This is a genomic window from Coleofasciculus sp. H7-1 (genome assembly GCF_057473865.1).
Window position 1 is genome coordinate 1 of record NZ_JBYCCT010000078.1, and the last position, 57671, is coordinate 57671.

The following is a 57671-nucleotide window of genomic DNA, read 5'->3' on the forward strand; positions in this document are numbered from 1 at the left end:
GCCCATCGTCCTCTTGAGCAAGGTTTCTTGCTCAGGAGTCGGATAGATGCGGTACTTGAAGGCTTTCTGCGTCATGTCTCACAGTGTACCAGATATTTTGTGAGACGCTTAAGAGATTGGCGCTACCACGCCGTCGCTATCCCTCCCTGTGCTAAAGCAGCAGGGTTTCCCGCGAGGTTTCGATGATAATTCACCAGAGGCTATTTGCGATAGCCAAGATTTGTGAAAGCGATCGCCTTCTTCGCAGCGCTCACTCTTAACAGCTTCCTCGCTTCTTTAAAACTTAGTCGCTGTGAGAACATCTCCCCCTGTGATGATATTTAATTCAGCACAGAGAAGGGGACGCTACAACAAACCAGCTAGTTATGCTTTGAGAGTACACCTGAATCGGAAGGAAACAGCACCTATGAACAAGGCACTACTGACGATTCTATTATTCGCGTTCATCGTCTTATTCATTACCTCTCCCTTTGCTGGGCTGGCGATGTTGATGTTTGTTGTCTTAGGAGCGGCATTTATTTCGGCGTTTTGGAATTTGGTGCAAGCGCTGATCGGCAATGCTCCTAAAGAGCCGCTATAAAATTAGAAATGCCAAATTAAAAATTAACAAAGGGTAATTTTTAATTCCTTTTTAGAGTCGAGTCACTACTTGATTCACACGGGGTTTGCCGAAGCGTTCCCAAGCATTGCCGCCTCGCAAAAATAACTCCATCCAACGGATAGGCTTTCCATCATGTGCGGCATTCCAGCCGGAACTTCCCGGTGAAAACGCCAAAGTTCCTTGCGGTACGCGGAAACTGCCATCACAGTAGACGGCATCGCTCACGACATCCCCGACACGAATGACTACTTTTTCTTCCGGTTTTAGGTTGAGGGTATCGGCAGGGATTGTAGTTTTGATGTTACCGTAGCCATCGATCCAGGCAACGCGATCGCTCGGTGCATCGGGGATTTGACTGGCGTTCAAGACTTCCCCCAAATAGTTAGTGTCTCCCTGAGCGATCGCTGCCGCTGCATTAGGAAACACATCCCGCGAACGGAACTGCGATCCGCCTCTAGAAACTTTTACCGTTTGCAAAACTTGAGCATGATCTTTGATAAAAGAGAGGGTGTAACCAGCAAATACACCCACCACTTTGACGCCGTTAGGCAGCAGCGCATAAGTTAATCCCTCGCCTTCATTGTTTTGCCGTGCTTCCGGGTCGTCTTGGCGAGGAGCGCAGTTGTGATAAATGAGACGCTCTTGGGGACCGGGGTTGAGTCCGAGTTGAGCTATCCAGAAACCAGTCGCCAAGGTACTGAAGGGAGGAACCGAGAGGCAGTAAATCTGGGAGGAAGGTAGAGCCATCAAAAGACGTTGCGTGACCTCTGCAAAAGCTGGATCGCCGGTTCCGTAGTCTGCAATCAGGCTGATGAACATAGCGCCTCTCTATCGGGGTTTGCTACAGCAATGGTACCCTGTAGCTGGCTTTATTGTTGAACACAAAAGCGATCGCTTTTGTGGATGCTACTTTTAACCAATTTCTCCTTACCAGACCATCAAGCGATCGCTTTTGTTATCGGATACACTCATGACACTGGGAACAAAAGGCTGAGTAAATGTCCGATATTTATGTCACGATTCGCAATCAGGAGAATCATGCCCTGACTTCAATTGATGGCATTGCCTTTATTACTTTACTTGGGCAAGATGGGCAAGCGATCGCTCAAGAGACAGTTGACCTGATTCATGCAGATGCGGGCTTTGATGACCTGCCAATTGGGCAATACACTGTAGTTGTGAAGCATGAACGGGTTGTACCGCCAGCAGTCACTTATGATGTAACAATCAGTACTAACGACAAAGTAATCATACTGATATTTGTCTATCTAGAGCCAGCACGGGTACTTCTGGGCATTCAAGCTTCTGTAGAAAAGAGATTGTAACCATGACTGTTAAAGCCATCCCGTCATACTCCATTAAAATGTTCCGCTATCGAGTGCATTGTCTGTCGCGGGATCTTTGGCAAGCAAAAGATCCCGTATGTCGGGTGAATCTGGCTTTACAGCTAGCGGACGCTGCTACATCCCTGGCTAGGCTAGAAGTGCTGGAAGCGCAAAAATTGCAGCAAGTCTCTCCGATTCATCCGGTTTCCAGTTCTACTGAGCCATAACTGAGCCATAAGTGAGATAGGCTACCAGTTTAAGGGGGGACGGTGGAACCTTTGACTTTATATAGCAATCCTCTTTGATTTGTAAGACTTTTTTTGACGAACCGCCAAGGACGCCAAGGACGCCAAGAAAGAGAAAGCAGAGGATTTTATGAAGCACTTGTACAAGCTAGATTTTGCCCATGAGTACAGTTGCATGGACTGGAGACGCGATCGCGCTAAACGATCTTGCACAATTTTTAGATCGATTCTTTGCCGTTCATCGCTTTGGTGATGACCAAGGTGGCATTTATCAGCCCTCCTTGCGCCCTATCCGTCGGATTGGATTAGCGCTGGAACCTTGGGCGGGATTGCCTGAATGGGCGACATCTCAACACTTAGATGCCCTATTTTTCCATCGTCCCTGGAAGCTGGAGGCGGGACAACTAGCACCCGATGTCGGCGTGGTGGCGTATCATCTGGCTTTTGACGAACGTATGACACTGGGTTTTAATCCTCGACTTGCCGATGTGCTGGGGATGTCTGCATTGGAGGTGTTGGGTGAAAAGGAAGGACGACCGATTGGTACGATCGGGGAAATATCTGCACAGAGTTTTGTGAGTTACTGCGATAGCGTTCGTGAAATCTTTGGCGGATACGATAAAACACTTGCTAGTAGTGGAAGCGACATCCAGCGAGTGGCTGTCGTTGGGGCAATGACCGATGCGCTAATCCGCGAGGCGGCAATGCGGGGTGCCGATCTATACATTACTGGACAGTTGAGACAACCAGCGGCAGCTGCTGTGGAAGCAACAGGAATTCGCGTTATCGCCGTCGGTCATCGTCGCAGTGAAGAATGGGGATTGCGATCGCTTACGGGAGTGTTGCGCGATCGCTACTTCGATCTAGAAGTTGTTTTACCGCCTGTAGGGGCGATTGCATTTGCTCCTTCCGATGCCTAGACGACGTTATAAATAGATTATGAGTCGTCACCAGAAATTTAATGTCTTCAGGCTGATCGGGCACCGCTTACGCCAATCTCTAGCAGTTTTCCGATACAGCGATCGCGCGATTAGTTTAGTCTGGACTACTAGCCGCATCCTCACGATCGTTCTTGCCACTTTAACCTTATTTGCGGGTTTGCTACCAGCGGCTGTTGCCTATGTCAGCAAGTTAATCGTCGATGGGGTGGTTTTGGCTTCTCAAACCGGCTTGCAAAGCGATCGCCCGTCAGCGTTAGGTTATGTAGGATTGGAAGCGATCGCTGTCCTGTTGCTGGCAGGTAGTCAAAGGGGTCTATCCGTTTGTCAGTCCTTGCTGCGAGTGTTGTTAGGTCAGCGGGTGAATGTCTTAATTTTAGAAAAGGCACTCACACTCAACCTCACCCACTTTGAAGATTCCGAGTTTTACGACAAGATGAATCGGGCGCGACAAGAAGCATCCAGTCGTCCCTTATCGCTAGTCAGCCGTACTTTCAGCTTAATTCAGGGTGGTCTGTCGCTTGTCACCTACGGCAGTTTGCTGCTGCAATTCTCCATTTGGGCAGTCGTGGTACTGGTTGTAGCCGCCTTGCCTGCTTTTATCGCCGAAACGCGCTTTTCTGGAGAAGCTTTTCGCTTGTTCCGCTGGCGATCGCCTGAAACCCGCCAACAACACTACCTGGAAACACTGATTGCGCGGGAAGATTACGCCAAAGAGGTGAAATTGTATCAGTTGGGACCGATGTTACTGCAACGCTACCAAGACATCTTCTCTCGACTGTACGGCGAAGACCGGGATTTAACGTTACGGCGAGGATTCTGGGGTTACTTGCTGGGGAGTTTGAGTACCGCCGCCTTCTATCTCGCCTACGCCTGGATTGTCCTAGAAGCGATCGCGGGTCGGATTTCCCTTGGCGACATGACAATGTACCTGATGGTGTTTCGGCAAGGACAGTCTACCTTCTCCGCCGCCCTCACTTCCATTGGGGGAATGTACGAAGACAACCTGTATTTATCCAACCTTTACGAGTTTTTAGAACAAGACATCCCCAAATCCTGGGGAATGGCAACTAAGGGTGTACTTCCGAATGATGGGGTGCGTTTTGAGAATGTCTACTTCACCTACCCAGGAAGTCCTCAACCTGCCTTAAATGGAGTCTCGCTACACCTGAAACCGGGAGAAAAACTGGCGATTGTCGGTGAGAACGGTTCTGGAAAAACCACGCTAATTAAACTTTTAACTCGATTGTACGCACCCGATTCTGGGCGCATCTTACTCGATGGCTTGGATTTGCCGGAATGGGATATTGAAGTGCTGCATCGACGGATTGGCGTGATTTTCCAGAACTTCGTCCGCTACCAGTTCACGGTAGGAGAGAATGTGGGCGTTGGGGATGTCAACTACTTAGAAGACGAAAAACACTGGGAAATTGCCTCAGAAAAAGGCATGGCGAAACCTTTTATCGAAACGATGTCAGACGGGTTTCAGACTCAGTTAGGACGATGGTTTAGAGGAGGAACGGAACTTTCTGGCGGTCAGTGGCAAAAAATCGCCCTTTCCCGCGCTTTTATGCGAACTAAAGCAGATATCTTGGTATTGGATGAACCAACGGCGGCGATGGACGCAGAGGCGGAAGTGATGATTTTCGACCGCTTTCGGACAGTTACAAAAAACCAGATGGTTCTCCTAATTTCCCACCGCTTCTCGACGGTGCGAATGGCTGACAAGATTGTAGTTTTGGAAGCCGGAAAGGTGATAGAACAGGGAAGTCACGAGGAATTATTGAAAGCTGGGGGACGCTATGCTCGATTGTTCACGTTGCAAGCAGCGGGATACCAGTAGAAATAACTAATCCTCTTGGGGAATTCCGATCGAATTAGCAACTATCGCTGGCGATCGCTAGTCGAGGAGAACGGGCACAACCGATATTTGCCTTTCCCTTGAATTTTTCAGGTATCGCGTCATCATGAATTTTACTAATAAAGCGATCGCTATTTTAGGAATTATCACAGCACTGGGTGGATTGGTTGTTGCTGCCCGCGTCACCCTTCACTCATCAGGCAATGCCCAGCCATCACAGACACAAATTCCCGCAGGTCAACGCTACAGCATCGTCAATCTTGACACCCTCAATAGCCGTGCCAGCGTTGCCAAAAAAATTAATAATAACGATCAAGTGGTTGGATTTTTTAACCCTAACGACAGTACCCAAAAAGCCTTCATCTATAGCAATGGCAAAATGAGTGAAATTAACAGTCTTAAGAGCCGCTACAACGCCGCTACGAGTATCAATGAGAACGGGGAGATAGTCGGTGTAATGACTGCCAATGAAAATTATCACGCCTTCTTTTACAAAAATGGCAAAACAACCGACCTCGGCACCCTTGGCGGTAAAAGCAGCGATGCCAGAAGTATTAATAGTAAAGGTCAGATAGTCGGATTTGCCGACACTAGCAACGATAAGGCGCACGCCTTCCTGTACAGTAACGGCAAGAAGATTGACCTCGGCACCTTCGGGGGTTTGAACAGCTACGCGAACGACATCAATGAAAACGGGCAAGTAGTCGGTTTTGCAGAGAATCGCGATCGCATTCCCAAAGCTTTCCTCTACAGCGGCGGTCAAAAAACTGACCTCGGTACTTTAGGCGGACAAAGCAGCACCGCTAATGCTATCAACAACCAAGGTCAGGTGGTTGGGGTGGCAGACACTGCGAATCATCAACCTCAAGCCTTCCTCTACAGGAATGGCAAAATGATGGATCTCGGCACTTTAGGCGGACAAAGCAGCATCGCTAACAGTATCAACAATCGTGGGCAAGTGGTCGGTGAAGCGGAAAATGCCAGCCGCATTCCTCGCGCCTTCCTTTACAGTGGCGATCGGATGATTGATCTCAATCGCGTCATTCCGGCTAATTCGGGTTGGAATTTAACCAGTGCTACCGACATTAGCGATCGCGGAGTCATTGTCGGCATCGGTACTTATAACGGCAAAACTCAAGCTTTCCAGCTAACACCCTTTGCACGCTAATACCGTTTCCTCACATCTTCAGGACTTACGCAAAGCTTATACATATAGCGTTCTTGTCGGTTCAATCCCTCTGTGGTTGCCCTCAGATGTGGTGCTGTTGCGTAAGCCCCGATCTTGCACCAAGCCTCAGAATGGAATTCTAGGGCGATTGCATTCCCAGTCCCAAAAGCGCGGACTAACCGAAAATTAAGGGTTTTGTAACCTGTCGGGAGCAGGTTTCGTTTGTGTAGCTGCGGTTTCAACTGCTAGGATGCTTTTCTTGATGCGAACAGGCCATACGCCAAAGGCAATTAACCGCGCCGGAATGTCGCGCAAAATGGGTAAACGAAGGAAGAATGGCGGCTTAAATGCCTGGGTCGAGTCAATCGCCCTCGCAATAACCTGCTGCTGAACCAAAGACTGAAATGCTTGGATAATCCGCGTCGGTAACTCCCGTTGGCGCTGTACTTTCGCCAAGTCGCTTTCTTGCAATCCTTTTTTCAGCGGCTCACCCAGCACATTTGCAGCGACCACTGCATCCTGAATCGCGTAGTTAATGCCAACTCCACCAACTGGCGACATGACGTGAGCCGCATCGCCAATCAGCAGCAAACCAGGGCGATACCAACGCTTGACGCGGCTTGACTCAACTGTGAGCAGCGCCACTTGAGTCCAATCATGCAATTCTTGCATCCGGTCTGCAAACAGGGGTGCTATCTCAGCAACAGACTGACGCAAAGTTTCTAAACCTGCTTCCCGCAGCTGTTGATAGCTACCCTTGGGAATTACATAGCCAACCTGCCAATAATCAAAGCGGTTGAGCAGAACCAAAAGGCGACCGCCAGCAACGCGCCCCATTGTATCTTCGGGATCGTCGGCTTGGCGAGGTAAGCGAAACCAAAGCACATCCATTGGCGGCGAAGTCTTGATCGGCTCCATCCCGACTAATTGCCGAATGCGAGAGAAGCGTCCGTCTGCACCGACAGTCAGTTGACTTCGCACTTCATGCCAGCCGCCGTGTCCCCGGTAGCGTACACCCTGGATGACCCCGTTTTCCTCAATCAACTCCTGCACGTTCGCCCCCATCACCATCTGAAAATTTGGATAATGTTTCGCCTCTTCTGTGATGAATTGCAGGAAATGCACCTGGGGGAGCATGGTGATATAGGGGTACTTCGTCTTCAAATGACTGAAGTCAACAAATCGAAGCGGCCCCTCGGTCGTCATCAGGGTAAGGTTGGGAACCTTTGTGTGACGCATCTGCAACAAGCGATCGGCCAAACCGATTTGATCCATGATTTCCATCACCGATGGATGAATGGTGTCTCCCCGAAAATCGCGGTCAAAATCCTTGTGTACCTCCAGCAACATCACTGGGATGCCTTGACGGGCTAGGAGAAGCGCTAGGACAGCCCCCGCAGGTCCTCCACCGACAATGCAGCAGTGTGTTTGCTGTACATCAAGAATGTCGTGGGTTGTGGCGGGTGTCTCGGTCTGCAAAGAAGTTGGAATTGCGTTCATCTTGAACACCTCTTGAAATGAGTTCAACTAGAGGCGATCGCTTCTGTTTCTAAAATCGGCTGGGAAAGAACAGAGGCTTGCATTCCCATCGTTGCAACTAATTCTTTGGGTGCATTCACCCGACTGGGCGATTCTAAATATTCTCCAGTCACAATTGGCGACACCGGCTTCATTCGATGGGTAATATTGAGGCGAAAAGCACAAGGTCGCATCGGTAAAGATTGTGTTTAAGAAAGGGCAGTTTCGGCTCTGGGTGTAGAGGTTCCAGCGATCGCGTCTTTTAACCTCTGGGTTGGCAGGGCAAACAGCGATATACCTACCAAAGCAGTAAACTCATTGAGAGTCGATTATTTCATCTGAAAAACTTGTAAACGATAGCTGCTGTTCTAAATGCCAGCAGTTCATCAGATGTTTCCAGCTAGAGGTTAAGTTTCAGCGTCACCAAATCCAGCCCTAACAACCTAGACTGAGACTGGATTGGAGTTCGCTGTACAGGAAGACGCGGCATAAATTTATGGTCTTTTTACCTAAATTTGCTCTGATTTGGCACAGAAACCCGTCTAGTACTCGTTAAGACAAACATCAACAGCAAAAGCTGGACTTGCCAAGGTAAAAAGAGCAAACATAGAATCAAGCTGACAGATGCTGCTGATGCAGCAAGCAAGGCAACTTCATCGTGAGAATTCTCAAAGATGACGAAGGCCGATGCTATCGAGATTGCTAAAGGGATTAGAAACAGCAAGGACATATCCAAAACCTCTTGAAATCGAATATGTAGGCTACTTGGTTGTCAAGTTGCCTGGTTTAGGGTCACTACATCAAGCTATTACCATGTTTCCCTCCTCACCTCCTTTCCACATCACCCTAATGGGTAAACTTTTATTAGCAAAAATACAGGGAATCACCTGAGGGATTAGTATAGATCGGATTTAGAATTTACGCCCTAGGTAGTCGCCAATTTGTAGAAACAAATTTAAATAAGAACGATAACGGCTATCAAATATAGCATTGCTACGACCGAAACTGCTGATACTATTTTGGGCGAATTCCCTTTGGATAACAGCGACGCTGGAAAAATTCAACTAACTAAATGACAGGGATAGGAAGGCATTCACCGATTGGATGAAGGCGGTGCAGTTAGAAAGCCTGAAAGACTATCCTAATCTCGGTTGTGTCGGCTCCCTTTGAGATCGCGTTCCCCAGCACTGGTGCGATCGCTTGGTGTGTCTCTCAGGCATCTCTTTACTCTAGGCTGTAGCTAGGTTTCACGCGCATCGCTTTGTCTGGATTGACTGCAAGCATCCTTCAACCCTCCTGGTGGGTAAGATCCAATACGGTTCACTCCCAAATAGTTGTAGGTTGGGTTGAGGAACGAAACCCAACACGCATAAGCATTTGTTGGGTTTCGTTCCTCAACCCAACCTACTAGCGCGTCTACTCTAAAATGTTGGGGAAGCAAAGTTAAAAAGTGTTGGTTGCTATTGCTTTCATCAATACACAAGCCAGTAATTTAGGCTAGACGCGCTACTACGCAGATTTTGGATTTTTAGCTCTAAATGAACCGTATTGAGGTATATCGCCCTCTGCACTTCCCAGGAAATGTAAAGTTTTATAACAATCTCTCTTAGGGGTGGGGGGTCTAACCCCTCACTGGGGTATATTGAATTTAGTAGATGCACCCTGATGATCGACGCCCTCAAGTTTTTGTTGGGCGTTTTTTGTTTTTGGGGCTAGCGATCGCTCAGGGTATGCGCGGAGTGCAGATCGATTCTCAGAAGCTGCTAGACGCGCCTTCTGGTGGCAAAGAGGAATCACAGATGTAGCGTTAATAAACTGAAAAAGCTATTGTGAAGTTTTATAACAATCTTTTTTTGAGGTGAGGGGTCAGACCCCTCAGTGAGTTAAACTAATATTTAGTAGATGCACCCTGATGATCGACGCCCTCAAGTTTTTGTTGGGCGTTTTTTGTTTGGCTTAACTTCATCCCACAACCGCAGGGTCTGACCGAACATGAGATGAACGGTCAGACCCTGCGGCTGAGTCCCCCTCCCGGAAAAGCGGGGAGAGGTTTCGGGATGCCCATCCTCCCGCTAATTAGCGGCGTCTGCCACCAGAACCAAAAGCTCCCCGACTGCGACTGGGACGCGATCGCCCTCCGCTGCCAAAACTGGGACTTCGATTAGCGCGGCTGGGAGTCGATCGGTCAGACCGACGCAGCGTGCTGGAACCATAACCCGACCCAGTAGAACGGTTTCCGTTTTGCGGCACTCGACGAATGGTGGTCGGTTGACTGGATGAAGGCGATCTTAAGCGCCCGGTCGTCCGCAAGGTTTGACGATTTGTAACAGCAGGTGGCGGCGCTTGGTAGCGGGTTTGGTATTGCTGAACCGCTTGACCATAAGTGTTGCCATATCCGCCGTAACCTCTCAAAATTCCGCCTGGTTGATACACTGGCGGCACATAGTAACGCGGCGAAAACAACAAGCTGCCTATCGCTTGACCCGCCAATGCTCCTGCAAAAGGCGTCCAGAAGCTTGATTGCTGACGCACTACAACCGTTTGGGGTTGACCTGTTTGAGGGTCGGATCGAGTTTCAGTGACGTTGTGAACGTATTCTATTTTGAAGTCTTCTGGAATGTGTAGAGATGCCTGACCGTTAGCTGTTTTCAGATAACCCTTCTGACCCGACTTAATTTCTTCGTCTGTCAGACGCGCCATTTGCAAATCTGTACTGCGATAAACAGCCGGTGTGCCCGGAGGGGTATTGAGCAACATGACTGTGTATTCCCCATTGGCATCATTGTAGGTTGCCTGTTGCACTGGATATTGTCCTTCAGGCAGCCGAGTTTGAGCGGTCGTTGTGTTGAAGTCTCGATTCTGAGATGGGGCTTGGGTTGTCGTTGTAGGGCCACCACAAGCTACGGTGGTCAAACACAACGTCAGGGACATGAAAAGAATGGTCAATCTACGTAACATAAATTGATTAATAGTTTTGATGAGGAAGATATTAGCCATTAAAGGGGAATCAGTTCTGGAAAATTCAGCAACAATTGATCGTTTGTCAGTTCATCACCCAACTGCGCTGGAGAAAAGTGAACTTGTATTGCTCGCAGTTTTTCCTGATAGTGCAGATTAATCAAGGTTTTTAGACCTTCTTTGAGCGCACTAAGATTGGCGAGATCGCTTTCGAGTACGGGAACTTCTCCCTCGTAAGCCACCGTAATCATCACAATCAAGTTGCGAGTGACCGGCAATGATAAGGGTTCATCTTTTCCATGAGAGGATTGACTGAAGTCTGGTTCGCTCAAATAGCGTTCAGCAGAGTCTGTGAACAATTCATTCACGTAGTCTCCAGCTTCACCTTCATCCCAGAAAACGTCGCCTTCATTTGCTGCGGATTGCCAGTAAGTATCGTACTGTAAGAGGTTTTGGCAAATTTCAACCAGTCCTTCGCCCAAAATTTGCAGATCCCCGTCAGCTTCGACTGCTTCTCTAGCAGCACGATTCAGAACTCCCAACAGAGGCGCAACCTCTGCACCTGCTAGATGGATAAACAAACGACAGACTACAAAGCGGCTTTTGCCACTGATTTGATTGAAGCGATCGCGCCAAGAAGTCATGACTTATCTTGCTATTAAATGCCAATCTTAGTCAATTGAGCTACTTTTCTTACTTTACTAGGTGGGTGCGCTCGAAGCCGTCTACCCTCAGAATGGTATAACTGCTCTAGCCGAGATCGAGACTCCCCATCCCTACAGCGCCCTTTAAAGGCAATCTCACAGTGGAGGTGGTTCCCACCCCGACTTGACTCTTCACCGTAATTGTGCCCCCGTGTAAATTCACACACTTTTTAGTCACGGTTAGCCCTAATCCCGAACCAGCGATATTGCCAACATTTTCCCCTCGATAAAACGGCTCAAATAGATGGGGTTGGTCTTTTGGCGGAATGCCAATACCTCGATCGGTAATTTCGAGGATTGCCACTTGGCGATCGCAAACGAGGGAAAAATGAATCTGACTGCCTTGGGGTGAGTATCTAATCGCATTGGAGAGTAAATTGTTAACAATTGAGCGCAGAAGTTTTTCATCTATTGCTGATTCTGAACTATCCCCTTGGCTAACAAAGATTATTGAATTTTTACTGCCAGCAATTAACCGCATTTCTTCCGTTAAGTAGTAGCAGATTTTTTTGAGATCAATAGACGAAGGGTGGAATTCTAGTTTCCCGGCTTCCGCTCTATTAATTATCAGAATATCTTCTAATAGCTGAACCATGTGTTTAGCACTAGCTTGAATGCGAACAATATTCTTCACCACTTTTTCTTTTGACCATCGCTGGAAGGAATGTTCTAGGGATTGGGCAGAGAGTAAGATAGTGCTAATTGGAGTGCGAAATTCATGAGAAACCATCGAAAAGAAGCGCTGCTGAAGTTGACTCAGTTCTTTTTCTCTTTCTAGCGCCAGACGCATTTCTTCAGCCTTCTTAAGATCGGTGATGTCTACCCCTGTACCCAGGATCTGTTCGGGTCTGCCGTCAGCGGTTCTCGTAAAAACAACTTCACAGATATGAAACCAACGCCATTCACCCCTGACGTTTTTCATGCAGTATTCTTTTTCGACTACTTGACCCTCTTTAGTGGCGGCAAATTCTTTGTAGAATTCATCAAGTTTAGAAAAATCTTCTGGGTGTAAAAAATCTGATAAAATCCGCGAACCTAATGCTTGGATTTCTGCCTGGGTGCATTGAAAAAAATCTTCCGTTCGGCGATTGGCATAAACGTTACAATCTTGAATCAGGTCATAAATGTAGAGCCAATTGGGAGTTGTATCGGCAATCTTCTGGATGAAACGTTGGCTTTCTCTCAGGGCTTCCTCGTTAGCTTTGCGCTCAGTGATGTCGAGGCAGGTGCCGATATAACCAGCAAAATCTTCTTCTGTTGTAAACCGGGGAACTCCTTTATCTAAAACCCAACCGTATTCGCCATCAGCCTGTCTCAACCGATATTCTATACAAAAGGACATTCGGGCATTGAAAGCCGATAAGTAGGTATCTAAACAATGCTGAGTATCTTCAGGATGCACGCCTTCCAACCAACCATTACCGATTTCTTGCTCTAGAGTCCGTCCGGTAAAGTTTAGCCAAGTCTGGTTGAAAAACGTACAAAGTGCGTCATGATCGGACATCCAGATCATGACGGGGGCGCTATCAGCCATCATGCGGAAGCGAGCCTCGCTCTCCCGCAGCGCTGCCTCCGCTTGCTTACGCACGGTGATGTCGCGTAGCACCGATAGATGTCGCCCAGGAAGAAAATTGGCTTTAGCCGCATACTCAACTTCTCGCACGGTTCCATCCGGATGCAGGAGACGCAATTCTCCAGTTGCCTGCCCTTGTTTTTGGAAGTTGTGCCATGCCTGTTTAAAATCAAAACTAGGCTCCATAAAGTCTGCAATCCGCTTTCCCAGAAGTTCTGAAAGTTGCAGTCCCAACAGTTGACAGGCGGCTGGATTCCCTTCTACATATGTGCCCTCGTCATCTGTAATTAATATCACTTCGAGTGCGCTCTCGAAGATTGCTCGCAGTTGTTCTTCCCTGGAACGGATGTCGGTAATATCCATCGCTGAGCCGGTAATGCCAACAACTTCCCCCGTGGGATTACGCAACGGCTCTACGGTCAAATCGTAGTGGCGAATTTCTCCGTTAACTGTAATAAATGTCTGTTTGCGCGTTCCGATTCCGGTTGTCAACACTCGGCGCTTAATCGCTGCCAGCCGTTGGGCATCTTCAGGCGAAAGGGCTTCTGATTCTAATTTCCCGACTAAAATTTCCTCAACGAGCCTTGAAGTGGGATGATGTACCCAGGTGTAGCGTAAATCGGTGTCTTGATTGAAGACAACCATAGGTGAATTTTTGAGCGCAATCCGAAAGCGTTCCTCACTAATTCTCAGTGCTTCTTCAGCAGCTTTGCGATCGCTAATATTGGTGGAGATGCCGCAAATTGCGTAGGGAATCCCTTGGGAGTTATAAATGAGAAACTTCAGCGATAAGTAAGTGCGGATGCCGTCGCGGCAAGGAATGAGTTCTTCAAACTCAAAGGAACTTCCAGATTCAAGCACTATTTTGTCATTCGATACCAACCTATCTGCGATTTCCTGCGGAAATATATCGTAATCGTTCTTACCGAGAACTTGCTCTCTGGTGACGTGCAATAAATTTTCAAACTGGCGATTGACCAAAATGTATCGGCTAGAAGTGTCTTTAAGGTAGATAGCTGCCGGGGAGTTATCTAGAATTGCCTGTAACCGTTGTTCGCTCTCTCGGAGAGCTAATTCTGCTTGTTGGCGATCGCTAATATCGCGAGCAAAAAAACTAGCGTACTCTTTGCCCTTAAACTGCAAGTAATTGCCTGTTATCTCCACAGGGAATATCCTGCCATCTTTGCGACGATGATGAGACTCCAGAGAGAGAGAACCGCGTTGCTTGATCGCTTGCCAAATATCTGGACAGACTGCTGGGGCAATGTCCGGATTTACGTCAGGTAGGCTCATTGAGAGTAATTCTTCCCGTGAATAACCGACTGAATGGCAAAGGGCGTCGTTTACATATACAAACCGCGCCTGTAGATCGATCCAAGCGATCGCATATACCGCCCCATCGACACAAAATTGGGTCAGATGTAACGCCTCTTCGGCTCGCTGGCGCTCGATAATTTCAGCCAGCAGTAATTCATTGGTACTAGCTATCTCTGCGGTTCGTTCCTGAACTCTGATTTCTAGTTCCTCATTAACCTTTCGTAGCGCCTCCTCTGCGCGTTTGCGCTTCGTATTTTCGCTATAAAGAAGGAAGTAGACCCAGCATAAAAGCAAAAATATCGAGCCAGTGCCCATATAATGCATCAAGATTATATTATGGGCGTTGGTTGATACTGCTAGCGATCGCTGCTGTAAAAACTCTTGCTCGTCGTTCTGCATCTGCTGGATTAACTGGCGCTCACCCTGACGCTTTTGCTCCTGCTCGAATAGGGCAATCTGTAACGCCGGATCGTTGCCATTGTTCTGCCGCAGGGAAATCAACTTTTTGAATACAGCGAGTTTTTTCGCCACTAAGGATTCAAGCACATTTAGCTTAGTTTGTTGCTGGGAATTATCAACACTCAACTTTCGGAGCTTTGGGATTTTTGAGCCAATTTCCTGACTAGCAGCAAGCTCGACGTTCAGCCAATTTTCGTTGCCCGTTAGGATGTAGTTGCGTTCCTTTGCTTGAATATCCTTCAGCGGGGAAAAAATTTCTTCAAGGTTCTGCACAACTTCGTCAGTCTGCTGTACCCATTCATAGCTTTCAATCAGTCGAGTCATGCTCCAATATGAAGCTGTACTCGGTGCAACGAGTAGCAACAATGCCAACCCTAAACCGCCGATCGTAATTGTTTTTTTAGTAGACCCTTTCATAACAGGTACTTTCTGCTGAAACGACTGTTTATGTCGAGCTAATTTTTCCAACAATAAATGATATTGTATTTATAAGGCAGGTTTGTCAGCAAAAGACTTTTTGGGTCGTCTTTGTTTCCATTCACTATATAATTAAAAAAAATTTATGCAATGAGAATCCTTCTCATAGAAGATGATTTGCATCTTGCGGAAGCTTTAGTAGAAGCTCTTACTGACCAAATTTATGTGGTTGATGTGGTTACAGATGGAGAAACTGCTTGGGAGCAAGTCCAAATCCTTACGTATGACTTGATTTTGTTGGATGTAATGCTTCCTAAGCTAGATGGCATAAGCCTTTGCCGTCGATTGCGCTCTCATGACTACAACCAGCCAATCTTGATGATTACCGCCCGCGACACCAGCGCGGATAAAGTCACCGGCTTAGATGCTGGAGCGGATGATTATGTCGTTAAACCGATCGATTTGCCAGAGTTATTAGCCCGGATACGGGCTTTGTTGCGTCGAGGGAGTTCCTCCGCATCTCCGGTGCTAGAGTGGGGCAGCTTGCGCTTTAACCCTAGTACCTATGAAGTTAGCTATGCTGAGCAATCCTTGCACTTAACCCGCAAGGAGTATTCTTTATTGGAGCTGTTCCTTCGCAATGGTCGGCGCGTACTCAGCCGCAGTAGTATCATCGAACACGTATGGTCTCTTGAGGAACCCCCAGAGGAGGAGACTGTCAAAGCCCATATTAAAAGCCTTCGGCAGAAACTCAGGGCAACAGGAGCGCCTCCCGATTTTATTGAGACAGTTCACAGTATCGGGTATCGCCTTAAACAGCTATCGTAACCTGATGCTTTGTTGAACATCACTAGCAAAATTTTCTTGACATAACTTTACCTTTTTTTCCCGATTTCTTCCCGATTTATTCCCTAGTTTTTTACATTTGAAACGTAATCTTAAATTCAAAACAGGCTAGAGTCTGTTTCCCAATCTGACGACCTCCTTTTAATGCAGGCTGGGTTAGTCGGCATAGGCTAGAAGCGATTAATCCAGTATGCTCTCTCTGGACTTGATAAAATTGATATTAATCCAATTTAAGGTGAGTTTCATGTTAATACTCATGCCTTGAACTTACAAAACAGCCGATGTTAACAAAACCCTCTAATCAAGAAACTCTTAAATTTTATGTTTAGGGGAATTTATTACCTATTATCCAGCTTATAGGTACTATTTTGGTCTCTTCAAAAGCAACTGAATTTTATCTGCCTCTTTACTTAGAAACCTTTTAGAAAATGCGAGTGGGTATATTTAGTTTTAAAATCAGCAGTTTTGGACAAAACTTTGATATTTTAAAAGTAACAAACTGAATAAACTTAACTTTTAGCAATAGCCATAAGTTATAAAATTAATTAGACAAAACCAGAATGTTAATTTGAGAAAAAGTGAGGTTGAAATGGCTGATCGAACCATCAATTTAACAATGTTATGGGTTGCCGATGAAATTGCTAAAATTTTAGATAATGAACAAGAGTATTTTGAGTAAGGAACTTTTTTAAATTCTAGATTATATAAAGAATTAATGACCTATACCTTGAGTCGAGTTCCTAACGTATACGCTGTGATTGAGGATGGTCAAAAAATTTCAGAGCAATGCAATCGTCGTTACTGCTCTGGAGAAAGAAAGCTGCACATAGAAACAGTAATTCGCCAAGGAATTTTCGAGGTTATCCAAAAGAAGAGAGATTGGATTAAACATCAACTTTCTAACTCATCTGAACAGAGTTTTTCTCCATCTACTTGGTTTACCTAATTTGCAAAGGTTTAAGCAAAATTTATTTAGGAGCGGATAGACAAGGTTATTGAGCCGTACTGTCTATAACACTTCTAAAGGCGAGATTCCCGACTTCTCTAAGAAGTCGGGAATCTGAACTGCTGGCTCACAACTGAGATAGAATTGCTATAGATATCTATTGCCACGACTTGAGACACCATCCATTTTAATCAATACGGTTTTTAGCAACACGAAGTTTTAAAAAAATGTATTTTGACATTTAATAGGGTTTATTTACAGTTAAATAGTGAGTTATAGGTAGATGCGATCGCGCTTTTTTATTGGTGCTAGATGGTTAAGCGATCGCGCATTATCAACTTAGAAAAATTTTTTTAACTGTACCAGCAACGGTGTTATCCCATACAGGAGAAAAGTAATTCAGCGGATTGATTTACGTATTTCAACGGATGGATGAATGTAGAACCCCCTGATAGTTTGAGTTGATCGCAGTAAATCAAACATAGCAGGGGGGTTCATGTCTGATAAAGCCGCAAACGGAAGCTTGATTCCTTTTAGTGTCTCACCTCAAGACAAGTGTGAACCAAGTACAGATGCATTAGGATTATCTGATATCTCCCCAAAAGGCAACACTTGGGAAAAGCACCGAGCAAATGCGGATATAGTTTCTAAGCACTACGCTGGCGCTGGAAATGGTGGTTTCAATCGCTATGCTCATCGGGTTAGTACCTGTTCCGAGTGGCTGGAGTTTCGATTAGTGCCAGCATCCGAAGGTTCGCTCAACTTTAAGCTATCAAATACCCGATTTTGTCGCGTTCGTCATTGTCCGGTTTGTCAGTGGCGGCGAAGTCTCATGTGGAAGGCGAAAGCTTATAAAATTCTCCCGAAAGTTGTCGCTGATTACCCCAAATACCGCTGGCTTTTTATTACTCTGACTGTAAAAAACTGTCACATTGAGGATTTGCGGACAAACTTGGATGGGATGAACAAAGCTTTTAAGCGATTAACTGAGTTAAAGGCATGGCCTGCAAAAGGTTGGATAAAGTCTGTAGAGGTTACTATAGGTCGGGATTGGGTATCTGCTCACCCACATTTACATATTTTGGCTCTGGTACAGCCTTCATACTTCAGTCATGGCTATCTTTCGCAAGCTAAGTGGGTAGAACTTTGGCAGCAGTGCTTGCGGATAAATTATAAGCCAGTTATCGATGTCAGAGCGATCGCTAAGCATCACGACCCCACATTGCTAATCCCCGAAATCCTCAAGTATCAGGTGAAGGAGTCAGACTTGGTAGCAAATCGGGAATGGTTTCTAGAAAGTATAGAGGGTTAACGGAGATTAGCCAACGAGAGAATTAAAGAGAGGATATAAGGACTTCAAGACGTTTGAAAGGTAGAAACAGGTCTTGAGAGTAATGTGAGAGTACGATTACAATAAGCGTAGCAGTAGCTAGAAGGGAAAGGGAGTAGGAGGAGATTTTTGCCAGATTTTATGACTGATGAATGCGATGGGTGGAGAATTCCATTGCGTGCAAAGGGGTAGAGATAAACCAAATTATTTCTTTGATACCAACTGACAACATAGACTGGAGCTTGTTTAGATTGTTCACGCAGTTGTGCTTTTGCATCACCTACAATTGCTGAATCAAAACGAGTAGATGAATAGGATCTCACCTTTGATTCAATATAATAGGCAATTTGACCTGATGGTTTAAAGATAGTGGCATCCCATCTGGCATACTTATAAGCCGTAAATTTTACTGAATAAGTTGGATTGAGAACTCGAACCAAATCTAAAACCACTTGACGATTGAAAAGTTCGTTTTGGGAGAATGCCATGAGTTTTGCCTAAGAATAAAGTTGACAAGAATTCCCCTTGATAGCAATAGCTTCAAGGAAATTAGTTTGGGAATAAAAGCTGTAAAAAGCCAGAAAAAAACCTCCTAGTAAGAAACCAGGAGGTTAAAAGAGTGATAAATTTCGTACTTTTGCGGCGCGAGCCGTATTGAAAGGATTGGGGTAAATGAGTATAGTGAATGAAGCTTCACCCCCCTCTCAACGCGAAGCGCACACTCACCAACTATTGGGAAAGCGAGTAATACCAACTCAGACACTTCCGGCGCGAGCCGGTTGTCTATCAGCGAAGCGAGTAATCCCAACTCACACCGACCAAACCTAAGCGAAGCGAGAGATGCTTAATTCACAACTCCCCGGTTCGCGCCAGGGGAGCTAGATGTGGAATTGGCAGAGGAATAACTTCACTCGAAACTGAGAAATAACGGCGGTGATGAATTTGTAAAATAAAAGTAAATAAATAAAGAAAACCATAAGAGCGATCGTACTTTTTTACCATCGATATAGAGACGCGATCGCCTCCTTATTTCTACCTACTCTTAGCTCGCGGAGCGCTTACCACACCGATGGTTTGGGGAATGGTTCTTGTAGATTTAATATAATTTTTACCCTGAGCCAGCAACTGTGAAGATCCGCCACCATCGAGCATGACTACTTTATCTGCACCAAACTTTTTTAGTGTCTCCGCTGCATGAAACTGAGTCGAATCACTTGAATTAAAAATTAAAACTGTTTCATAAATACCGTTAGAGTCGCCATCTCTAACTCCCATAAAAGTTCTACCAAGATTTTTATTAATAGATTTATTTGCATTTTCGCTCAAGCCAACAATGATATTAGGAGCTGAAGAAGAGTAAAGAGGATTTTTGCCCTTAAAAGCGCTAATTTTTGCACGAGTCTTCCAAACTTCAAGCATCAGCTTTTGGCTAGCAAATTCACTTTCTCCCGCATAGCCGTTACTAATGATGGTTCCATTGGCTTTAACTGGAAAGGCTAAGTTAGTGATGGTGGCGGAGTTAGTATCATTTCTGAAAAACTGACCATTAGTGATAGAAAAAGCCTTTTTATTTAAAGAATAGAAATGATCCCAGGCTTGTGTAAGCGTTTGGCGTCTCAACTTAGGATCGTTTCCGCCATAAGCGCCTTGTCTCTTACCCAGATTGGTAATCTCACCATAAAGAAACTTTACAGACGCGCCTTGGCTCAAATCAACAACTTGCACATAATCAGAGTTTTGGTTATAAAGCGTAACTCCTGGCGCACTTCTAACAACTTTAAAACCAAGAGGAAATAATTTTTGATTGCGATCGCTTTTAACAAATAGTGTCTGTGAGGAGATACCGTTTCTAGCATCCCACGCTGGAGAATATCCCTGGTGAATAGAATTCGCGGCTACATAAGCAACACGCAAAACGGCAAAACCCCTCTGTGCGGTTTTTAAATACCTTGAGTTTGCGAAGGCGGAGTTCGTTGGTACTGTTGAGGCTGCTATTCGCTCGGACTTGGCTCGATCGTTCTCAGATATAGATGCAGGAAGGTTTGGAGCGCTCAAGTGGATGCTTTGAGCGATCGCGGTAAAAATAAAATATGCAAACATGAACGATCTCTTTTCTATTTGACCTGGTTGACGATACCTGATTAGCTAGCTAGAGCTACATGGAGTTCGCTGCTATCCTCCGATCTGCTAATTCAGCCCCAAGTTGAATCGCTGCTTTCATACTGGTAGCATCGGCAATTCCCTGACTAGCGATATCAAAAGCAGTCCCGTGATCGGGGGAGGTGCGGATGAAGGGAAGACCGATAGAAGTATTCACAGCTCGGTCAAATGCCATCAGTTTAACGGGGATTAAGCCTTGGTCATGATAGAGTGCCAGGTAAGCATCGTGAGCTTGGGAGATGCCATTGGAACCGAACCAGGCTTGACCGGGCTTTACCCACATCGTATCTGGGGGAATCGGGCCATCCAGTTGCAGATGAGGTCGCCGTCGCTCCTGCTCTAGCCAAGGGATTAACCAGTCTATTTCTTCTCGTCCCAGTTGCCCTTGTTCGCCGCTGTGGGGATTTAAACCCGCGATCGCTATCTTCGCCTTTTCTATCCCAAAATCTGCCTTTAAGCATTCCACCAGCAAATCAAGTTTATTCGTCAGCAGCTGCGGTGTCAGCACCTCAGCAACTTGACGGAGGGGAATATGGGTGGTAGCAAGTAAAGTGCGGAGTGTCCAGCCGGTATGAGGCGATCGCGCCACAAATAACATCCCAAATTGCTGGACGCCGGAACGCTTGGCTAATAGTTCTGTTTGACCGGGAAAATCATATCCAGCGGCTTTCCAAGCAGATTTCGCAATCGGGCCAGTCACAATGCCGTGGAACTCACCCGAAAGAGTGTGAGCGATCGCAGTTTCCATATAAGCAAAACTTGCCGCGCCACTAGCAGCATTCCCAGTCCCAATATTAATTTGCCGCTCTATTTCCCCGTCCAGCGGGACATCAAGAATTGATAACTGTGCCGGGTTTGCCAGCGGTGCTGACACCAACTCAGATGCCTCCCCACCCGCTTCTAAAGCCTGCGGAGGCAGGCTTTGTTCGTGTAGCCGCGACTTTAGTCGTCCGGTCAATCGATGATAAGTTTCTTGTAACAGTGCCCGACTGCCAACTACTGTAATCTGGCAATTTTGGATAACCGTCGGATCTGCCAACGCCTTCAGCACTACTTCTGGCCCAATCCCCGCCGGATCTCCCAGTGTTACAGCTAACCGAGGACGGTCTTGCCGTTGCGTGAGATTGACAGGTGTTTGTGTAAAGAAAGTTTTCACAGCTTTCAGCTTAAAATACTCTAAACTTTTTAATTGATTCCCAAGGAGCCTACAACCGATGAGCGGTGAGATTTTTAATGCAGCTATATTGTCCTTTACCCTGATTTTAGTGGGTCTGGGCTTGGGCTTTTTGTTACTCAAAATCCAAGGGGGCGAAAACGAGTCCCTCTAAGGACAACCCCTGAAAGCAAGGACAGGCGGCGCGAGTGGTGTTCCATCAAAAATCGCACTCCCTGTCCCTTGCCGGTTGCCTTATCATCTAGCGATTCAGTATTTGGGGCATCCTGACCCGATTAGCTAGTGGTGTCGGAAGTGAGCGATCGCTATCTTTATTAATTTTGTAAACTTTCTTTGCGTTAAATCTGAGATTTCTGATAACATCTTATAGAAAGTTTAAGATTCCTTACTAATTACTAGATGACTTTATTAATTGTCGGTGCCACCGGCACCCTGGGCAGACAGGTGGCTCGTCGGGCAATAGAAGAGGGCTATCAAGTTCGCTGTATGGTACGGAGTGCGAAAAAGGCGGCATTCTTAAAAGAATGGGGTGCCCAGCTAGTACCCGGCGATCTCACCAATCCCGAAAGCCTAAAAGCAGCCTTTGAAGGTGTCACAGCAGTGATTGATGCGGCAACTTCACGACCCACAGACTCCACCAGTATCAAACAGGTAGACTGGGATGGCAAAGTAGCGCTGATTCAAGCCGCCGCCGCTGCCAAAGTTGAGCGTTTTATCTTCTTCTCCATTTTGGATGCTGAAAAGTACCCCGAAGTCCCGCTGATGGAAATCAAGCGGTGTACGGAACTTTTCTTGGCAGAATCGGGGTTGAATTACACCATTCTGCGACCTTGCGGCTTTATGCAAGGGCTGATCGGTCAGTATGCAGTGCCGATTTTAGATGGGCAAGCTGTGTGGGTGACAGGTGACACCTCTCCGGTGGCTTACATGGACACTCAGGATATTGCTAAGTTTGCACTAAAAGCGCTTAAGGTTCCGGAAACCGCCAACAAAACCTTTCCGGTTGTGGGTTCTCGTGCTTGGGGTGCCTATGAAATCATCCGCCTGTGCGAACGTCTTTCCGGGCGGGAATCTAAGGTAACGCGGATGCCTTTGGGTTTACTGCGGACAGTGCGACGGATCGCTCGCTTTTTTGAGTGGGGCTGGAATCTAGCAGATCGGTTGGCTTTTGCAGAAGTGGTAGCGACAGGCAAACCCCTGAATGCGCCGATGGATGAGGTTTATCAAGTCTTCGGGATAGACCAAGCCCAAATCACGACTTTGGAGGCATACCTGCAAGACTACTTCAGTCGCATCTTGAAAAAACTTAAGGAAATTGATTACGAAAAATCAAAAAATAAAAAGCAGAGCAAAAAAAAGATGCCATTTACATCTTGAACTGATTACAGCCTTAAAGAAAAGTGAGTTGTTAGTTGTTGGTTTTTAATAGGTTACATACCTAAAAACCAACCATTGATCGCTAACAATTAAGAATGAACTACTACCGGACTCGAAGCGTGCCCAAAGCAGGGATTATATACAATGACACCAAACCTGTAGCTTGTCGCGTTGCCACAGAGTTAAATGACAAGCTAACAGCCGCTGGTTGGGAAGTTTGCATGACAACGGGTTCCGGTGGGATTTTGGGATATTCTCGCCCCGATCGTCCGGTGTGTCATACCCCAATTGATTCCCTGGCTCCCCCTGGATTTGATGAAGAGATGAGCTTTGCGGTGGTGCTGGGGGGAGATGGCACGGTTCTGGCGGCATTTCGCCAAGTGGCACCTTGTGGGATTCCCTTGCTGGCGGTGAATACCGGGCACATGGGTTTTCTAACTGAAGCTTATGTGAACCAGCTGCCGCAAGCGCTGGAAATACTAATGGCTGGGGAGTATGAAGTTGAAGAGCGAGCGATGCTATCGGTGCAGCTATTTCGAGATAATACCCGGCTGTGGGAAGCGCTGTGCCTGAATGAAATGGTGATTCATCGGGAACCGCTCACCAGTATGTGCCATTTTGAGGTGCTGATTGGGCGTCACGCGCTGATGGATATTGCCGCAGATGGGGTGATTATCTCGACTCCGACTGGCTCGACGGCTTACTCACTGAGTGCTGGGGGGCCGGTGGTGACGCCTGGGGTGCCGACATTACAGTTGGTACCGATTTGTCCTCATTCACTGGCGTCTAGGGCGTTGGTGTTTGCAGATAGCGAACCCGTGACGATTTTCCCAGCGAATCCTACTCGGCTGGTGATGGTGGTGGATGGGAATGCTGGGTGCTATGTATTGCCAGAAGATCGGGTGTATCTGGAGCGATCGCCCTTTTCGGCTCGATTCATCCGCTTGCAATCCCCTGAGTTTTTCCGAATTTTGCGAGAAAAACTCGGTTGGGGTCTGCCTCACATTGCGAAACCTACCTCGGTTGAATTGCCCTAAAGAAAGTCAGGAGTCATTAGTTATTCACCAACTAATGACTCCTGACCCATGACTAATTACAAAAGTTAACATAAACCAAGCCGTTAATCTCCAGCTTTGGGTATCCCCCCTCTGATAGACTTCTAACTGGAATCGCCAGATGAAACGACGCTAAATCAAGCAGTTGAGAGGATAGTTTTTGTGGAAAATACGCTGGGATTAGAAATTATAGAGGTAGTTGAGCAAGCTGCGATCGCATCCTCCCGGTGGATGGGCAAAGGCGAAAAAAACATAGCTGACCAAGTCGCTGTGGAAGCCATGCGGGAGCGGATGAACAAAATTTATATGCGGGGTCGGATCGTCATCGGCGAAGGCGAACGGGATGATGCCCCCATGTTGTATATCGGAGAAGAAGTTGGTATCTGTACCCGCGAAGATGCCAAAAATTACTGCAACCCAGATGAATTGATAGAGATTGATATTGCCGTTGACCCCTGCGAAGGCACCAACCTCGTTGCCTACGGTCAAAATGGTTCAATGGCAGTTCTGGCAATTGCTGAGAAAGGCGGTTTATTTGCCGCTCCTGACTTTTACATGAAAAAGCTGGCAGCGCCCCCAGTGGCACGCGGTCATGTTGATATTAACAAGTCCGCCACCCAAAACCTAAAGATTCTCTCCGAGTGCCTGAGTCGCTCGATTGAGGAACTGGTGGTCGTGGTGATGGATCGCCCCCGTCACAAAGAGCTGATTCAAGAAATCCGGCAAGCGGGAGCTAGAGTGCGACTGATCAGCGATGGTGACGTTTCTGCTGCCATCTCCTGCGCCTTTTCGGGTACCAATATTCACGCTTTGATGGGAATTGGTGCTGCACCCGAAGGCGTCATCTCAGCCGCCGCTCTGCGCTGTCTGGGTGGACACTTCCAAGGTCAGCTGATCTACGATCCAGATGTGGTGAAAACTGGATTGATCGGGGAGAGCAGAGAGAGCAATATCGCACGGCTTAATGGAATGGGCATCACAGACCCAGACAAAGTTTACAACGCTGACGAACTAGCCTCTGGCAAGACGGTTCTGTTCGCAGCTTGTGGCATCACCCCCGGCACACTCATGGAAGGCGTCCGCTTCTTCAAGGGAGGCGCACGCACTCAAAGCTTGGTCATTTCCAGCCAGTCGCAGACGGCTCGGTTTGTTGACACTATCCATATGTTTGAAGAGCCGAAGCAGCTGCAATTGAGGTAGTCTGTGGGTAATTGGGTTGCAGGTTGTAGGTTGCAGGGTGAACTTTCAACCTTCTAATCTTCAACCTTGTAATCTTCAACCTTCAATCTTCTAATCTTTTAACCTTCAACCCAATAAGCAATTAGTAATTAGCAATTAGCAAATGAATATTGCAGTCGTAGGTCTTAGCCATAAAACAGCGCCGGTTGAGATTCGGGAAAAATTAAGTATTCCAGAGCCAGCGTGTGAAGGTGCAACTCTTGCCCTCATGAGCTACCCCCACATTGCAGAAGTCGCGATTCTTAGCACCTGCAACCGCCTGGAAATTTACATCGTTGCTCATGAAACCGAACAGGGAGTTCGGGAAGTTACCCAATTTCTTTCCGAACACAGCAAGTTACCCCTGCATCAACTACGGCAACACTTGTTTGTTTTGTTGCATGAAGATGCAGTCATGCACTTGATGCGGGTGTCAGCAGGTTTAGATAGTTTGGTGCTGGGCGAAGGGCAAATCCTGGCGCAAGTGAAACATACTCACAAACTAGGACAGCAATACAAGGGCATCGGTAGCATCCTGAATCGGTTGTTCAAGCAAGCGCTGACTGCTGGGAAGCGAGTCCGGACGGAAACCAGTATCGGTACGGGTGCTGTCTCAATTAGTTCAGCCGCTGTAGAGTTAGCCCAGATCAAAGCCCAGAACTTGGCAGCTTGTCGAGTGACGATTTTGGGTGCTGGGAAAATGTCCCGGCTGTTAGTGCAACATTTACTGGCAAAAGGAGCGGTTCACATCTCGGTTCTGAACCGTTCTATCCAGCGGGCGCAGGAATTGGCGAATCAGTTCCCAGAGGCGCAGTTGCAACTGTATCCGCTGTCGGAAATGATGTCAGCGATCGCTACGTCGGACTTGGTGTTTACCAGTACCTCTTCTACAGAACCACTGTTGAATCGGTCGAAACTGGAAATTCACCTGGAAGCGCACCGAGGTTTGATGATCTTTGATATTTCTGTCCCGCGCAATGTGGATGGGGATGTTAACGAGCTGGACAACGTGCAGGCGTTTAATGTCGATGACTTAAAGGCAGTGGTGGCTCAGAATCACGAAAGCCGCCGTAAGATGGCAATGGAAGCCCAGGGGCTGCTAGAAGAAGAGGTGGAAGCCTTTGATGTCTGGTGGCGATCGCTCGAAACCGTTCCCACCATCAGCTGCCTGCGTGATAAAATGGAAACGATTCGCACTCAAGAGTTAGAAAAAGCTTTGTCTCGCTTGGGTACGGAATTTGCCGAAAGACATCAAGAAGTTATCGAAGCACTAACGCGCGGAATTGTCAACAAAATTCTGCACGATCCGATGGTACAACTGCGATCGCAACAAGATATCGAAGCCAGACGCAAAGCGATGCAGGCACTCCAAACTCTGTTTAACCTGGATATAGGCGAACAATTTAGCTAATCGTTCAGAGTTCATCGTTCAGGGTTCATGGCAACTTCTATGAACAACGAACAACGAACAATGAACAATGAATAATGAATCGAATTTTTCCAGGGATTGTACTGCTACTAGGACTGTGGCTAGCCTTCGATCTAGTCGCTTACCTAGTAGCAGATGTTTTTTGGTTTCAGGAAGTCGGATATCTACCGGCGTTTCTTCTCAGGGTAAGAACTCAGCTGGGGTTGTGGGCGATCGCATTTATTGTCACAGCTGGCTTTTCACTGGGTAATTTATATCTGGCTCATCTTCTTAAGTATCCTAAAGAGATCCCCCCAACCCCCCTTAAAAAGGGGGGCTTTGATTCCCCCTTTTTACTAGGGAAGCGGCGCGTTAGCGCGAGGGTGAGGGGGGATCGAGTCTTAACCGAAGAGTATAAGGGAGAATCCTTTTTTTCAATCAGTCCTCAGTCGTCAGCACTGAAATTGCGATCGCTTTTGCCTGGGATAGGGGTACTTAGTGTGCTGATTGGGTTGATGCTGCTGCACTATGGTCAAATAGCAGCTAGTTATTGGCATCCTAATGTTAGCTTGCCGAGTGTATCTCCCCTTTTGCCAGTTTGGTTTCAGCCTGAGTTGATATGGCAGATGGGTAGAAAGACGCTTTCTAGCATCTGGCAAGTTGTCGTGGTGTTGGTAGCGGCGGCGCTGGTGTTGATTTATCCGCAGTTTTTGTTAACAGCGATCGCGCTTTTCCTCAGTTTATTCTTTGGACTGGTGCTGTCAAGTCACTGGGCGAGAATCTTACAGTATTTCCATACCACCAGTTTTAACAACACCGATCCCTTATTTGGGCGAGATATCAGCTTTTATGTATTTCAGTTGCCAGTTTGGGAGTTACTAGGATTTTGGGTTTTCGGACTATTTTTGTATGGTTTTGTAGCAGTCACCCTGATATATTTGCTGTCTGGAGATAGTTTGAGTGAGGGCAGATTTCCAGGGTTTTCCAAATCCCAGATGCGTCATTTGTGCGGACTCGGTAGTTGCCTATGTGCTGCTTTTGCTCTCGGTTATTGGTTATGGCGCTATCAATTGTTGTATTCCACCACCGGCGTTACCTATGGTGCCAGTTACACTGATGTCAGCGTGCGATTGCCACTGTATACCGGATTGAGCGTATTCTCACTAGCGATCGCGCTACTTTTGTTCTGGCAGACAATTCAATTTAAAATAAAAAGTTTTAATTTTAAAATTATTTACATTGCCTTTTTAATATTTAATTTTTCATTTTTGATTGCCTTACCCACCGTGGTGCAATGCCTCATCGTTCAACCCAATGAATTGGCGCGAGAACGAACCTATATTGAACACAGTATTGCCTTTACCAGGGCAGCATTTAATTTAGAGAATATTGAAGTTAAAACCTTCGACCCTCAAGGGAATCTTACTGCCGCAGACATCCAGCAGAATGAACTGACGATTCGCAATATTCGCCTTTGGGATAAGCGCCCACTTCTACAAACAAATCGCCAGTTGCAACAAATCCGTCTCTATTACAAGTTTCCTGACGCTGACATTGACCGATATACCTTGAAGATAGCAGCTTCAGAGGAAACCAGGCAGACCGAAAGGCAACAAGTGATTATCGCAGCTAGAGAGTTAGACTACAGTGCTGTTCCCCCGGAAGCAAAGACTTGGGTAAACAAACATTTGATTTATACTCACGGTTATGGATTTACCCTCAGTCCGGTCAATAGAGTTGGTTCTGGTGGACTGCCAGACTATTTTGTTAAAGACATAGCCACCAATCCCGATGCTGCTAACAACAGCGCCTTAAATGTATCTAGCGAACGGATTCGGGCCAGCATTCCGATTGGGATACCCCGGATTTATTACGGCGAAATCAGCAATACTTATGTGATGACGCCAACCAGAGTCAAAGAGTTAGATTATCCCAGTGGCAACGAGAATGTTTATAACACCTACGATGGCACTGGCGGCGTCTCCATCGGTTCGTGGTGGCAGCGTCTTTTATTTGCCGAGTATTTGAAAGACTGGCAAATGATGTTTACGCGGAATTTCACACCGCAAACCAAGGTGTTGTTTCGTCGTAATATAACACAGCGAGTTCAGGCGATCGCCCCTTTCTTGCGGTTCGATAGCGATCCCTACTTGGTAGTTGCCAAGACCGATGCATCGAACGAGCAAAATTACCTTTACTGGATTATCGATGCTTATACAACAAGCGATCGCTATCCCTACTCCGACCCTGGCGAAAAGCAATTTAATTACATCCGCAACTCCGTCAAAGTTGTCATTGATGCCTATAACGGTTCGGTTAATTGTTACGTTGCCGACCCCCAAGACCCGATTATTACCTCCTGGTCTGCGATCTTTCCCGACCTGCTAAAACCATTAAATGCTATGCCCACTTCCCTGCGGAGTCATCTTCGCTATCCAGTGGACTTTTTCAGCATTCAGTCAGAACGGTTGCGGACTTATCACATGACCGACCCGCAGGTGTTTTACAATCGGGAAGACCAGTGGCAGGTTCCGACTGAGATTTATGGTAGCGAACCGCGACCCGTGGAACCTTACTACCTGATCATGAAACTGCCGACGGCCCAGGAAGAAGAATTTATTCTTCTCCTTCCCTTCACACCCAGGCAACGCACCAACTTAATTGCCTGGTTGGCGGCACGTTCCGATGGAGATGAATATGGCAAGTTGTTACTCTACGAGTTTCCCAAGCAACAACTGGTTTACGGAACCGAGCAAATCGAAGCTTTAATCAACCAAGATCCGGTCATTTCTCAGCAGATTTCTCTGTGGAATCGGCAGGGTTCACGGGCAATTCAAGGTAATTTGTTAGTAATTCCGATAGAGCGATCGCTCCTCTACGTCGAACCTCTTTATCTAGAAGCCGAACAAAATAGTTTGCCAACATTAGTGAGAGTCATTGCTGCCTACGAAAATCGCATCGTCATGGCAGAAACTTTAGAAGAATCACTTCAAGCAATCTTCCAGACAGAAAAACCAGCTACCCCAGCAATTATCCGTCCAGTCGAACCGTTGGGCACTCCTTAAACGAGTAGTTCAACATAGGAAACTTGACCGAATGTGGGCTAAAACTGAGAGCTTGCATCTTCAGTCCACTAAGCGTGGACTTGATTCTATTAGCCCGGTTGAGTTCCGGGCGGGATTGGCGACTTGTTGAGAATGGTGCAAGATGTGAGCTAAAAGCAACTTAAGTATTCTTATCCCATTCAAGGATATATTCTCAACAATTCATCGCCATCCTAATTTATCTGTGAACTCCTCTTCCCTCTTCTTCTCTTCTCTCTTCTCTCTTCTCTTCTCTTCCCTCTGCGTCCTTGGCGTCCTCTGCGGTTCGTTAAAAAAGTCTCACCAATCAAATAGGACTGCTATAGTTCCTACTTTATCGTTCATGACAACTCTTCTTCAACGAACAGATGAGCAAGTGTATCTAGAGAAAATAACTTAGTAGAACCCATGAAATTACCGAAGCCGAAAATAGGTCTGTGATGCAATACTTGCTAGAACAGCGTTGTGTTGAAAACGTGCGGCTATTTGCGTATCCAACGATTTACAATGGCATCAGTTTGCCAGTACTCAAACAGAAATAGTTCGACATATAAATTAAAAGAAAGTATCCTACTGCGATTAATTATCCTAAATCTCCATAACGCGATCGCTCTCATTGTCAAGCGCTGAAAATAAATTGACATAAAAACACTAATAAACCTGATGACCTCAACACCATTGCCGACAATAATAGACTCTGCCCCTCCAAATCGGTACTCAGCCCCGCGCTTACCCCGCAGTCTTAGCTCTCTAGAAACGTGGGGCTTTGGTCTGACAGCTCATATCTCGTGGCCTGCCATTGCCCCCGCACTGCACGTTGCTCTGGGAACTGGGGCTATTTTCGTCTGGTTGCCAGGAACAATCCTCGGCATCTTGCTAAACCTGCAAGTAAAACGCTTAGGCAGGCATTTTCCCGACGTAGCCGGAGGAACGCCCAACTATACCACCCGGTTGCTAAAGCACTATCCGGGGCTAGCCCGTTACGCAGCAATTGGTTACTTCTTCAGCTGGGTCTCAACGCTGGCGATTAACGTAGTTGTGCTTACAGAACTGATTAAGGTAAACCTGGAGCCTTTAGGGATTGCTTGTCCCGATACTCTCGTAAAAATTGGCTTTACGCTGATCACTTTTATTTTGGCGTTTAGCGGCACCCGCGCCTTAAGTATTCTGCACTTATTTTTTGTCATCCCGGCAATTGGACTTTTACTCGCTTTTTGCCTATTTGGCATCGGCTGGTTAGCCACTTCCCCAGCCAGTCCTGGCTTTTTCCCGACCACTTGGTCGCATCTCTCTTTTGTGGATTGGGCGAAGTGGTTATTCTTCGTCACCTACACGACCTACGCTTGTGAATCTGCGTCTGCATTTGTTGCCGATAGCCGCCGTCCTGATGAAACGTTGCGGTTCCTAACTATCTCATCTTGGATCATGCCGCCCATCTTTCTGGGGGGTTCCTGGGTACTGATGCGCTTAGCCACCGACCCAAGTCTGGGCGGTGACACCTTCTTAAATTTGTTAGCGGTTTCCACGCCATTCTGGGGAAAGTCGGCAGCTTTCATCGTTACCTTTTTTCTTGCCGCTGGTTCGCTTCTCTCGTGCGCGACGGTGGTTTCCAACTGTCCCCGGATGCTGTACCAACTTGCCGTGGACGGACATTTATCTCCCGTGTTCGCTGTGGTGTCCCGACGGGGTGTATTCGGTCCCGCCTTGGTGCTGACGTTGTTGCTCAGTCTGATTTGTCTAGCTTGGGGAGATGTCCCCCGGATTGCGGTCGTGAGTAACACCGGCTGGTTTGTATCGATCATGTCGGTGCATTTAGCACTGTGGCTGCGCCGAAAGAGACCGGAGGTATTTCTGCCTTGGTGGTCGGGTGTCTTGTTTTTGCTGGAAGTCGTTGTCTTGGTGGTTGGGGGTTTGGCTTGGGGTTGGAAAGACTTCTTGATTGGGTTGCTATTTCCCCTAGGGATTTTGGCAGCAGATCGGGTGATGCGCCACATCCGGTTGGCACCCTTTCATCCCGCTTGGTGGATTCAGCATTACCGAGGGCGATCGCAAACTAAAATATCCGATTTTGTCGCCTTTCAGGTGGTCATCCTGATCTTACTGATCTGTAGCGCTGCCACCATTAGCTGGGTGTTTAGAGCCAGAGTCGGAATGATAGACGTTGGTCATAACAGCAACAATCTGTATGTGGTGCTGCTGCTGACGATTGCTTTTGTTGGGGTAGCGATCGCTTGCTGGACAAGTTTGCCCCAAGTCACGGCAATCGTCGAAGCCAGAGAACAGTCTGAGCATTTGTTCAATATTGCCATTGACGCGATTCTCGTAGTCGATGAAAACGGCGTCATTCGTCAAGCCAACCCAGCCGCCGAGCAACTATTAACAGCGATCGCTCCCCATCTCCTGGGATATCGTCTCAACCAGATATTTCCCGCCTTGGCAGGTCAGCCAGATGATTGGTCGAGCCGAAGCGAACATACCCTAAAAACGCCCGAACATCCTACCATTGTTGAGGCAGCCGTCTCCAACCGTTTCAATCAAGACTTCCAAGAATATGTGATCCTGGTGCGCGATATTACTGAGCGCAAGCAAGCTGAGGAGGCGGTGCGGAATTACAGCTACACTTTGGAACAAAAAGTTGAGGAACGCACCAGCGAACTCGCTCACGCCAACGGCGAGATTCTTGCCCTCAACGAGCGTCTCCAAGCCGACAATATCCGCATGGGCGCTGAGTTAGCCGTGACGCGCCGACTGCAACAGATGCTATTGCCCAAACAGCAAGAACTTGAATCGATTGCCGGACTGGAGATTGCCAGCTTTATGGAACCAGCCGAAGAGGTAGGCGGCGACTACTACGATGTACTCAATTACGAGGATAAGGTCAAAATCGGGATCGGCGATGTAACCGGACACGGACTCGAAAGCGGCGTCTTAACGATCATGGTGCAGACAGCAGTCCGGACGCTACTGGAAAACAACGAAACCGACCCCAGGAAATTCTTGGACGTACTCAACCGAACCATTTATCACAATGTGCAGCGGATGAATTGCGATAAAAATCTCAGCCTCTCCTTACTGGATTACCAAGCAGGAACGCTGCGCCTGACCGGACAACACGAAGAAATGATTGTCGTGCGTTCCGGCGGTGAGGTGGAACGGATTGACACGGTTGATTTAGGCTTCCCGATTGGGCTAGAAGCAGACATTACCAATTTCGTCGCCCAGATTCAGTTGCAATTGCATTCAGGGGACGTAGTGGTGCTGTACACCGATGGCATCACTGAAGCCGAAAATAGATTCAGGGTACGATACGGGTTAGAGCGGCTGTGTGAGATAGTCAGCCGCAACTGGCAACAGACGGTTGGGGAAATTAAACAAGCCGTAATTGACGATCTGCGGCAGCATATCGGCGAACAGAAAATTGACGATGACATCACTTTGCTGGTTCTCAAACAGAAATAAGCCGAGTTTGCAGGAAAATGTTCTGTAAAGTTTGTTAGAAAAGTTACTGAGAAAGGGAATATTTAAATAGCGATCCAAAATTCTAAAAATATCCCTTGCTAGGGGAAGTCATTTTCTGGCAAAAATAAAAACCTATGGCAATCGAGAAAGAAAAAGCATTAACAGAACAGCTCTTTTTGAGGATAGAAAGCTTGTCCCAAGAACTGGAAGACTTGAAAAGAGAAAAGGCTGACCTGGAAATCTTGCTGGAGAATACGACAGAACATTCAGATACGGTTACAGCTCAGTTGTATGACAAGGCAGTGGAGGCGGGCAAGCAAAGCGATCGCAGGCTGGCGCAATTTCTGGAAGCTCTGCCAGTGGGTGTCTTCGTGGTTGATGCTAGCGGTAAATCCTACTACGCCAATCAGACAGCACAGCAAATCCTGGGCAAAGGTATTATGTCAGAAACCACTCTTGAGGAATTGTCAGAGAGTTATCAACTCTATGTCGCAGGCACAGAGCAATTGTACCCCAGCGATCGCCTGCCGCTCGTGCGGGCGTTGAGAGGCGAAAAAGTAGCCGTTGACAATTCGGAGATTCACCAAACAGACAAATTGATTCCTATAGAGGTGTGGGCGTCCCCAATTTTTGATGACAAGGACAATATTGCTTATGCTATTGCCGCCTTTCAAGACACCACCGAGCGCAAGCGAGCCGCAGAAGCGCTGCAACAAGCGGAAGCTAGGTATCGCAGTATTTTTGAAAACGCTATTGAGGGGATTTTTCAGATTACATTGGACGGACACTACATCTGTGTGAATCCGGCATTGGCAAAAATCTACGGCTATGAGTCTCCTGAGGAGATGATGAATAGCATCCCAGAAATCAAATATCAAGTTTATGTTGACCCGAAATGCCGTGACAATCTCATAGATTTATTAACCGAGCAGGGTGAAGTTAAGGGATTCGAGTATCAAATTTATCGCCAAGATGGCAGCATCATCTGGATTTCGGAGAATACCCGTGCGATTTGTGATGCCAACGGCACCTTACTCTACTACGAGGGAACCACCATTGATATCACGGAGCGCCAGCAGATTGAGCAATCTCTCAGGGCAAGCGAAGCGCGAGAACGAGAAAAAGCTCAACAATTAGAGCGATCGCTGCGCGACTTGCAGCAAGCTCAAGTTCAATTAGTACAAAGTGAAAAAATGTCCTCTCTTGGGCAATTGGTCGCCGGAATTGCCCACGAAATCAACAATCCAGTTAACTTTCTATCTGGCAATCTCGCCTATGCCTATGACTACACCTGCAATTTACTCAGGTTGTTAAAACTTTACCAACAGCATTATTCAAATCCAGCACCGGAAATCCAATCAGAGGCACAAGCTATTGATATTGACTTCTTAACCGAAGACCTGCCTAAAATACTTTCTTCTATGAAAATAGGCATAGACCGCATCCATCAAATTAGCGTGTCTCTGCGAACCTTCTCTCGTGCCGATACATCCATTAAGACACTTTTTAATATTCATGATGGGATTGATAGTACTCTACTGATTTTGAAACATCGCCTGACTCCTAACGGAAATCGCCCGGAAATTAAATTAATTAAAGAATATGAAAACATCCCGCTTGTAGAGTGCTATGCTGGACAACTAAATCAAGTGTTTATGAATCTCATTGCCAATGCCATTGATGCGCTAGAAGAAGCAATGGCATCTGGAACGTTAGTTTTCAGTAACAATCAAAACCCCGTGCCTACTATTTGGATTCATACTGAAATAAAGTATGGAGAACCAAGGATAAAGGATGAAAACGGATTGGTTAATTCTTCATGTTTGGAACTTAATTTTTCTCATATCGCGATCCGGATTGCCGATAATGGAGCTGGAATTTCCGAAGAGGCAAAGCAACAGTTATTTAAACCTTTATTTACAACTAAACAAGTCGGTAAAGGCACCGGATTGGGTCTATCAATCAGTTACCAAATTGTGGTAGAAAAACATGGGGGACAGCTTAGATGTATCTCTGAGCCAGGACAAGGAACAGAATTCTACATTGAGATTCCGATTGGCTGTGTAGAGGAAAATTAATGAGCAAATGCTCTAAAATGTTCAAACAAAAATCGGTAATCGTTAATGAGTGTTAAGTTAGAAGAATATTATTTAATTCAAACTTAAAAATATTACCAATTACCAAATGACAAAATTGATATGATTCAAATATTCGGAGACTTCAGGGACGAGCTGCCGAGCAGTCAGGAAGGCTTGACAATTGTATTTTCGCCTACCTCCATCCCGCTAAAGCAACGCTGGCGCAACAATGGTTTGTCGGCTGATTTTATGGCTGACTATTTTGCAACTTTCTTTCCTGGTAATAAGAATAAGACCGAAACCGATCCAAAAGCAGAGATCAAGAGTGCTGTTAGTTTTATCGCCAATGAGTTGCTAGAGAATGCTATGAAATTTAATGATGACACATCGCTGCAATCTATCAGCATTCGGCTACAAATGCATAGCGATCGCCTTGTATTCCTCGCCACTAACAATATCAATCCAGGCGCGATCGCTAAGTTTCAGACATTTATCACACACTTAACCACCTGCGATCCCAGTGAGTTGTATCTTCGTCAGCTAGAAAAAAATGCAGAAGACGAGAGCGAGAGCGAATCTGGGTTAGGCTTTTTGACAATGATGAACGATTATCAGGCTAAGCTAGGCTGGAAGTTTGAGACTATCCAAAAAGAGCTGGAGCCGGAAGCGATCGCCGTGACCACAATGGTGCAGTTGGCAGTATAGCTTACCTAGTCGCTCAGAATATGCAAGGAGTTGATGCGTAATGGATATTAAGACTGAAGATTACAGCATTTGGTACGACTCAGTTACTGAAACAGCAATCTTCCAAGGTTCCCTCCGACTCAGTGGAATGGAAGAATATGCACCAATTGTGAAGTTACTCAATGATTTAGTTGACTCAGAGCCACCAACAATTACCCTGAACTTGCGGGAACTAGAATTTCTAAATAGTTCGGGAATCAATGTTCTGTCGAAATTTGTCATCAATGTGCGTCAAAAAGAAAGTATTCAGATGATTGTACAAGGCTCTAAAAATATCCCCTGGCAAAGTAAGTCATTGAAGAATTTGCAGCGGCTAATGCCTTCTTTGCAGCTGGAATTGGCATAAAAACCCCTACAAGGCTAGGTACTGGCATTTAAAACTAGATAAGTTAATTTTCGTCAAAGTGCAAATCCTAAGGCGATGCAGAAAGAACAACCCTCAACAGAACATCTGCTTTTAGAAATCGCCAGTCTGCGCCGGGAATTGGAAGGCTTGAAAAACAAAAAAGCTGACTTGGAAATCTTGCTGGAGACGACTACAGAACACTCCGATATGGTTGAAGCTCAGTTGCATCAGTCCAATCAACAACTACAAGCCGAAATTGCCGAGCGCCAGCGTACCGAAGAAGCACTACAAGCTAGTCAAGCAGCACTCCAGTCTCTTTTGACAATCGTTACTAGAGATAAGACCGATTTGGAAATTTTGCTAGAGACGACTACGGAACACTCTGATACGGTGGAAGCCGAGTTGCATAACAAGGCAGAGGAGGCAGTGCGTGCCAGCGAGAGAAGGTTGGCTCAATTTCTAGAAGCCGTGCCGGTAGGTGTTTTCGTGATTGATGCGAGCGGCAAACCCTACTACGCCAATCATACGGCACAGCGGTTACTCGGCAAGGGCATCGCCCCGGAAGACACCACCGCTCAACTGCCAGAAGTTTATCAAGCTTATGTGGCAGGGACAGATAGGTTGTACCCGACTGCCCGACAGCCGCTGATGCTGGCGTTGAGCGGCTCCTGCTCGACTGTTGATGATATGGAGGTTCACCAAGCAGACAAGATTATCCCGATAGAGGTGTGGGCAACGCCAATTTTTGATGAAAAGGGCAAAATTGTGTACGCGATCGCTGCCTTTCAAGATATCACGCAACGCAAACAGGCAGAAGCAGAACGGATAAATTTGATTAATCAACTTTATCAACTCAACATCGCTTACGAACGGTTTGTACCGCGTGAATTTCTTCAGTTTTTGAAGAAAGAAAGCATTGTCGATGTCACATTAGGCGACCAAGTGCAGCAGGAAATGTCGGTGTTATTTGCCGATATTCGAGACTTTACTGCACTTTCGGAAAAAATGACGCCGTCAGACAATTTTCAATTTATTAATGCCTTTTTGAGCCGCATGGAGCCTGCGATTACCAAGCATAATGGCTTTATTGATAAATATATCGGTGATGGAATTATGGCACTGTTTAGCGGCGGTGCAGATGATGCTATTAAAGCAGCGATTACCATGCTACATAATCTTGCCGAATATAATCAGCATCGCGCCCAAGCTGGTTATCCTCCAATTCAGATCGGGATTGGCATCAATACAGGCTCTTTGATGTTGGGCACAGTGGGAGGAAACAACCGGATGCAGGGCACTGTCATCAGCGATGCTGTCAATTTAGCCTCCCGTATTGAAGGATTGACGAAAGAGTATGGAGTGTCATTATTAATCAGTCACCAGACTTTTTTGCAGTTACAGAATTCCTCTGATTATTTCATCCGTATTATCGATCGGGTGAAAATTAAAGGGAAATCTGAAGAAGTAACAGTTTATGAAGTATTTGATGGAGATTTAGCGGAATTAAAAAATGGTAAATTGACCGCAAAAACAATATTTGAAAAGGCTTTGTTATTCTATAAAAATCAAAAAATTAGTGAGGCTGCACAACTCTTTCAAGATTGTCTATACCACAACCCGATGGATAAAGTTGCTAAAATATATTTAGAACGCTGTAAATTTGTATCTACTACTTTCAGGATGAGTGGAGAGTAATCGAAGCAGAAATCTCTTGTTCTTGGGGCGAATAAGTCAAGCACATACACTTTGACGTGATGCCTCGCACCCCAAATATGCCAGTAGGAAACCTCAAGTTACTTATTTATCTAAGAGTACAGAAGTTACTCAATCAACTTCGGATATCTTTTACAATATTTTATCAAGAAATTGCTTAGCGCGATCGCTCTTGGGATTGATAAAAAACTCCTTCGGCGGTGAATCTTCAGCCAGTCGTCCCCCATCAAGAAACAAAATGCGATCGGCAACTTCCCGCGCAAACCCCATTTCATGGGTAACAATTGCCATCGTGATGCCAGTTTTAGTCAAGTCTTGCATTACTTCTAACACCTCTTTCACCATTTCTGGGTCGAGTGCGGAGGTTGGTTCGTCAAACAACATGATATCTGGCTTCATTGCCAAGGAACGCGCGATCGCTACCCGCTGCTTTTGTCCCCCCGACAACTTAGAGGGATAAATATCTGCTTTTTCCGACAAACCTACCTTTGATAACAATTCCAGTCCTTCTCGCCGCGCCTCCTCCTTAGAAACGTGCTTCACTTTCATCGGTGCATACATCACATTTTTCAACACCGTCATGTGAGGAAATAGATAGAAATGCTGAAATACCATGCCGACATTTTGGCGAATCTTCATAATGTCGGTTTTCCGCGTCGTGATGTCTACTCCTTGAATATAAACGTGTCCCAAAGTTGGCACTTCCAGTAAATTTAGGCAACGGAGAAAAGTTGACTTACCCGACCCAGAAGGACCAATCACCGCCACAACTTCCCCTTGTCTAATCTCAGTAGAAATTGCTTGCAAAACTTGGAGATTTCCAAAGGATTTATGCAGATTTTCCACCTTAATCGCTACGCTGTAATCGTCGTTCAAGTGCATAACCTCCTAAAGTGAGAGTCATAATCATCAAATAATAAATAACAGCCGCAAATATCAAAGGTTCAAAAGCAATATATTTTTCGGCTCCCACAATGTAGGCACGGCGTAACAGGTCAGTCACGCCAATCGTTGAAACCAGCGAAGAATCTTTAAGCAAAGCACTACTTTCATTTACCAGCGCTGGCAAAATATTCTGGCTCTTCCGTAGTTGGTATGCTAAATTTATAGTCAAGAAGCGCCACAAGCTATACTAGCCATGAATTTAAGCCAATTTAGCGTTTATTAAATAGAAAATACAGTCCAAAATCGTTATACCTTGCTAGGTAAGCCTTTCAAGTTTTGGAATCAACTTTTTAGCATACCAAGTAATGAAGAGCCAATATTCTTTAACGCCTGTGGCAAAATAATATCTAACATCATCGGTTTGTAGGGAATACCCAGCGACAGAGAAGCTTCCCGTTGTCCTTTGTCAACTGCAAGAATTCCGGCGCGAATTGTCTCAGAAATGTAAGCTCCTGAGTTGAGAGTAAACGCAATAACGCCTGCTTGCAGTGGGGAAATATTGTAGCCAGTTAATTGAGGCGTTGCGTAATATATTATAAATAATGTCACCAGCAGCGGTACGCCTCGAAATATAGATGTGTAAGCTGTTCCAAACCAAACCAGTAGCTTGATGCTAGAAATTTTCAACAAAGACAGCACTGTACCCCAAATGAATCCTAAAACTGCCGATATAGCGGTAAATTGTAAGGTAATTAATACCCCTTGAAGAATGTAAGGAATACTGGGTGCTATCTTAGCAAAAGATAAGTTTGAAGTGCTGGCGTTTTCGGTTTTTCCACTGTTGTCAAACCACTTTTTCACCAGCGTTTCTATCTCGCCGCTTTGTTTTATTTGCTGAAGCACTCGGTTGAAGTCATCAACAAGCGGCGAACCTTTAGGGAAAGCGATCGCAGAACCAGCTGCCTCGCCATTGGAAATGGTATTCAATTCCAGCTCTGGATTGTTTGCTACAAAACCCTTGGCAATTGTATCTTCGAGAATAGCGGCTGCAATTCGATTTGACTTAATCTCTTGGATCAAATCGCCAGTTTTATTTAGTGCTACCAGATTGACGTTCTTAAATTTACTAGCTTCTTTTTCTTGAGTCGTCCCCAACTGGACGCCGACTTTTTTACCAGCTAAATCTTCTGGTTTCGTCAGGTTGCTACCTTTTTTGGCAACAATGGTGTTTTTTGCTTCATAGTAAATATCGGAAAAATCTATATTTTTCTTACGTTCTTCTGTAGGGGTCATACCAGCCATAGCAAAGTCAGCACGACGCGACTGCAAGGCAGCAATCAAACCGTTAAAGTCTGTATCTTTAATTTCAAGTTCATAGCCTAGTTCTTTAGTAATATATTTGGCAATGTCTACGTCAAATCCAATAATTTCATCTTTGCCAGTAGCTGTGTCTCGAAATTCATAAGGTGGATAGTCAGCAGAAGTCACCATCACTAATGTCTTTTGACCATCGCCTTCCTGTTGTGCGGCAACTTTATCAGTTCGGATATATCCCAGGAACACAGTAATCGCCAGCATCGCAGAAAATAGAATAGCAAATAACCATTTGCTTTTTGGCATAGCAAATAATTTCCTAATTGCTTTGGCACTCATTCATTAAGTGTAGTGGATGAGTAGTAGGTAGTAGGAATAGGCAAAGTTGGTAAACTGTCACACATTTAATTTGCACACAGTAAATACCCAAAGCAGAGACGTTGTATGCAACGTCTCTACAACTTCGACTGGATTTGACAATTTTTAATTAGGCATTTTTAATTGCTTAACCACCTGCTACCCATGACCCATGACTGACTTGGAATATGGCTAATCTTAATGATTGAGGAATTTAGCAACTGTCTGCACATCCTTATCGCCGCGTCCAGAGCAGTTGATGACAATGCGGGGATTGCCAATCAGTTGAGGGCAGAGAATATCGAGGTAAGCGATCGCGTGAGCCGTTTCCAACGCTGGAATAATTCCCTCTAGCTGCGACAGGCGCTGAAACGCTGCCAAAGCCTCTTGGTCAGTTACGCTGTAATATTCAGCCCGACCCTCGTCCTTGAGATAACTATGCTCCGGGCCAACACCGGGATAATCTAGACCGGCGCTGATAGAATGCGCCTCCACCACCTGACCATCCTCATCTTGCAGCAAATAGCTCATCGCCCCGTGCAAAACCCCCACCCGTCCCTTAGTGAGAGTGGCAGCGTGTTTCTCGGTATCAACACCCTCCCCAGCCGCCTCAATTCCAATCAGCCTTACCGATGGCTCCTTCACAAACTCGTAGAAGAGTCCCATCGCATTTGAGCCACCGCCGACACAAGCCAGGAGAATATCCGGCAAGCCGCCCCATTTCTCCATCGCTTGAGCGCGAGTTTCTTGACCAATCACTGCATGGAAGTCGCGCACCAGCATCGGATAAGGGTGAGGTCCTGCAACCGAACCTAAGATGTAGTGAGTCGTTTCGACATTCGTTACCCAATCCCGAATCGCTTCCGACGTGGCATCTTTGAGCGTTCCCGTTCCCGCCGCCACAGGGCGCACCTCTGCCCCCATCAGCCGCATCCGGAACACATTCAGCGATTGCCGTTCCATATCCTGGACGCCCATATAAATGACGCAATCCAGACCAAATCGGGCGCAAACCGTGGCTGTAGCGACGCCATGCTGTCCGGCACCCGTTTCCGCAATAATCCGCTGCTTGCCCATTCGCTTCGCCAACAATACCTGAGCCAAAGCATTGTTGATTTTGTGAGCGCCCGTATGGTTCAAATCTTCCCGCTTCAGATAGATTTGCGGTCCCGTACCATCTGGCTTTGCATAGTACGTCGTCAAACGTTCGGCAAAATAAAGGGGACTGGGGCGACCCACATAATCCCGCAGCAATTCTTGAAGTTCCTGCTGGAAAGCGGGTTCGGCGCGGTATTGCTTAAAAGCAGCTTCCAACTCGCTCAACGCTGGCATCAACGTTTCCGGCACGTACTTGCCGCCAAATCGTCCAAATCGCCCTAGTGCGTCGGGTTGTTGTGCAGAAGCGTTAGCAGTTTCTTGGGAATCAGGAGAAATGGGAGTACGTGTCACAGCGAATTGTGGGAATTACAACATAAACTTCATTATAGTTTCGATGAGTTTATCCAAAGCAAAATTACTGGCATGGAAGGTTCTGGCGTCTCGGAGATAGAGTAGGACAGGGAGGTGCAGCCGTTACGATGAAGACTGGAGTAGCATCTGAAGACCGTAGGGGCGACTGGTTCGATTTTGGCGGCGATCGCGATTTAACAAAGTTCGGTAAAATTGCCCTACATGGTAGATAGGTGCGCTCCTACAGATATATCTCACACTCTCATTCAGGACTGCTGTATCTGAATAAATCACACACAAAAGCGCACAAATTTTAGAGATATTTCCGACTCCTTCTCGATCTAATCTGTTCTTGAATAACTTTTACCCGACTCACTGTTATGTCTTCTTCCAAGGGCAAAGCATCCAGTTCTAAAACACCCGCTCAAAATCGCGTTATCTACTCCGAATTTGGAAACACCGATAATTCAGATGCCTTAGAACGACCCGTGCCAGAACTACCCTCCAATCAGCAAAACCTCAAGGTTCAGGCATCCCGGAAAGGAAGAAAAGGCAAAACCGTAACTGTAATCAGTGGCTTTCAGGTAAAACCAGAAACGCTGGAAGTCCTTGCAAAACAGTTAAAAGCTCAGTGCGGTACGGGGGGCACAGTGAAGGAAAATGCGATTGAAATTCAGGGCGATCATACTCAAAAACTTGTCCAAGTTCTCGCAACTTTGGGCTACAAAGCTAAAATCAGTGGCGGCTAATTTATCTTTGATATCAAGTTCGGTTGATTGCCCATAAAAAATAATTTTTTCAACGCAAAGTAACGCCAAGGTACGCAGAGTTTGGGCTAACTTCTGGGGTGGATCTCAATGCTTGCAAATATACGCTCACAGGCTTTGAACGCAATAGCCGCGAATTAACTCGCTCTGGCGTTTTTACAAGCATTGAAATGCATCCAACCGTACCTACCTTTGCGTTTACCTTGGCGTTACTTTACCAGGACTTACGCAAAGCTTATACATATAGCGTTTTTTCGGGTTCAATCCCCCTGTGGTTGCGGTGGCAGACGTGGTGATGTTGCGTAAGTCGTGTTTGCGTTAAAAAACTATTCTTGTGAAGGCACATTTCTCAGGGAGATTCCGCTTCGGCAAGAACCGCAGGATTCAGCGGCAATGACACTGTAAAGCAAGTGTGATTGGCAGTACTTTCCAGATGAATCGTGCCTCCTAAATTGGCGACCAATTTTTGTGCCAGCGCCAGTCCTAAACCAGTCCCGCCTTGTTTCCAGGGATTGGCGTCGGGAATGCGGTAAAACTTTTCAAATACTCGTTCGCGTTCGGCTGCTGGAATTTCCACGCCGGTATTGATTACGCTCACTTCCATCCTGTCTGCGGCGCTATGTGCTTTTACAGCAATGCGTTCTGCTGATGGTGTGTATTTGCAGGCATTGTTGAGTAACTCGCTTAATATGCGTCCTAAACTGGTGCGATCGCATACTAAAGGAGGCAGTTCGGACTCAAGGTGAATTTCTAAGCGGCGATCGCGTTCTTGGGCTGGCTTTTGAAAAGGTTCTACAATTGTGGGAAGCCAATCTTGTAGCTGAATGCTTGTCAGTACCAAAGGCTGAATCTCTGCATTGATTCGCTGCCACTCCAGAAGATCGTTGATCAAGTTGGTTTCTCGCTCGCATTCGTTATGCAAAATATGGAAGTAGCGAGCCACTTTGTTTCTTTGGGCTGGCGGCTTAGATAGTTCGGCGAACAGTCCGTGGTCTTTATTCAAGGCAATCCCCAACATCTGAATCGCCATTTTCATGTTGGCAACCGGAGATCGCAATTCATGGGGAACGGTACTGAGGAAGTCATCTTTGAGGCGATTAAGTTTTTCCAGTTCCGCTACTTGCGCTTGCGCTGCCTGGTAGAGTCGGGCTTGTCGAATTGCGATCGCGCATTGAGACGCCACTTGCTGCACGAGCTGGATTTCTAGCTCGTTGAAAGCATCCTCCTGTCGTTTAAATAACCACAGCTCCCCGAACACTGCTTGGCTATCAAAAATCGGACAAGCTAGGATAGCCACCGCTCCTCGAATCCCAGGGATTAGGTAACAAAACTGGAAATACTGACCTTGCCGCAATTGAGCATCGTCTTTAAACAAGTCGGAAATTGTTACGGTTTGCCCTAGTGCAGATGGCAATCCTTGGGTGTATTCGTGAGCGATTGTCGCCGTGGTTTGATTGGCATCGTACAAAGCAATATCGCCGCCTTCAATCCCCAACACCCAGGTTAATTCTGCGACGGCAGTTTGCAAAATATGGTTTTCGTCGAGGCTATCGCGGACTTTGTTAGTAATGCGTTTGAGCATTGCTTCAAAGTCGAGTATCTGTTGCAAGTGAGTTGGGCGATCGCTATTTAGATACCCGTGGGGTTGCTCGTGCAGCCTTTTTTGCAAGCTGGTATCCTGCACCCCGCTTTCACTCTGGGCAATTTGTTCCTCAACTGGATTTTCTAAATCGCTATCGCCGCACTTCCACTTTGTCTGTGAAAAATCCACCGCCGAAGCGTCTCGACATGGAGTCATTTGTTGCAGCAGCCAGCGCAGACCCACGACTTGCAGAAATTGCGGCTCTTGCACTGGCTCGACAGTGAATATAGCGGTAAACGTCTCACCCTGCCTTGTTTGCAGGCAGATTTCCCAGTTTTTGGCAACAGATCCTTGTTGCAGGGCGCTGAGCTGAGTCTGAAAGTCGCCGCGAGCATCCGTTGCCACGAACTCCACCAGCGGCTTACCTACCAAGCTTTCTGGAACGCTTTCGAGCAACTCACCGCTTGTCCGGTTGGCTGACAAAATTACTGCTTCTGGATTTGTCACCAAAAAGCCCATCGCCCTTCCCTGGGAAACTGCCTCTGAGTTGCTATAGGCAGACCCGATTGCCTGCAAAGCTTTTTGCTGAGCGGAATTGGAGATAAACTCACCTTCGGCTGGGTAACGCTGCTGTTCTTCGAGTCCTGCGTGATTTTTGTCGGCGAGTTCTTCCTGAATTTGTTGGCGCAGTTCCTCTATGACGATCTGCATTTCTTGCAGCTGGTTCGATAGTTCTTTCAGAGCATCCACGAGCGGCTCCTGGTGAGACATCGGTAACTTTTCAGTACACTGCCACAGCTGCTCAAGTCGCTGTAGGGAATCTTCAATCTGCTGGTCTAGGTCATTTACCATTGCATCCTTAATTCGCCTGGACAACGTTTCTCTATCAGCAGTAATACCCATATCAGCGACGATTAGATTTTGCCGGATTTGCTGCAATAATAGCCTTACTTATTTTTGCCTTTATTTTTTAATAGGATAACTTCATATTGTTCTTGGCGGTACGCATCCCAGACCGATCTGCCCCCAAAAACGTTCCTGCCTTGCCAATAAATATGCAACGCAGCCTGATGTTAGGAGAATTTTCGTTATGGTTTGGCACAAAGCAAAGCATTTAGGCGATCGCCCGCAATTCCCGTTCCAGAAATCCCTCTATACTTAGATTTACTTAATATTTTAAAATAATTGAAAATAATCAGCGTTTTAGTAGCAAATATAACAGTAAGTTTGTTTTATCTACTCATCGATAGATTGACAGTTCTATCGGAATAGAGAGAGCTATCTCCCAAATTAATGGCATTCTAGTAAATATTCCCGATAATTCTCAAAAGGTGTTTTTATGGATTTCTTCCGTATCCTCATCGCTATTTTTCTTCCCCCGTTGGGTGTTTTCTTGCAAGTTGGCATTGGAAGAGACTTTTGGATCAATCTCGTCTTGACTTTTTTGGGTTATTTTCCAGGAATTATTCATGCGGTGTGGATTATTGCAAAAAAATAGCGATCGCTCCCCGCTTTCCCCGATCCAGCTCTAATAAGGTTTATTTAACACAAGCCAATACAGGCTTTCCTGTAGATATAACCTGTTCGATAATATCGGCGGCGCGACTAACTCCACCGGCTCGTCGAATCGCTTCTTGTAGCCTGGAGGCATTCTGCTTGTAGGAATCCTGAGTCAGCACCTGCTGTACAGCAGTTCGGAGCTTGGGGACGCTCAAGCGAGACAACGGCACCACCTCCCCGGCACCCGTCCAAGCGATACGCGCTGCTACTCCCGGCTGGTCGTTAGTAATCGGAATTGCCACCATCGGCACCCCGTTACTTAAAGATTCCAAAGTGGTATTCAATCCTGCGTGGGTGATAGTAAGAGTAGCTTTTTGGAGTAATTCTAGTTGGGGCGCATATCCGACAACTAGAGGCTTTCCGGGCAGTTCTGGCAGCGATTCTGGGATAGTTGAACCACCCAGAGAAAGCACCAACTGGGCATCCAATCCATTACAAGCTTCTGCAATATTCTGGAAAATGTCCAGCAGGCGATTTTGTATAGTCCCCATAGAGGCGTATATCAGGGATTGCCTGGTCAATTTCTCAAACGGGAAAGCAACAGGTTCCCGACTAGCTGGGTTATGGTATGGCCCGGTGAAATGGAAGTAGGGGGGTAAATGCTGCCTTGGAAATTCAAATTCAGCAGGTTGTTGACTTAACTGAGCGAGTTGAGAATATTGATCGTTGGGGTGAGAATGGGGCGGCAACTTCCACTTTTGGCGATATTCGCTCACCACCTCCCGGATTGGTTGCCCGATGCGATTGAACAAAGCGTAACCAGCTTGGTTCCGCAGATGCGCCCACCAAGCAGGGTTATAGCTCCAGGTTGTAAAAAAGGGAGGAACGCGATCTTCTTGATTCAGCAGCAAAGCACTGCCTACGCTAATGAAGGGAATGTCTAGGTATTCGGCAACAGTCCCTCCCCCTGGTGAAACCTAGTCTACTAGCAGTGCCTCTACACCTGCTTGTTTGATGGCGGCTGGAGCATCTCGAAGTAGCATAGCAGCCGACTGTGTTACCAAATTGACTGTATACCGCAAGGCAGCCAAACCGCTCAGTTTCCCTAGCTGTGCCAACGCTTGTGAGGTTGCGCCTTTAGGAAAGTCTAACTCTGCGATCGCCCAGAAGTCTAATCCTGCCGCCAATGCTTTAGGTTGGGCATCGGGAACCCCGAACAGGGTGACGCGATGACCGCGAGAAAGCAATTCGTGTCCTAAAGTAGTCATCGGGTTGAGATGACCAGTTGATGTAGGACAGATAAGACCAAAGTGAGTCATAGAAAAGTCCTGAAAAACAGAAACGTTGCCTGAAAACCGATGGCTAAGTCCAGCTTTTCGCTCCCTACAATTAATTAAGAGCAAGTAGACATTTGCCGCAGAACGGTACGTATTACATCTGACGGCACTTGATCGGTCACAGTTACTGCCCCAATCTGCGTGGGGAGGACAAACCTTACCTTTCCCGCTTTCACTTTTTTATCGGTTTGCAGCGTATCAATAATTGCTTCGATGTCTAGTCCTGCTGGTAGCTGGGTGGGTAATCCAGCTTTTTGAATTAGCGCATCTTGACGTTGGGCGTCTGTTTTGTCCCACATCTGAAGGTTAACCGCAATCTGACCCGCCGCGACCATGCCAATTGCCACCGCTTCCCCGTGATTGACGACGCGGTATCCGGTTAAGCTTTCTACAGCATGACCGATGGTGTGACCGTAGTTGAGAATGGCGCGAAGTCCGGCTTCTTTTTCATCTTTGCCTACCACATCGGCTTTAGCTTGGCAAGAGCGAGTCAGGATTTGTTGCAATAAACTAGAGTCTAGACGGAGTGAGTCGAGATGTGGCGATCGCTCCATCTGCTCAAACAACTCAGCATCCCAGATGATACCGTACTTAATCACCTCTGCCATTCCCGCCCGAAACTCTCGCATCGGCAAGGTTTTCAGCACCTCTGGGTCAATTAAAACCAGTCGCGGCTGATGGAAGGCACCAATTAAATTTTTTCCTTGGGGATGATTAACGCCGGTTTTGCCGCCAATGGCAGCATCAACCATTGATAAGAGTGTTGTCGGAACTTGTACGAAGTTAATCCCCCGCAGCCAGGTAGCGGCAGCAAAGCCAGTCATATCACCAATTACGCCACCGCCTACCGCGACAAGCGTTGAAGAGCGTTCTAGGCGGTTTTCCAGAGCCGCGTTGTAGATTTTTTGGACGGAGTTGAGGGTTTTGTAGCGTTCGCCAGCGGGGAGAGTTAGAGAGGTAACGTCAAAACCAGCTGATTTGAGAGATGCGATCGCTTCTTGACCATAGTGCCGAAAAATTGTCGGGTTAGAAACAACGAGAACTTTCTTCCCCAGATTCAAATTTGTCATCCCAGCGCCTAGTTGCGCTAGACCCGATCCGGCGATCGCAATTTCGTAAGCCTGCTGCGGTAAATTAACCCAAATCACCGATTCCATAAGCCAAACCCATCAACCAACAAGCGCCCGTGGGCTGTATTCTACTCCACTTGATGTTTCAATGGTGGATATTGCGTTCTATCGGAAACATGGAAATCTCTGGAGCGATCGCTTACTTCTTACTTTTGGGTGGTGCTTTTGCTGTTGCTGTGGGGCTGTATTTCGGTCTCCGCGCCATCAAGCTGATCTAATCACCAGCCTCCTGGCGAAGGATGAAGGATGAAGGAATGGTTCGTTCGTACTTCTGTTTTCCTACTTCATCCTTACTAAAAGCGGGTTACAGAAGGATACAAGAAGACGAATAAATGAATTCTCTCATCCCTCATCCTTCTGTTAGGCTTAACACCTGTGCTGTAGATTGCTTTGGGGGACTCTCACAGGGCTTGTTAGTCGCTCGACGCGCCATTTGGATTGTTTTTGGCAAAACTCCCACCAATTGAGCCAGAATCTCATCCGGCATCTGGGCAGTCGCTTCCAAACCAAAGTATTTTTCAAATAAAACTAAAATGACACGGGCACGCTGCAAGGGCACGCAATATTCCATTGCTTTTTGAGTAAAGCGAATCCATTGTTGCCGAATTTCATAAGCTTTTTGTCGCTCGGAGCGAGACTCAGGGCAAACCACTGACGGGTTGCCAATGGGAATCACCCGACTACAATTAATATCAAACAAACTGCCAATACCTGCACCAGGACCTGCCAATTCTGCATGGTGGCGATGACAGATAATTAAGGCACTGCCGCGACAACCATTGACCCGGAGGAGCTGTCCACTGTGCAACTGACTTAAGATTTCTGTGGGTTGATTAATCGGTTTGGTGATGAGGGCTTTGTCTGGCATCGTAAGTCACAGAATCCTCTAACTTGAGTATCTTGCATTTACTTATACCCCTCAGTGATCGAATCTGTTTAGGGGGTGTGATACCCATCTGACTCATTAGTGATTCTTATCACCGTAAATCCTGTGACTCACTAGATATGAAGATGTTTACCATTCAGGATCGGACTTGTAGCACAATGCTTCAGAACGTTTCGCTCGTCTGTCTAGCGTTGTGTCCAGCCAATCGTCTGGCAGCATCTTCAGCTTTTCAAAGGAGTCAGAGTCGCCAGAGGTAATATCGCTGTTTTAGCTTTGTCGTTGAGTAGCAGTTTGCCAGCCGCATCGACACTAAAGTCTTTTCCTGGCATAAATCCTTTGCAAATCAAACGCTTACCAACAGCTACTGAAGTGATGGTGCGAATTTCTTGCATCACATCGGCAGGAATAAGATTCTCTATCGTCCAGAACACTGAATCGGTGTTAAACCACATTAAACGTTCGATACTCACCAGCATCATACCAGCGATCTCTTCAAGGGTCATCTGACTTCTCAAATTAGCTATCAGGTCTTTCCCAATCTGGCTATTGTGGGTCATCATCGCTCTAGCCATCTTGGCAATTTCTTGTTCTAACTCTAAGGAGTTCATTCCTGACATTTAGGTTTCCTTCCTAAGTGTGTTTGCGGTTCTGCCAAGTATACCTAAAGAAGGAGTAAAATATATCCCCAGGAGGATGAAAAAGTAAATTAATTTAGAAAACATAAGCGAAACCTGAGAATGACTGCGCGATCGCAACAGCAGCGATCGCAAGAATAGATAGAGGCGGTACGAAGATAGCTTTACAAAACTTCGACAAAAAGTAGAAATCTGAGAAATTTCTGAGCAATGCGAGTGCTGAGCGCATACCGGGAATCGTAAGCAGGGGTAAAAAAAACCCCTAAACAGGGGTCATTTTGGTCTCTACTGAAGAATATTTATCGAGATTCAATCCGAAAGCGTCAGGGGATAAGTCTAACCTCGGTTTTTAATTAAGATTACTTGCACAATCTGCACCGCTTGAACTTTGTTCTGAGTACTGTTCTGAGTACTGTTCTGAGTATTGAATACTTTGTCGAACAAACTCATCGCAGTCTACTCCTGAGAGGGATAGCAGGTATTTGCTTGTCCTACACGATTGATGCTGATGATTCCGGAAGTCTGTCAACTTCAATTCGCAGCTTGGTTGAGTGTGACGCGAGTGCTAGATGCGTACTTTTAACAGTCAAACTATTTCAGCCAGAACTCTCAGCCAGAACTGCTCAATGAGAACCGAGTTACCGTGACGGGATGTTGTCGCTAGCTTTTTCAATCTTGTCGATCGCTACCAAACCCAGGTAAGAAGCCGCAAGGAGCAAGATAACTGAAGCTAAATAGGCGTTTTCAAGCATCCGTAGCGCGGTTTCAAAAGTAATGTAGGTCGTCATTGTTTAGCCTTCTCAGCTCTAGGCTGTTGTTGTTCTTCCCTTATTACTCCACAAGTTGGCTACTAATTTCCTCAGAAGAATCACTAGATTTAGGCTAAGAGTCACAAATTTCCCGGTAATTACACGGGTTAGACTCAACAGCCTGGTAAGTTACATGAAACTATAAATACCAAAGTTGACCCCAAAAATACTGAAGCGATCGACGAATTGACTGATTTAGCGAAGCTTCAAATTTGCAGTGTTTTATTTTTTATACTCTTTTGCTTTTTTTTGGTTCCTTAAAGCCTCAATACTTTCCCCGATCAGGCAAACCTAACCCTCAATCTCCTTCCTGGCTAATTTTTAGTACTGGTCATCTATGTAGAAGGCTTGACGATGCAATGCCAACATTGCTGTGAAATCTTTAAGTTCTTACTAAAGACAGATGAATTATATAATTTTTGCTTAGTATCTCATAAGCGGTACAACAATGGAGTAGGCGATCGCGAAGCGCTCCAAAAAGCCAGTTCGCGCACTTCAACTATTCCTCCCTTTTTGGAATTGCTCCTGATGTCGATTCTTAGTTCAAGTCCCCTCAAAACTTGCAATTGCCACAAAAACAACTTTCCCGAAGGAACTGATAATGTCGAGTTTCTAATAGACTTTAGTTTTTATCTGATTGCTAATTGCCTTTATTTTTTTAATTGACTAAATAAGAGTTTCCCTTGATTGGCAAGATATTGAGGCTTTTCTATCTGGAGGTTAATTGCCTCTTTTATTACTGGTTCGCCGTTTCTGGTTATAGCTATTGCTAGTTAAATGAATTTATTTTTTTTAGTCTACAATTATAGGTTGTTGATTTATAACTGTATTTTCGGTTATAAATATTGTATATATTTTACATTAGAGATTTTTATGTAATTCTGCTGTCTGTGCTTGCTGTAGACCCCAACATAGGAGTAACATGGGGAAAGTAAGTTAACTGAGAATATCAATTTGTTAGATTATCGGCAAATTGTAAAATTGGTAACAGATACTCCAATTTTAACTTTATCTACAAAAAATTGAGCTTGGTTGAAAAATATAAAAAAACTACGATATATTGTATTTAAAAGCACGAAATAGCTTAATACTTAGATGTTTTTTTATATAATTAATCCTTCCTTTTGATAGAAGCAAGAGTTAAAAACATGGATTAAATTAGTAAAAGAATCACAGAAAAAGGATGGCAATCATGTTTGCTATAGGGGATGATGTTCTTAATCAAAAAACTGGGCATACTGGCAAAGTAGTTGGTTACGGACATGAAATGGTTGATGGGGTTTATTTACCAACCATCAAAGTGCTTATAGCTGAAGATTTAAATACTGGAAAAAAGGCTTTTGTAGAGGAGGACTTGCATTCGACATGGATTCAACGGCAGGCAGTTAGCAATCTCTCTCCCAAATAGTCTTTGGTAATAGATTAAAGGAGCGTGACAAGTGAGAACAAAGCCGGAGAGTCGCTTCTCCGGCTTTGTTTGGATCTAAACCCTTTAAATTGTTAGATTGCACCCGATACCGCCCAAATGGATATCGTTTTAACCATCACCATGCCCCTATCAAGCACTCAGTCAGTTGTACAACAAAGATAAAGTTCCTCAAGGGCTGGATAGTATCGTATTTACTTATCGGTGGTGAAGATTATCCTTGCGGGTTTTCCGGTTAGTCTGAGGCGTCGGGTAGAATCGAGGGAGCTTGTGTTTTCATCTGACTCTAGTCTGTGACCAGTGCTGCCTACTGCATTAATCCCGATTGTTCGCGTCCCTATCCCCAACCTTGGGGAAACAAATTTTGCAACTGTTGTGGGGCACCGCTACAGCTGAACAATCGCTATATTCCTCTACAGACTCTAGGATCTGGGGGGTTCGCTGCCATTTATACAGTCTGGGATTTGCAGTTGGCAACAGACCGGGTGCTGAAGGTATTGCTGGAATCTTCATCGAAGGCGCAGGAACTGTTTGAGCAAGAAGCATCTGTTTTAGCAAGTCTGGATCATCCGGGTGTCCCTAGCGTCGAGCCTGATAGCTATTTCGTGGTGAATTTGGGTCATCCCTCTTACCGGCGTCTGCCTTGTCTGGTAATGGAAAAAATCAACGGTCAGACATTGCAGGATATCCTAGATCGCCACTATCCTCAAGGGTGTCCGGAGTCGCTGGTGACGAATTGGCTGGAGCAAGCGCTCGATATTTTACAAGAGTTGCACCGGCGGCAGATTATTCACCGAGATATTAAACCCTCCAACTTGATGCTGCGCCAAGAAACCGGGCAACTGGTGGCGATTGATTTTGGCGGGGCGAAACAGATAGGCACTGTCCAAGTGGGTCAAGAGGCAAGTTCAACGCGGTTGATTTCTCCCGGATACAGTCCGCCAGAGCAGATTTCTGGTGGTGCTGTGGGACCGGCGGCAGATTTCTATGCGTTGGGTCAAACGATGATTCACTTGCTCACGGGTCGATATCCCCCGGAGTTGGAAGATCCAGCGACCGGAGAGTTACGGTGGCGTCATTGCGTCCCAGTGAGTCCCGCCTTCGCCGATTTGCTGGATGATATGGTGCAGGCTGATGTGCGCCAGCGACCGGCAACGGCTGTGGAAATTCAGCGGCGTCTGGGTGGGGATTCTTCAATGAAGACGAGAACCAGTCAGATTCCGCAGTCTTTCTCGGATGCGATCGCTACCATCGCTCTCAATAGTCTGAAGCTGTTGTGGGTAGCGATCGCATCTATTGTGACGCTAGTCGGTCAAACGACTCTTTTCGTTGTTCGAGCGATCGCTAAAGTTGTGACAGCTAGCCTGGATACGCTTTGGGAGATGCTTGTCGGCGGAATTGGTGCCAGCGTATTTACCATAACTGGATTTTTGTTAGCTTATTTTTCCCCACTGGGCGATCGCGTTAACGCTTTTTTCTTCCACGTTCTGCCCCAGATTAATTCCAGTATCCAAACGCCAGTGGGGGCGCAAATTCTTCTGTTTGCCGCCGCTGGGTGGGGAACAGCTTGGGGTTTGACTGAGGCAGGAGGTTTTGGTCAGCGCAAGCGTCGTTTGGTAGCTGGATTGATGGGCGTTTTCGGCTATGGGCTGGGGTGGTTGGTTTGGCAAGCAGCAACGCCTCAGGCATCGCTGCTGCCTTTGCTGGGATTTCTGGCAGTTGCAGTTGGTCCTCTCACCCTCGGTCTTGGTTTGCCGAGTCATCAACTGGTTCACGCCGTTGTTGCCGCAGCTGGCACGGCGGGCTTTTTTGTCAGTCTGGCAGCATTGGCTTTGCCTCCCGATTTTTTGTTGCATCTGTTCTCTTTTTCTCAACCTAGCGGGCAGATTTTCTTATACTGCCTTGGTTTTTTCAGTCTCTTGGGTGTCACCATTGCCTTCTGGCTGGGCGTGAGTTACTACTTGGTTGTGCCTTTTCTGCGTTGGTTGGGTTGGCGTTAACGGCGTGTCGCCTCCTAAATCCCCGGAATTCGCGATCGCGCCTTGGAAGCACTACTTCAGCAGACAGATTTAATTAGTAACTGATGATAAAAAAACTTTCCCTATTGGCAATGGTTCTGATGTTGGGTGCTTGTACTTCTACAACGAATTCCAACCAATCCACAGCGACAAATTCCCCAACTCCATCAACAGTGGCTGAGTTACCAGATTTGCAGTGTCAAGGCGAAGTCCCGCCACCTGTAAAAGCCACGTTAGGCGAACACCGCCTCGCCAATGAATCCGATTTTGTGCCGTCAATTCGCAACTTTAAGTCTAGTGAAACTCCGAACAAGAAGTTTACTTGCAGCATCTTCTCGGCTGATTTTAATCAAGATGGTTTGAAAGACTATGCCATGTTGTTAGTGGCTGAAGAAACGGCTGACTTCCGGTTTCAAGTCGCGCTGAATCAAGGCAATGAAAAGTTTGCGCGATCGCTCGTGAAAGATTACAAGCGCACCACGAAGCCAGAAGCCGGTGTAATTTACACTTCAATGGACTTCAAACCCGCAGGAGAAAAAGGTTTAGCTAACCGCAAATATAGTCCTTTGAAGTCGGAATCGCCAGAAGAAAAAACCTATATCAATACACCAGCGATTGAATTGTGGAAAGTTAGTAAGACCGATGAACCACCCAAACAATTAGATGTAGATTCTCTCGCTTACTGTTCTGAGGCTTTATACTTAGTAGATGGCAAACAAAAGACTTTTGCAGTCTGCGATTAAAAATCTGTGTAGGTAGGGTTGTTGCCTCTCACCCAAACCGAAAAGTTGGGTTTCGCTACCACTCAACTCTACCTACAAATTATAATATTTATCTCCACCTACGTATCATAGAGTTAGTAGTCCAGGGGAAATCTGTCATGTTAGAGTACAAGTCACCAAAATATTTTCCTTCTTCCGAAGAACTACTCGACTCTGACGAAACACCTGTGGATAATGAACTGCAAGATTTAATTCCCGGTTTGCTGAAAGCTATACTAGCTATGGCTTGGCCAAATCGCATGGATTGGTTCTTTGGCGTTGACATGGGGATTTACTACGATCCTGACAAACCAGCCATCGTACCAGATGGATTTCTTAGCTTAGGAGTCGAGCGGTTTTTTGACGAAGAACTGCGCTTAAGTTATGCGATTTGGGAAGAAGAATGCGTCCCCGCTATGGTGTTGGAGGTTGTCTCCCAAACTTATCGGAAAGAATACAGCCAAAAAAAGCTAGATTATGCGAATTTAGGGGTGTTGTACTACGTAATTTATTCTTCCCGTCGTCGCAGAAAGCCGCATTTGGAAGTGCATCGCTTGGTTGATGGTGAATATGTGTTGCAGCCAGGAAATCCGGTTTGGCTACCAGAAATTGGATTGGCGATTGGCGCAGAACGGGGAATTTATCAAGGAATAACGCGGGAGTGGTTGTACTGGTACGATGATCTTGGGCAAAGATTCTTAACACCAGAAGAACGCGCCCAAGTTGCCGAACAACAAGCACAAGTTGCCGAACAACGCGCCCAACGTTTGGCGGAACAACTTCGTGCTATGGGGTTAGATCCAGATTCTTTAGTTTAAATTAAGCTATTGGAGATTCTCTTAATTTGCGCGATCGCTTCCGGCGATTAAAGTTTTGTCAGTCAATCAGATCCCAGGGTTATTAGGGATAAAAACCAAGTAATTTTTAAATTTATTTTGCGTTAGATTTATATGCACTAATTAAGTTAGCGTAAATAAACCGAATATCTAGAAAGAAAGCCGGGTTTTCTAAAAAAATGGGTTTCTTAAGACAAATCTATTGGTTACAGCTAATGTTATAGGTTTGTGTCTTCTTGATAGCGATCGCTTCTGTTCGGCAACATCCCAGAAAAATAAAAAGGGGGTGAACTAAGGCTGTAGTGCGAGTTAACATAACTTTATGCTGAACCGTATTAAAGACATTGCTGAAAAACTAGCGCCTCGCCTGATTGAAATCCGACGACATATCCACGCTCACCCAGAACTAAGCGGTCAAGAATACCAAACTGCTGCCTATGTTGCTGGCGTACTGTCTTCCTGTGGGCTTCACGCGCAAGAAGCAGTGGGTAAAACTGGCGTAGTTGGAGAATTAAAAGGACAAGGCATCGATGAGCGACTGCTGGCAATTCGTACTGATATGGATGCTTTGCCCATTGCAGAACGCACCAGTTTAGATTATGCCTCGCGTCTTCCGGGAATTATGCACGCCTGCGGTCACGATGTCCACACCACAGTGGGTTTAGGCACGGCGATGGTACTATCCCAGCTAGGAGAAACCTTGCCGGGAAATGTGCGCTTTCTGTTCCAGCCAGCCGAGGAAATAGCCCAAGGAGCTGGGTGGATGGTTGCAGATGGGGTGATGGATAATGTCAGCGCGATTATGAGCGTTCACGTTTTCCCTTCTATTCCGGCGGGATCGGTGGGAATTCGTTACGGTGCTTTGACAGCAGCCGCAGACGATCTGGAAATTATTATTACAGGCGAATCTGGGCACGGGGCGCGTCCTCATGAGGCAGTTGATGCAATTTGGATTGCGGCGCAAGCGATCGCCTCTCTTCAGCAAGCGATTAGCCGGACACAGAACCCGTTGCGTCCGGTCGTGCTAACGATTGGTAAAATCGAGGGTGGACGCGCCCCAAATGTGATTGCCGATCATGTGCGATTATTGGGAACTGTGCGATCGCTGCATCCGGAAACTTATGCCAGCTTACCCCAGTGGATCGAGCAGATTGTCTGCAATATCTGTAAAACTTACGGTGCTGGCTGCGAAGTCAACTATCGCCGGGGAGTCCCTTCTGTGCAAAATGACTCAGCGCTGACTCAGCTGGTGGAAACAGCTGCCAAAGAAGCGTGGGGAAGCGATCGCGTCCAAATTTTGCTGGAACCCTCTCTCGGTGCGGAAGACTTTTCGATGTACTTGGAACACGCTCCTGGTACGATGTTCCGGCTGGGCGTGGGATACCCGGACAGAAAAAACTACCCGCTGCACCATCCCCAATTTGAGGTGGATGAATCTGCCATTATTATCGGCGTCGTCACCCTCGCCCATGCTGTCTGTAAATATTGGCACCATCGCTAAAAGCATTTGAATTCCCTCGATTTTCTAACTCCAGAAGGATTAGTCTCTGGAGCAAATCTCAGTATGCTGCAAATAATACAACTAAAGAAACAAAACTACTTATGACCTCACCCACACCTCTCAAAGGTTTAGAGCTGGTTGATTGTGCTAAAGCAAATGCAAAACAGGGAGTTGAAACTGCGGCTCATCTGTCTGGCTATGGTGAGGATTTAGGCACCTTTAAGCGAGAACTGAAGAAAGCTTGTGACGATATGGGCGTCACTTTTCATGAGTTGAGTGATTTGATTACCGATCAAGACGCCTTAATGAGTATGGAAGGGGAAATTGTTGCTCCAGATACAGCAACAGAATTGTAGAAGCGAAAAGTTATCCGAAACGTTTAATTCCACGCATATCAAATCCGTTTGAATAGCCATCATTTGGAACCTCATCCCCAAACCCTCTTTGCCAGCGGCGA

General features: G+C 46.3%; 49 protein-coding genes and 1 pseudogene. 30 read left to right on the forward strand and 20 right to left on the reverse strand.

The features are described 5' to 3' along the window. On the reverse strand, positions 1-75 hold a 75-nt coding region (locus tag AC2VDX_RS22800; RefSeq protein ID WP_378173165.1), incomplete at its 3' end, for a helix-turn-helix domain-containing protein. Between the two features lie 331 nt (positions 76-406). Between AC2VDX_RS22800 and AC2VDX_RS22805 the strand changes: the two genes are divergently transcribed. After that, positions 407-580 carry a hypothetical protein gene (locus AC2VDX_RS22805; protein WP_378175201.1) on the forward strand — a complete coding sequence of 58 codons (174 nt, stop codon included), beginning with the start codon at positions 407-409 and terminating at the stop codon, positions 578-580. 51 nt (positions 581-631) lie between these two features. Here AC2VDX_RS22805 and AC2VDX_RS22810 read toward each other — a convergent pair whose 3' ends face one another. Beyond that, positions 632-1420 (reverse strand): SAM hydrolase/SAM-dependent halogenase family protein, encoded by a 789-nt coding sequence (locus tag AC2VDX_RS22810; RefSeq protein ID WP_378175204.1) that lies wholly within the window; start codon positions 1418-1420, stop codon positions 632-634. A gap of 179 nt (positions 1421-1599) precedes the next feature. Here AC2VDX_RS22810 and AC2VDX_RS22815 point away from each other — a divergent pair, with 179 nt between their 5' ends. The 5 genes from AC2VDX_RS22815 to AC2VDX_RS22835 all read left to right on the forward strand — a co-directional run bounded on the left by AC2VDX_RS22815 (position 1600) and on the right by AC2VDX_RS22835 (position 6138). Continuing rightward, positions 1600-1926, forward strand: coding sequence for a hypothetical protein (locus AC2VDX_RS22815; RefSeq protein WP_378175207.1), 327 nt, complete (start codon positions 1600-1602; stop codon positions 1924-1926). A gap of 2 nt (positions 1927-1928) precedes the next feature. Continuing rightward, positions 1929-2153: a hypothetical protein gene (locus AC2VDX_RS22820; protein WP_378175210.1), complete on the forward strand. Its 225-nt coding sequence runs from the start codon at positions 1929-1931 to the stop codon at positions 2151-2153. A 179-nt stretch (positions 2154-2332) separates the two neighbouring features. Next, a complete protein-coding gene (locus tag AC2VDX_RS22825; protein ID WP_378175213.1) occupies positions 2333-3091 on the forward strand; it encodes a Nif3-like dinuclear metal center hexameric protein in 759 nt (252 codons plus the stop codon). A 19-nt stretch (positions 3092-3110) separates the two neighbouring features. Beyond that, positions 3111-4952, forward strand: coding sequence for an ABC transporter ATP-binding protein (locus AC2VDX_RS22830; RefSeq protein WP_378175216.1), 1842 nt, complete (start codon positions 3111-3113; stop codon positions 4950-4952). Positions 4953-5076: 124 nt separating this feature from the next. Then, positions 5077-6138, forward strand: coding sequence for a DUF3466 family protein (locus tag AC2VDX_RS22835; protein ID WP_378175219.1), 1062 nt, complete (start codon positions 5077-5079; stop codon positions 6136-6138). Between the two features lie 186 nt (positions 6139-6324). On the opposite strand, the gene AC2VDX_RS22840 is transcribed toward AC2VDX_RS22835, so the two are convergent. Both AC2VDX_RS22840 and AC2VDX_RS22845 read right to left on the reverse strand, forming a co-directional pair. Further along, positions 6325-7638: an FAD-dependent oxidoreductase gene (locus tag AC2VDX_RS22840; RefSeq protein ID WP_378175222.1), complete on the reverse strand. Its 1314-nt coding sequence runs from the start codon at positions 7636-7638 to the stop codon at positions 6325-6327. Between the two features lie 23 nt (positions 7639-7661). Further along, the gene (locus tag AC2VDX_RS22845) at positions 7662-7850 is read right to left on the reverse strand and encodes a hypothetical protein (protein ID WP_378175224.1); all 189 of its coding nucleotides are present in this window, start codon (positions 7848-7850) and stop codon (positions 7662-7664) included. 1461 nt (positions 7851-9311) lie between these two features. Between AC2VDX_RS22845 and AC2VDX_RS22850 the strand changes: the two genes are divergently transcribed. Then, entirely contained in the window at positions 9312-9461 is a 150-nt protein-coding gene (locus tag AC2VDX_RS22850; RefSeq protein WP_378175227.1) for a hypothetical protein, read from the forward strand. A gap of 271 nt (positions 9462-9732) precedes the next feature. Here the strand turns inward: AC2VDX_RS22850 and AC2VDX_RS22855 are convergent, their stop codons facing one another. The 3 genes from AC2VDX_RS22855 to AC2VDX_RS22865 form a co-directional block, all read right to left on the reverse strand. Continuing rightward, positions 9733-10614, reverse strand: a complete 882-nt coding sequence (locus AC2VDX_RS22855; protein ID WP_378175230.1) for a hypothetical protein — start codon at positions 10612-10614, stop codon at positions 9733-9735. Positions 10615-10652: 38 nt separating this feature from the next. After that, positions 10653-11258 carry a DUF1517 domain-containing protein gene (locus AC2VDX_RS22860; RefSeq protein WP_378175233.1) on the reverse strand — a complete coding sequence of 202 codons (606 nt, stop codon included), beginning with the start codon at positions 11256-11258 and terminating at the stop codon, positions 10653-10655. A 106-nt stretch (positions 11259-11364) separates the two neighbouring features. Continuing rightward, a complete protein-coding gene (locus AC2VDX_RS22865) occupies positions 11365-15084 on the reverse strand; it encodes a PAS domain S-box protein (RefSeq protein ID WP_378175236.1) in 3720 nt (1239 codons plus the stop codon). A gap of 150 nt (positions 15085-15234) precedes the next feature. Between AC2VDX_RS22865 and AC2VDX_RS22870 the strand changes: the two genes are divergently transcribed. The 3 genes from AC2VDX_RS22870 (at position 15235) to AC2VDX_RS22880 (ending at position 18188) form a co-directional block, all read left to right on the forward strand. Continuing rightward, complete coding sequence (locus tag AC2VDX_RS22870; protein ID WP_378175239.1) at positions 15235-15912, forward strand: response regulator transcription factor; 678 nt, start codon at positions 15235-15237, stop codon at positions 15910-15912. 733 nt (positions 15913-16645) lie between these two features. Then, positions 16646-16876 (forward strand): hypothetical protein, encoded by a 231-nt coding sequence (locus AC2VDX_RS22875; RefSeq protein ID WP_378175242.1) that lies wholly within the window; start codon positions 16646-16648, stop codon positions 16874-16876. Between the two features lie 496 nt (positions 16877-17372). Continuing rightward, positions 17373-18188: a protein rep gene (locus tag AC2VDX_RS22880; RefSeq protein WP_378175245.1), complete on the forward strand. Its 816-nt coding sequence runs from the start codon at positions 17373-17375 to the stop codon at positions 18186-18188. A 44-nt stretch (positions 18189-18232) separates the two neighbouring features. Here the strand turns inward: AC2VDX_RS22880 and AC2VDX_RS22885 are convergent, their stop codons facing one another. The 3 genes from AC2VDX_RS22885 to pdxA all read right to left on the reverse strand — a co-directional run bounded on the left by AC2VDX_RS22885 (position 18233) and on the right by pdxA (position 21531). Continuing rightward, positions 18233-18694: a hypothetical protein gene (locus AC2VDX_RS22885; RefSeq protein WP_378175248.1), complete on the reverse strand. Its 462-nt coding sequence runs from the start codon at positions 18692-18694 to the stop codon at positions 18233-18235. A 544-nt stretch (positions 18695-19238) separates the two neighbouring features. Next, positions 19239-20306 carry a phosphodiester glycosidase family protein gene (locus AC2VDX_RS22890; RefSeq protein ID WP_378175251.1) on the reverse strand — a complete coding sequence of 356 codons (1068 nt, stop codon included), beginning with the start codon at positions 20304-20306 and terminating at the stop codon, positions 19239-19241. Positions 20307-20361: 55 nt separating this feature from the next. Beyond that, entirely contained in the window at positions 20362-21531 is a 1170-nt protein-coding gene (pdxA, locus tag AC2VDX_RS22895; RefSeq protein ID WP_378175665.1) for a 4-hydroxythreonine-4-phosphate dehydrogenase PdxA, read from the reverse strand. Positions 21532-21580: 49 nt separating this feature from the next. Here pdxA and petM point away from each other — a divergent pair, with 49 nt between their 5' ends. The 11 genes from petM (at position 21581) to AC2VDX_RS22950 (ending at position 38003) form a co-directional block, all read left to right on the forward strand. Further along, complete coding sequence (gene petM / locus AC2VDX_RS22900; RefSeq protein ID WP_378175254.1) at positions 21581-21694, forward strand: cytochrome b6-f complex subunit PetM; 114 nt, start codon at positions 21581-21583, stop codon at positions 21692-21694. A gap of 245 nt (positions 21695-21939) precedes the next feature. Continuing rightward, complete coding sequence (locus AC2VDX_RS22905) at positions 21940-22917, forward strand: SDR family oxidoreductase (RefSeq protein ID WP_378175257.1); 978 nt, start codon at positions 21940-21942, stop codon at positions 22915-22917. Positions 22918-23036: 119 nt separating this feature from the next. Further along, positions 23037-23954: an NAD(+) kinase gene (locus tag AC2VDX_RS22910; protein WP_378175668.1), complete on the forward strand. Its 918-nt coding sequence runs from the start codon at positions 23037-23039 to the stop codon at positions 23952-23954. A gap of 180 nt (positions 23955-24134) precedes the next feature. Continuing rightward, positions 24135-25172 (forward strand): class II fructose-bisphosphatase, encoded by a 1038-nt coding sequence (gene glpX, locus AC2VDX_RS22915; protein ID WP_378175260.1) that lies wholly within the window; start codon positions 24135-24137, stop codon positions 25170-25172. A gap of 142 nt (positions 25173-25314) precedes the next feature. Continuing rightward, positions 25315-26601 (forward strand): glutamyl-tRNA reductase, encoded by a 1287-nt coding sequence (locus AC2VDX_RS22920; RefSeq protein WP_378175263.1) that lies wholly within the window; start codon positions 25315-25317, stop codon positions 26599-26601. Positions 26602-26675: 74 nt separating this feature from the next. Next, positions 26676-29663 (forward strand): UPF0182 family protein, encoded by a 2988-nt coding sequence (locus AC2VDX_RS22925; RefSeq protein WP_378175266.1) that lies wholly within the window; start codon positions 26676-26678, stop codon positions 29661-29663. Positions 29664-30344: 681 nt separating this feature from the next. Further along, positions 30345-33140 (forward strand): SpoIIE family protein phosphatase, encoded by a 2796-nt coding sequence (locus AC2VDX_RS22930; protein ID WP_378175269.1) that lies wholly within the window; start codon positions 30345-30347, stop codon positions 33138-33140. A gap of 134 nt (positions 33141-33274) precedes the next feature. Continuing rightward, on the forward strand, positions 33275-35218 hold the full coding sequence (locus AC2VDX_RS22935) for a PAS domain-containing sensor histidine kinase (RefSeq protein WP_378175271.1): 1944 nt from the start codon (positions 33275-33277) through the stop codon (positions 35216-35218). 120 nt (positions 35219-35338) lie between these two features. Beyond that, entirely contained in the window at positions 35339-35923 is a 585-nt protein-coding gene (locus AC2VDX_RS22940) for a slr1658 family protein (RefSeq protein WP_378175274.1), read from the forward strand. Positions 35924-35963: 40 nt separating this feature from the next. After that, positions 35964-36308 carry a slr1659 superfamily regulator gene (locus AC2VDX_RS22945; protein ID WP_378175277.1) on the forward strand — a complete coding sequence of 115 codons (345 nt, stop codon included), beginning with the start codon at positions 35964-35966 and terminating at the stop codon, positions 36306-36308. Between the two features lie 75 nt (positions 36309-36383). Next, a complete protein-coding gene (locus AC2VDX_RS22950) occupies positions 36384-38003 on the forward strand; it encodes an adenylate/guanylate cyclase domain-containing protein (protein ID WP_378175280.1) in 1620 nt (539 codons plus the stop codon). A 150-nt stretch (positions 38004-38153) separates the two neighbouring features. On the opposite strand, the gene AC2VDX_RS22955 is transcribed toward AC2VDX_RS22950, so the two are convergent. The 4 genes from AC2VDX_RS22955 to trpB all read right to left on the reverse strand — a co-directional run bounded on the left by AC2VDX_RS22955 (position 38154) and on the right by trpB (position 42026). Continuing rightward, positions 38154-38903, reverse strand: coding sequence for an amino acid ABC transporter ATP-binding protein (locus AC2VDX_RS22955; RefSeq protein WP_378175283.1), 750 nt, complete (start codon positions 38901-38903; stop codon positions 38154-38156). Next, positions 38869-39135: a hypothetical protein gene (locus tag AC2VDX_RS22960; protein ID WP_378175286.1), complete on the reverse strand. Its 267-nt coding sequence runs from the start codon at positions 39133-39135 to the stop codon at positions 38869-38871. Before AC2VDX_RS22960 ends, AC2VDX_RS22955 begins: the two co-directional genes overlap by 35 nt. 113 nt (positions 39136-39248) lie before the next feature. Then, positions 39249-40526: an ABC transporter substrate-binding protein/permease gene (locus tag AC2VDX_RS22965; protein WP_378175289.1), complete on the reverse strand. Its 1278-nt coding sequence runs from the start codon at positions 40524-40526 to the stop codon at positions 39249-39251. Positions 40527-40775: 249 nt separating this feature from the next. Continuing rightward, positions 40776-42026: a tryptophan synthase subunit beta gene (trpB, locus tag AC2VDX_RS22970; protein WP_378175292.1), complete on the reverse strand. Its 1251-nt coding sequence runs from the start codon at positions 42024-42026 to the stop codon at positions 40776-40778. 380 nt (positions 42027-42406) lie between these two features. Between trpB and AC2VDX_RS22975 the strand changes: the two genes are divergently transcribed. Beyond that, positions 42407-42775 (forward strand): translation initiation factor, encoded by a 369-nt coding sequence (locus AC2VDX_RS22975; RefSeq protein ID WP_378175295.1) that lies wholly within the window; start codon positions 42407-42409, stop codon positions 42773-42775. A gap of 367 nt (positions 42776-43142) precedes the next feature. Here AC2VDX_RS22975 and AC2VDX_RS22980 read toward each other — a convergent pair whose 3' ends face one another. Beyond that, positions 43143-45227: an ATP-binding protein gene (locus AC2VDX_RS22980; protein WP_486928245.1), complete on the reverse strand. Its 2085-nt coding sequence runs from the start codon at positions 45225-45227 to the stop codon at positions 43143-43145. 487 nt (positions 45228-45714) lie between these two features. On the opposite strand from AC2VDX_RS22980, the gene AC2VDX_RS22985 reads away from it, so the two are divergent. Next, entirely contained in the window at positions 45715-45873 is a 159-nt protein-coding gene (locus AC2VDX_RS22985) for a YqaE/Pmp3 family membrane protein (protein WP_378175301.1), read from the forward strand. Positions 45874-45913: 40 nt separating this feature from the next. Here the strand turns inward: AC2VDX_RS22985 and AC2VDX_RS22990 are convergent. After that, positions 45914-47194: pseudogene (locus AC2VDX_RS22990) on the reverse strand (glycosyltransferase). Between the two features lie 74 nt (positions 47195-47268). Next, the gene (gene aroB, locus AC2VDX_RS22995) at positions 47269-48369 is read right to left on the reverse strand and encodes a 3-dehydroquinate synthase (protein ID WP_378175304.1); all 1101 of its coding nucleotides are present in this window, start codon (positions 48367-48369) and stop codon (positions 47269-47271) included. Between the two features lie 95 nt (positions 48370-48464). Here aroB and petL point away from each other — a divergent pair, with 95 nt between their 5' ends. Then, entirely contained in the window at positions 48465-48560 is a 96-nt protein-coding gene (gene petL, locus AC2VDX_RS23000) for a cytochrome b6-f complex subunit PetL (protein WP_190411348.1), read from the forward strand. Between the two features lie 131 nt (positions 48561-48691). Here the strand turns inward: petL and AC2VDX_RS23005 are convergent, their stop codons facing one another. The 3 genes from AC2VDX_RS23005 to AC2VDX_RS23015 all read right to left on the reverse strand — a co-directional run bounded on the left by AC2VDX_RS23005 (position 48692) and on the right by AC2VDX_RS23015 (position 50651). Beyond that, positions 48692-49210 carry a hypothetical protein gene (locus AC2VDX_RS23005; RefSeq protein ID WP_378175307.1) on the reverse strand — a complete coding sequence of 173 codons (519 nt, stop codon included), beginning with the start codon at positions 49208-49210 and terminating at the stop codon, positions 48692-48694. Positions 49211-49449: 239 nt separating this feature from the next. After that, complete coding sequence (locus tag AC2VDX_RS23010; RefSeq protein WP_378175310.1) at positions 49450-49845, reverse strand: hypothetical protein; 396 nt, start codon at positions 49843-49845, stop codon at positions 49450-49452. A gap of 656 nt (positions 49846-50501) precedes the next feature. Next, positions 50502-50651 (reverse strand): hypothetical protein, encoded by a 150-nt coding sequence (locus AC2VDX_RS23015; protein ID WP_378175313.1) that lies wholly within the window; start codon positions 50649-50651, stop codon positions 50502-50504. A 1204-nt stretch (positions 50652-51855) separates the two neighbouring features. Here AC2VDX_RS23015 and AC2VDX_RS23020 point away from each other — a divergent pair. The 6 genes from AC2VDX_RS23020 (at position 51856) to AC2VDX_RS23045 (ending at position 57570) form a co-directional block, all read left to right on the forward strand. Continuing rightward, on the forward strand, positions 51856-52080 hold the full coding sequence (locus tag AC2VDX_RS23020) for a hypothetical protein (RefSeq protein ID WP_378175316.1): 225 nt from the start codon (positions 51856-51858) through the stop codon (positions 52078-52080). Between the two features lie 311 nt (positions 52081-52391). Further along, positions 52392-54098, forward strand: coding sequence for a serine/threonine protein kinase (locus AC2VDX_RS23025; protein WP_378175318.1), 1707 nt, complete (start codon positions 52392-52394; stop codon positions 54096-54098). Between the two features lie 83 nt (positions 54099-54181). Next, positions 54182-54859, forward strand: a complete 678-nt coding sequence (locus AC2VDX_RS23030) for a hypothetical protein (protein ID WP_378175321.1) — start codon at positions 54182-54184, stop codon at positions 54857-54859. Between the two features lie 137 nt (positions 54860-54996). Then, entirely contained in the window at positions 54997-55695 is a 699-nt protein-coding gene (locus AC2VDX_RS23035) for a Uma2 family endonuclease (RefSeq protein WP_378175324.1), read from the forward strand. Positions 55696-56035: 340 nt separating this feature from the next. Then, complete coding sequence (locus tag AC2VDX_RS23040; protein ID WP_378175327.1) at positions 56036-57214, forward strand: M20 family metallopeptidase; 1179 nt, start codon at positions 56036-56038, stop codon at positions 57212-57214. A gap of 101 nt (positions 57215-57315) precedes the next feature. Continuing rightward, positions 57316-57570, forward strand: coding sequence for a hypothetical protein (locus AC2VDX_RS23045; RefSeq protein ID WP_378175330.1), 255 nt, complete (start codon positions 57316-57318; stop codon positions 57568-57570). Positions 57571-57671 lie beyond the last annotated feature (101 nt).

Excerpts from the sequence above, each read along its gene's own strand:
- AC2VDX_RS23020 (WP_378175316.1), top strand. The coding sequence starts at position 51,856 with ATGGCAATCATGTTTGCTATAGGGGATGATGTTCTTAATCAAAAAACT.
- AC2VDX_RS22875 (WP_378175242.1), top strand. The coding sequence starts at position 16,646 with ATGACCTATACCTTGAGTCGAGTTCCTAACGTATACGCTGTGATTGAG.
- AC2VDX_RS22920 (WP_378175263.1), top strand. The coding sequence starts at position 25,315 with ATGAATATTGCAGTCGTAGGTCTTAGCCATAAAACAGCGCCGGTTGAG.
- AC2VDX_RS23040 (WP_378175327.1), top strand. The coding sequence starts at position 56,036 with ATGCTGAACCGTATTAAAGACATTGCTGAAAAACTAGCGCCTCGCCTG.
- AC2VDX_RS23005 (WP_378175307.1), bottom strand. The coding sequence starts at position 49,210 with ATGCCAGACAAAGCCCTCATCACCAAACCGATTAATCAACCCACAGAA.
- AC2VDX_RS22860 (WP_378175233.1), bottom strand. The coding sequence starts at position 11,258 with ATGACTTCTTGGCGCGATCGCTTCAATCAAATCAGTGGCAAAAGCCGC.
- AC2VDX_RS22975 (WP_378175295.1), top strand. The coding sequence starts at position 42,407 with ATGTCTTCTTCCAAGGGCAAAGCATCCAGTTCTAAAACACCCGCTCAA.
- AC2VDX_RS22820 (WP_378175210.1), top strand. The coding sequence starts at position 1,929 with ATGACTGTTAAAGCCATCCCGTCATACTCCATTAAAATGTTCCGCTAT.
- AC2VDX_RS23010 (WP_378175310.1), bottom strand. The coding sequence starts at position 49,845 with ATGTCAGGAATGAACTCCTTAGAGTTAGAACAAGAAATTGCCAAGATG.
- AC2VDX_RS23015 (WP_378175313.1), bottom strand. The coding sequence starts at position 50,651 with ATGACGACCTACATTACTTTTGAAACCGCGCTACGGATGCTTGAAAAC.
- AC2VDX_RS22925 (WP_378175266.1), top strand. The coding sequence starts at position 26,676 with ATGAATCGAATTTTTCCAGGGATTGTACTGCTACTAGGACTGTGGCTA.
- AC2VDX_RS22930 (WP_378175269.1), top strand. The coding sequence starts at position 30,345 with ATGACCTCAACACCATTGCCGACAATAATAGACTCTGCCCCTCCAAAT.
- AC2VDX_RS22815 (WP_378175207.1), top strand. The coding sequence starts at position 1,600 with ATGTCCGATATTTATGTCACGATTCGCAATCAGGAGAATCATGCCCTG.
- AC2VDX_RS22840 (WP_378175222.1), bottom strand. The coding sequence starts at position 7,638 with ATGAACGCAATTCCAACTTCTTTGCAGACCGAGACACCCGCCACAACC.
- AC2VDX_RS22935 (WP_378175271.1), top strand. The coding sequence starts at position 33,275 with ATGGCAATCGAGAAAGAAAAAGCATTAACAGAACAGCTCTTTTTGAGG.
- AC2VDX_RS22865 (WP_378175236.1), bottom strand. The coding sequence starts at position 15,084 with ATGAAAGGGTCTACTAAAAAAACAATTACGATCGGCGGTTTAGGGTTG.
- AC2VDX_RS23030 (WP_378175321.1), top strand. The coding sequence starts at position 54,182 with ATGATAAAAAAACTTTCCCTATTGGCAATGGTTCTGATGTTGGGTGCT.
- AC2VDX_RS22940 (WP_378175274.1), top strand. The coding sequence starts at position 35,339 with ATGATTCAAATATTCGGAGACTTCAGGGACGAGCTGCCGAGCAGTCAG.
- AC2VDX_RS22805 (WP_378175201.1), top strand. The coding sequence starts at position 407 with ATGAACAAGGCACTACTGACGATTCTATTATTCGCGTTCATCGTCTTA.
- AC2VDX_RS22980 (WP_486928245.1), bottom strand. The coding sequence starts at position 45,227 with ATGGTAAATGACCTAGACCAGCAGATTGAAGATTCCCTACAGCGACTT.
- AC2VDX_RS22855 (WP_378175230.1), bottom strand. The coding sequence starts at position 10,614 with ATGTTACGTAGATTGACCATTCTTTTCATGTCCCTGACGTTGTGTTTG.
- AC2VDX_RS22985 (WP_378175301.1), top strand. The coding sequence starts at position 45,715 with ATGGATTTCTTCCGTATCCTCATCGCTATTTTTCTTCCCCCGTTGGGT.
- petM (WP_378175254.1), top strand. The coding sequence starts at position 21,581 with ATGAGCGGTGAGATTTTTAATGCAGCTATATTGTCCTTTACCCTGATT.
- AC2VDX_RS22965 (WP_378175289.1), bottom strand. The coding sequence starts at position 40,526 with ATGCCAAAAAGCAAATGGTTATTTGCTATTCTATTTTCTGCGATGCTG.
- AC2VDX_RS22905 (WP_378175257.1), top strand. The coding sequence starts at position 21,940 with ATGACTTTATTAATTGTCGGTGCCACCGGCACCCTGGGCAGACAGGTG.
- AC2VDX_RS22880 (WP_378175245.1), top strand. The coding sequence starts at position 17,373 with ATGTCTGATAAAGCCGCAAACGGAAGCTTGATTCCTTTTAGTGTCTCA.
- aroB (WP_378175304.1), bottom strand. The coding sequence starts at position 48,369 with ATGGAATCGGTGATTTGGGTTAATTTACCGCAGCAGGCTTACGAAATT.
- AC2VDX_RS22830 (WP_378175216.1), top strand. The coding sequence starts at position 3,111 with ATGAGTCGTCACCAGAAATTTAATGTCTTCAGGCTGATCGGGCACCGC.
- AC2VDX_RS23035 (WP_378175324.1), top strand. The coding sequence starts at position 54,997 with ATGTTAGAGTACAAGTCACCAAAATATTTTCCTTCTTCCGAAGAACTA.
- AC2VDX_RS22890 (WP_378175251.1), bottom strand. The coding sequence starts at position 20,306 with ATGTTTGCATATTTTATTTTTACCGCGATCGCTCAAAGCATCCACTTG.
- AC2VDX_RS22870 (WP_378175239.1), top strand. The coding sequence starts at position 15,235 with ATGAGAATCCTTCTCATAGAAGATGATTTGCATCTTGCGGAAGCTTTA.
- AC2VDX_RS22835 (WP_378175219.1), top strand. The coding sequence starts at position 5,077 with ATGAATTTTACTAATAAAGCGATCGCTATTTTAGGAATTATCACAGCA.
- AC2VDX_RS22945 (WP_378175277.1), top strand. The coding sequence starts at position 35,964 with ATGGATATTAAGACTGAAGATTACAGCATTTGGTACGACTCAGTTACT.
- AC2VDX_RS22850 (WP_378175227.1), top strand. The coding sequence starts at position 9,312 with ATGCACCCTGATGATCGACGCCCTCAAGTTTTTGTTGGGCGTTTTTTG.
- AC2VDX_RS22845 (WP_378175224.1), bottom strand. The coding sequence starts at position 7,850 with ATGCGACCTTGTGCTTTTCGCCTCAATATTACCCATCGAATGAAGCCG.
- AC2VDX_RS23045 (WP_378175330.1), top strand. The coding sequence starts at position 57,316 with ATGACCTCACCCACACCTCTCAAAGGTTTAGAGCTGGTTGATTGTGCT.
- AC2VDX_RS22950 (WP_378175280.1), top strand. The coding sequence starts at position 36,384 with ATGCAGAAAGAACAACCCTCAACAGAACATCTGCTTTTAGAAATCGCC.
- AC2VDX_RS22825 (WP_378175213.1), top strand. The coding sequence starts at position 2,333 with ATGAGTACAGTTGCATGGACTGGAGACGCGATCGCGCTAAACGATCTT.
- AC2VDX_RS22885 (WP_378175248.1), bottom strand. The coding sequence starts at position 18,694 with ATGGCATTCTCCCAAAACGAACTTTTCAATCGTCAAGTGGTTTTAGAT.
- AC2VDX_RS22810 (WP_378175204.1), bottom strand. The coding sequence starts at position 1,420 with ATGTTCATCAGCCTGATTGCAGACTACGGAACCGGCGATCCAGCTTTT.
- AC2VDX_RS22955 (WP_378175283.1), bottom strand. The coding sequence starts at position 38,903 with ATGCACTTGAACGACGATTACAGCGTAGCGATTAAGGTGGAAAATCTG.